Here is a 55,387-nt window from a genome sequence, read left to right as displayed (position 1 = left end):
TTGCGGACCTTCTCCAGCGGCATGGCCAGCTTCTCGGCCAGCTCCTCCGGGGTCGGCTCGCGGCCGATCTCGTGCAGCATCTGGCGCGAGGTCCGCACGATCTTGTTGATCGTCTCGATCATATGGACGGGGATGCGGATCGTGCGGGCCTGGTCGGCGATCGAGCGGGTGATCGCCTGCCGGATCCACCAGGTCGCGTAGGTCGAGAACTTGTAGCCCCGGCGGTACTCGAACTTGTCGACCGCCTTCATCAGGCCGATATTGCCTTCCTGGATCAGGTCGAGGAACTGCAGGCCGCGGTTCGTGTACTTCTTGGCGATCGAGATCACGAGGCGCAGATTGGCCTCGATCATCTCCTTCTTGGCCTGACGGGCCTCGCGCTCGCCCTTCTGGACCATCAGCACGATCTTGCGGAATTCCTGGATCTCCAGGCCGGTCTCGGAGGCGAGCGTGTGCACCTCCTCGCGCAGCTGCTTGATCCGCTCCAGCTCCGCCGCGACGAATTCCTTCCAGCCGCGCGAGCCCAGCTTGGAGACGCGCAGCACCCATTTCGGATCGAGCTCGCCGCCGACATGCTGCTTGAGGAAGTCCTCGCGGCCGACGCCATAGCTCTCGGCGAGGCGCAGCAGGCGCGTCTCATGGCCGATCAGGCGCTTGTTGATGTCGTAGAGCTGCTCGACCAGCGCCTCGATGCGGTTGTTGTTCAGCGAGAGCGACTTCACCGCGGTGATGATGTCGTCCTTGAGCTTCTTGTATTTGCGGTCCTGCGACGGCGAGAGCTTGGTGTTCTCCAACCGGTTGGCGATGTCCTGGTCCTGCAGGCGGCGCAGCTTCTTGTAGTCGTCGGCGATGGCGTTGAAGGTCTCGAGCACGCGCGGCTTGAGCTCGGCCTCCATGGCCGAGAGCGAGACGTTGTTCTCGAGGTCGTCGTCGTCCATCTCCGGCGGGGTCTCGCCCTCCGGAGTCTCGGCCGGCTCGGCTTCCTCAGCGCCTTCCTCACCCGCAATCGCGTCGGGATTCTTCCCGTCGGGGCCGGCATAGGTCGCCTCGAGGTCGATGATGTCGCGCAGCAGAACCTTGCCGTCGACGAGCTCGTCGCGCCAGATGATGATGGCCTGGAAGGTGAGCGGGCTCTCGCAGAGCCCGGCGATCATCGCCTCGCGGCCGGCCTCGATGCGCTTGGCGATGGCGATCTCGCCCTCGCGCGACAAAAGCTCCACCGAGCCCATCTCGCGCAGATACATCCGCACCGGGTCGTCGGTGCGCTCGCTCGGCTCGAGATTGCGCTTGGTCTCGGTCGGCAGGGTCTGGCGCGAGGCCTCGACCAGATCGCCGCCCTCGACCTCGTCCTCGTCGGCGGCCGCGTTCTCCTTGCGGTTGGCGCGCTCCTCGCCGGCGGCTTCCGGATCCTCGTTGTCGACGACGTTGATGCCCTGCTCGCTGAGCTGGCCGAGCACGTCCTCGATCTGCTCGGAGGAGAATTCCTCGGAAGGCAGAACCTCGTTCAGTTCGTCATAGGTGACATAGCCGCGCTTCTTCGCGAGCTTGATCATCCGCCGGACGGCCTGATCGGTCAGATCGAGCAACGGTCCGTCGGTAGTCGGGGGGGCGTCCGGCACGACCTGATCGGTCTTTTCCCGTTCGCTCGCTTTCGTCGCCATCAATCAGCGCTCCGCACTCTCGCGCCGGCCCTGGAACCACGAGCTCCATACCGACGCATAAAAGGGCGGCGCGACCGCAGGCCCGGCGCGCTCACCCACCCAAATCACTTGACGGCAGATGGCACCAAACGTCGTTGACGAATCGTGAACCACCCGCCAGCTTGCACGCGCATCGACAATGCGTCCGCCATTCGCTGGGTTGATCAATCTCCGGACATGGCCTCGGTGCCTTCGATCGTATCGAGGCGGGCCTTCACGTCCTTGATCCAGGCAAAATTGGCTTCGGTCGCTTCGTCAGCCAATGCGCGCTCGGCTGCTCTCAACTCGCTATTTAGCGTTCGTGCGCGCTGATGCAAGACGATGGCTTGATGAATCGAGTCGAAAACCGATTCAGGATCAGCGTCTTGCACCAGTTTTCGCCGTTCGGCCGGCCCGGTCACCGCCATGAGCTGGCTGTGAGCCTCCTTGACCCGCGGCTGGGCGAAGCGATTCGCGAGCGTCTCCCGGTCGAGGCCGTCCTCCTGCACCGCATCGAGCAGCGCCTGCCGAAAGCGCTCGGCCGCCGGCCCGTCGAGCGAAAGCTCCGCGATCTCGTCGACGCAGCGCAGGATGAGCCCGGGGTGACTCGCAAGCGCCAGCAGAATGAAGGCCTCGCGCGAATCCTCCCCACGCAGCTTCGTCACGAGCCGCGACTGCGTCAGCGCGCTCGACGCCTTCAGCGGTCCGGCCAGCCAGGGCGGCACCTGCCGAAAACCGCCGCGGCCTGGCCCCGCCCCGCCACGTCCGCGCTGGAAATGGCCATCGCGTCCGCCGCGTTCCGGTCGCGCCGGCGCCGAACTGGCGAAGAGCTGGGCCAGCCGCTCATCCATCTCGCGGCGATAATGCTTGCGCGTCGTCTCGTCGCGAATCTGCCCAAGCGGCTCTTTCAGCCGGCGCTCGAAGGCGGCGCGGCGCTCCGGGGTATCGAGCGGCCCGGCCTCGACCTCCCGCTGCCAGAGCATGTCGACCAGCGGCCGCGCCGCCGCGACCACCTCGGCGATGGCCTGCCGTCCACCCGAGCGGGCGAGATCGTCCGGGTCCTGCCCGTCCGGCAGCAGCGCGAAGGACAGCGACTTGCCGGGTTCGAGCAGCGGCAGCGCGATATCGATCGCCCGGCTCGCGGCCTTGCGGCCGGCCTTGTCGCCGTCGAGGCAGATCACCGGCTCGTCGGCCATACGCCAGAGCAGGCCGAGCTGGTCCTCGGTCAGCGCCGTGCCGAGCGGCGCCACCGTCTGCGGAAACCCTGAGAGCGACATGGCGATGACGTCGACATAGCCCTCGACCACGATCACCTGCCCGGTGTCGTGCGATGCCTTGCGGGCGTTGTGATGGTTGAACAGCAGCGAGCCCTTGTGGAAGAGCGGCGTCTCCGGCGAGTTCAGGTATTTCGCCGCGACCTCCGCGCTCATCGCCCGCCCGCCGAAGGCGATGACCCGCCCGCGCGAATCGTGGATCGGGAACATCACCCGGTCGCGGAAGCGGTCATAGGGCACGGCGATCTCCTCACCATGCACCAGCAACCCCGCCTCCATCATCAGTTCGGCCGGGACGCCCTTGCCCGCGAGATGGTCCCGCAGCGCGAAGCGATCGGCCGGGCCGTAACCGAGACGGAAGCGCGTGCGCGCCTCGCCATCGAGCCCACGCGAGGCGAGATAGCGCCGCGCCGCGCCGCCGCGTTCGCCCATCAATTCGGCCTCGAAGAACTGCGCCGCCAGCTCCACGACCTCGTGCAGCCCCTTGCGCTTCTCCTCCTGGACCTGCGCTTCCGCCGTGATCTTCGGCAGGATGACGCCGGCCTCGGCGGCGAGTTTCTCGACCGCCTCCGGGAAGGAAAGCCCCTCGGTCTCCATCACGAACTTGAAGATGTCGCCGTTCTTGCCGGAGGAGAAATCGAAGAAGGAGGCCTTCTGGTCGTTGACGAAGAAGGAGGGCGTCTTCTCCGCGTTGAAGGGCGAGAGCCCCTTCCACTCGCGCCCTGCCTTCTGCAGGCGCACGCGTTTGCCCACGACCGCCGAGACAGGCAGCCGCGCCTTGATCTCCTCAAGGACGGAGGGCGGGAACTTCATGACGTCCTATGTGGCGATGCGGGGAGCCTCTGCCAATCGCTGATCGCACCGCTCCCCTGTTTATTGGCACAATCCACAGCGCATGCTAGCCAGCCATGCGAGCGAAGCCTGGCAGGAGCGCGCCCCGATGATCGAGACGCGGCTGTTGCGCCAGTTCGTCGCCGTCGCCGAAGAGCTGAACTTTCATCGCGCCGCCGAGCGGTTGCATATGGCACAGCCGCCACTCAGCCAGGCAATCCGCAAGCTTGAGGACACGCTCGGCCTCCACCTGTTCACGCGGAGCAATCGCAGCGTCGCGCTCACCCCCGCCGGCACAGCTTTTCTTGCCTCCGCCCGCCGCGTCCTGGCCCAGCTCGACGCTGGCATCCGGGAGGCGCAACGCGTCGCCGCCGGCCAGGCCGGCCAACTCTCGGTGACCTTCGTCGGAACGGCCCATGAGCTGCTGCCGCCAACGCTGCGCCGCTTCCGCACCGATTTTCCCGGCGTCGAGCTTGTCCTGCGCGAGGCCACGACAGGCGAGCAGCTTGCGGCCATCACAGCGGGCGAAGCGGATATCGGCTTGATGCGTCGGCCCGGCATCATGGTCGCGCAGATCGCCAGCGAATGCCTGCTGCGCGAGCCAATCCTGGCCGCGTTGCCCGACGATCACCCGCGCGCCAGACTCGGTACCGTCCCCCTCGCCGATCTGGCCGGCGACGGTTTCATCGGCACGCCGCGCCAACTCGGGATCGGTTTTCACGATCAGATCCTGGGGCTCTGCCGCCTCGCCGGCTTCTCGCCGCGCATCGTCCAGGAAGCTCGCCAGATGCAGACCATCGCCAGCCTGGTCGCGGGCGGGCTCGGCGTCGCGCTGATTCCGGCCTCACTGGCACTGGTGCCGCGCGCCGGCGTCGTCTTCCGGCCGATTGCAGTCGCCGCGCCGCCGGAGATGACGCATATCGAACTGATTGCGGCCTGGGATGCGACACGGACGTCGCTGCCACGCGACAATTTCCTCGTCCTGCTGCGGCAGGCCGTTCGTGATATGCAGAACATATCAAATTAGAACAAACAATATATTTTACCTCATCGGCAGTGGCTGGCAGCCTGTCCTCGACAGCAACAGCGACGGACCTTGCCTATGCGCCCATTGCGACGAAGTGCCCTGATCGTGGCAGCCCTGACCGTGACCGCCGCTTTCGCCGGCTCAACCTCCGCAAGCGAACGAGCAACAATGATCGAGCAATTGCGCATCTACGAGATTTTCGATGGCAACAAGGCGGCCTTCCACGCCCGCTTCCGCGACCACGCTGCCCGGATCATGAAGAATTACGGCTTCGATATCGCAGCGATGTGGGAGGCCAAGGGCCAGGCCCGCACCGAGTTCGTCTACGTTTTGCGCTGGCCAGACGAGGCGACGATGCGCGAGCGCTGGGCCCGCTTCATGGCGGATGCCGAATGGGCTGGGATCAAGGAGCGCACAGCCGCCAAGCACGGCCGCCTGGTCGGTGCGATCGAGGAGCGGGTGATGCAGCGTACGAGCTATTCGCCGTGACCGCATCGGACTGATTGGAAGGCCGGGCATTGCCCTTGCCATGATGGCCGGTGCGAACGGGCGCTCCGGGAGGGGTCATAATGCCCGGCAGGCGACAAAGGCGTTCGGAGCCCTCGCAACAAAATTCATGTGTCCGCAGCCACAAGGAGCCGGAGGCAATCCATCCTCCGGCTCGCAACAGATACTCAGCCGCCGAGCGCAGCCTTCACCATCGGACTGACCTTGCCGAAATCCATCTGGCCGGCGTAAGTCCCGCGCAGGATGCCGATGACCTTGCCCATATCCTTGACGGCGGTCGCGCCGCTCTCGGTGATGGCCTTGTCGATCGCGGCCTTCACCTCGTCGTCCGACATCTGCTTGGGCAGGTAGGAAGAGATCACCGCGACCTCGACGCGCTCGCCATCGGCCAGCTCGGGGCGATTGTTTGCGTCGTAGATCGCGATCGATTCCTGGCGCTGCTTGATCATCTTCTGCAGCACGCCGAGGATCTCGTCGGCGGTGGCCTCGCCCTTGCCGGCGCCGCGCGCCTCGATGTCCTTTTCCTTAAGCGCCGCCTGGATGAGGCGGATCGCGCCGACCTTGCCCTTCTCGCCGGCCTTCATCGCTTCCTTCAGATCGCTGGTGAAGCGCTCGCGGAGGCTCGTCATTGCGTTGTTCCTTTTTCTCTTGTGCGGGCTGCGCCAAGCTTCATTGACGGGCAGCGCCCGGCTCTTTAAGGCTCGCGTTCCAGACCGGCGGAGTGGATTTCTGCAGCCCCGCCCCCGCATTTCTGCCGCTGGCGCGGCCTGGACCGAGACATAGACATGACCGCCACCGAAGGAAACCCCGCCGATAGCGGCTGGACCGAACCGCGCGCGACCGCGCTCCTCGTGCTCGCCGACGGCACGGTGCTGGAAGGCTTCGGCCTCGGCGCCGTGGGCGAGGCGCCGGGCGAAGTCTGCTTCAACACGGCGATGACCGGCTACCAGGAAATCCTGACCGACCCGTCCTATGCGGGCCAGATCGTCACCTTCACCTTCCCGCATGTCGGCAATGTCGGCGTGAACGAGGAAGACACCGAGACGGTGAACGCCGCCGCCTCCTCCGGCGTGCGCGGCTGCGTGCTCCATGCCGCGATCACCCAGCCCTCGAACTGGCGCGCGAACCGGCATTTCGACGCCTGGCTCAAGGCCCGCAACATCGTCGGCATCTGCGGCGTCGACACCCGCGCGCTGACCGCGCTGATCCGCGACAACGGCATGCCCAACGCCATCCTCGCCCATAGCCCGGACGGCGTCTTCGACATTGAGCGGCTGAAGAAGCAGGCGGCGGAGCTGCCCTCGATGGCGGGCCTCGATCTCGTGCCGCTCGTCACGGCCGCGCAGCGCTATGACTGGGACGAGACGCCCTGGGTCTGGCCCGCCGGCTATGGCAAGCGCGAGACCACGAACTACAAGGTCGTCGCGATCGACTACGGCGTGAAGCGCAACATCCTGCGCCTGCTCGCCAAGGCCGGCTGCGACGTCACGGTCGTGCCCTCGACCGCAAAGGCCGAGGACATCCTCGCCCTGAACCCAGACGGCATCTTCCTCTCCAACGGCCCGGGCGACCCGGCCGCAACCGGCGAATACGCCGTGCCGGTCATCAAGGAACTGCTCGACCGGAAGGTCCCGACCTTCGGCATCTGCCTGGGACACCAGATGATGGCGCTCGCCATCGGCGGCCAGACGATGAAGATGAAGCAGGGTCATCACGGCGCCAACCACCCGGTGCAGGACAAGACCACCGGCAAGGTCGAGATCGTCTCGATGAATCATGGCTTCGCCGTCGATCCGGCGACGCTGCCGGCCAACGCGGTCGAGACCCATGTCTCGCTCTTCGACGGTTCGAACAGCGGCATCGCGCTCACCGACCGCCCGGCCTTCAGCGTCCAGCACCACCCCGAGGCTTCGCCCGGCCCGCAGGACAGCCACTATCTCTTCAACCGCTTCGTCGAGCTGATGGCGGCGGAGAAGGGCAAGAAGGCGGCCTGAGGGCCGACCAGGACGACCGGAGGCAGGCATGATCCACCAGTTGCGCATCTACGAGATCTTCGAGCGCAACAAGGCGGCCTTCCATGCCCGCTTCCGCGACCACGCCGTCCGCATCATGGCGCGCCACGGCTTCCACATCGTGGCGATGTGGGAGACGGCGAGCGCCGGGCGCACCGAATTCGCCTATATCCTCGCCTGGCCGGATATCGAGACGAAAACGAACGCCTGGGCGAGCTTCATGGCCGATCCGGAATGGAGCGAGATCAAGCGCGTCACCCGGAACGAGCATGGCGACATGGTCGGCGCGATCGAGGACCGCATGATGAACCCGACCGACTACTCCCCGAAGCTCGGTTGACAGCACCGCACCCGCGCGCTTTAAGCAAAGCATGATCAGCCTGCTCGCCTTCCTTCACGGCTATTACGCCCCGCTCTCATAGAGGCGGTGGCATTCCCATGTTCAACCGCCGCGCTGGCGGTTGAATTCAGGCAGATCACCCGGCATCGCGGCCCACCACCGGACCAGAGCGATGTCTTCCAGGATCAGAACCGTCTCCACCATCGGCATCATGGGCTTCGGCGCCTTCGGCCGCCTGATGGCCCGCCATCTCCAGCCGCATTTCGCCTTGCGCGTCTGCGACCCCACCAGCGCGCCCGCAACCGATACGAGGGGCAAGGGCCTGCAGCCGGCGACCCCTGCTGAAGTCGCCTCCTGCGATCTCGTCATCCTCGCCGTACCCGTTCCGGCGATCCCCGAGGCGATCGCGGCTTTGCGCCCGCATCTCAAGGCCGGCGCCATCGTGCTCGATGTCGGCTCGGTCAAGATCGGCCCCGCCCGGGCGATGGAAGCCGCCCTGCCCGATGATGTCGAGATCATCGGCACGCATCCGCTCTTCGGCCCGCAGAGCGCTCGCAATGGGCTTTCCGGCCTCAAGATCGCGCTCTGCCCGATCCGCGGCCGCAGCACGCCGCGCATTGCCGCCTTCCTGCGCCATGTGCTGAAGCTGAAGGTCATCGTGACGACGGCCGACGCCCATGACCGCGAGGTCGCGATGGTCCAGGGCCTGACCCATCTCATCGCCAAGATCCTGGTCCGGATGGAGCCCCTGCCGCGGACGATGACGACGGCGAGCTTCGACCTCCTGATGCAGGCGACCGAGATGGTCCGCTACGACGCGCCCAACGTCTTCATGGCGATCGAGCGCGCCAACCCGCACGCCAAGGCGGTGCGCGACCGCTTCTTCGCTCTGGCGGAGGAGATGCGGCTGTTTCTGGAGCATGGCCATGGCGAAGCGGCGCAAACCGCCCTGCCTCAGAAGGTCGCAGAGGTCGCGCAGGCCTAGCCTTCGCGATCCTCACCGACGAGAATATCGGAAAGGCGAATGCTCCTGCGATGACCGACAATCCCCTGCTCTACCCGGGCGCCGCCCATCCCGATCTGCGCGAGCCGATGATCGCCGACCTCGTCCGCACCTTCTACGAGCGGGCGCGTCTGGATGATGTGATCGGCCCGGTCTTCGCGGCGGCTGTGACGGATTGGGACGACCACATCGCCAAGATCACCGATTTCTGGAGCGGCGTGATGCTGCGCACCGGCCGCTACAATGGCCGCCCGATGCGCCCGCATCTGATCCTGCCGCTCGAGGGCAAGCATTTCGACCGCTGGCTCGACCTGTTCGAGGCGACGGCGCGCGAGGTCTGCGCGCCCGACATCGCAGACGCCTTCATCGTCCGGGCGCGGCGCATCGCCGACAGCTTCGAGATGGCGCGCGCCAGCCAGCGCGGCGAATTCGCGGCACCGCGGCATAGTTTGCGGTGAATGCAGTGCGTCATTCTCGGGCTTGACCCGAGAATCTCAGGCCGAAAGAGGCTCTGGCACTCGCCGGTCATGAGATGCTCGGATCAAGCCCGAGCATGACGCGCGATGCATCTAGGCCGCGCGTGCCTCCCGGCTCAGGAACGTAGCGATCTCTCCCCGATCAGCTCCCGCCTCCCGCGCGATCCGCTCGGCGAGGACCACCGACGAGGGCCGAAGCGTCCCCAGCGGCCGGTCGAGCCAGTAGGACACCGGATTCAGCGCTTCGCGCGCGTCGACCCGCACGATCCGTCCCGCCGCGAGCTGCTCGCGCGCCAAAGGCGGCCGGGCCAGCGCGATGCCAAGCCCATGGGCGGCCGCATCGAGCACGAGATTGTAGTCCTCGAAGCGGCGATCCTGCGGGCGCGGGCGATAATCCAGCCCCTGCGCCGCGAACCAGGCCTTCCAGCCGGCCGCGTCGGAATCATGGATCAGCGGCTGCGCCAACAGGCGCTCCGGCGCGCCCTCCCCGATCGCGGCCGCGAGCCCCGGCGAGGCGATCGGAAAGCACCATTCCTCGAACAGCTTGAGCGAGAGCCGGTCCGGCGCGCCGCCGCGCCCGCAACGGATGCCGAGATCAACGCCTTCCTCCTCGAAATCCACCTTGCGATGCTCGACCTGCAGCACGATCCGCAGCGAGGGCGCGCCCGCCTCCAGCACGGCCAAGCGCGGCATCAGCCAGAGCGCGCAGACCGAAGGCGGCGCGCTGACCCGCACCACCGAAGCGCCGCGCGCCTCGCGCCAACGTTCGGAGGTATCGGCGATCAACGCGAAAGCTTCCTGCGTGCGCTGGAGCAGGCGCTGCCCTTCCGGCGTCAGCGAGACACCGCGGGCCTGCCGCAGGAAGACACGCAAGCCGAGCCAGTGCTCCAGCTTGGCGATCTGCCGGCTGATGGCGCCATGCGTCAGGTTCAGCGCCTCGGCGGCCGAGGAGAAGCTGCCGGTGCGCGCGGCCGCCTCGAAGGCGCGCAGGGTGTCGAGCGGCGGCAGGTTCGAGCTGTGATCCATGGTCACAGCTCATGCGCGAATTGTTCGTTTGTCAACCAGCTCGTGCGGGCGCTTATCGGCAGCAACCTTTCGTCATTGATGGATCGACGCCATGTCCTCCTCGAGCTGCGTCTCCCCTGCGCTCATTGACCCCGGCGCCAGGCGCCTCGACCCGACGCTGGTCTTCACCGTGACTTTCACGGTCATGGCCTGGGCCTCCTCCTTCCCGGCGATCCGCGCCGGGCTCGCCGGCTTCGGCCCGGCCGAGATGGCCGCGCTGCGCTTCGCCCTTGCCGGCGGCCCGGCCGCACTCTTCCTCGTCGCGACGCGGGCGAAGCTGCCCGAGCGCGCCGACATCTGGCGCTTCCTGGTCGGCGGCGTGATCTTCATCGCCGGCTACGCCCTCCTGCTGAATTTCGGCCAGCGCGTCGTGCCGGCGGGTCCTGCCGCCTTCATCATCAACACCAACCCGATCATGACGGCCGTGCTCGCCATGATGATCCTCGGCGAGCGCTTCAGCCTCACCGCCTGGCTCGGCACGGCGCTGTCCTTCGCCGGCATCGGCGTGATCGCGCTCGGCAAGGGGCTCGACGTCGAAATCGGCATGAGCGTGCTGCTGATCCTCGGCGCCGCCTTCTGCAACGCCATCACCACGGTCGTGCAGAAGCCGCTCTTCGCCCGCTACAAGCCCTTGCATGTCGCGGCCTGGAACATGGCGATCGGCGGCTTCGTGCTGCTGCCCTTCCTGCCCTCCGCCATCGCCCAGGCCCAGGTCGCCCCGGCCGTCTCCTTCTGGTCGGTGGTTTATCTCGCCGTCGTGCCGAGCCTGATCGCCTACGGCACCTGGGCGATCACCCTCTCGCGCCTGCCGGCCGCCCGCGCATCCAATTTCCAGTACGCCGTGCCGCCAGTGGCGATGCTGCTGGGTTTCCTCTGGCTCGGCGAGGTGCCGACGCTGTTTGGCCTGATCGGCGGCGTCATGGCACTGGCCGGGGTCGTGGTGGTCAACCTGAAGCGGTGATCAAAACCCCTTCGCCGCCAGCGCCTTCTCGTCATCGGCGATGTAGTCGCGGATGATCGGGACGGCGCTCTTGTGCGGGCCGAGCAGGAGCTGGAACACCATGTCGCCGCCGATGTCGAAGGAGATCGAGCAGGCGCAGAGATAGAATTCCCACATCCGGGCGAAGCGCTCGCCCATCATGCCGACCACCTCCTGGCGCCTGGCCAAGAAGCGCTCTCGCCAGGCTTCGAGCGTCCAGTGGTAGTGGCGCCGCCAGAATTCGCAGTCCGAGGACCAGAGCCCGGTCTGCTCCACCGCCGCGAACACCTCCGACAGCGCCGGCGCATAACCGCCGGGGAAGATGTATTTCTCGAAGAACGGCCCGGTGAAGCCCGGCGGCCCGGCGCGGCCGATGCAGTGGACGAGCGCGATCCCGTCCGGCGTCAGCAAATCGCGGATCTTCTCGAAATATTCGCCGTAATGCGCGACGCCGACATGCTCCATCATGCCGACCGAGACAATGCGGTCGAACGTCCCCGTGAGCTCGCGATAGTCCTTGTTGACGAAGGTCACGGCATCACCCACGCCGGCGGCCTCGGCTCGCTTTTGCGCGGCCGCCATCTGGTCGGGCGAGACGTTGAGGCCGGTGACCTTGGCTCCGCAGGCTTTCGCCAGATAGATCGAGAGTTCGCCCCAGCCCGAGCCGATGTCGAGCACGCGCATGCCGGGCTCGATCTTCAACTTGGCGGCGATGTGCCGGAGCTTCGCTTTCTGTGCTGCCTCCAGCCCGACCTCGGGGCTGTGCCAGTAGGCACAGGAATAGGTCATCGTCTCGTCGAGCCAGAGCCGGTAGAAATCGGTCGGGATGTCGTAGTGATGCTTGACCTTCTTGCCGGCGGCACCGAGCGGGTTGTGCATCCGCCAGCGCCTTATGCGGAAGCGAACCTGCCGGATCGCCTTTTGCAGCGGATGCTTGCGCAGTTCCTTCCGTTGCAGCCAGAACAGCGTGAGCAGGTCGTGGATCGTGCCTTCCTCGAAGTCGATCCGCCCGTCCATGTAGCCTTCGGCCAACGCCAGCTCGGGATTGAGGAAGAGCTCCCGCTCGATCCGATCGTCATGAAAGCGCACGGTGACGGAGGGCGCGATCTTGCGCACCCCGGCGAACAGCATTTCGGCCGGGCCGGGGCCGAAGACATGCCGCTTGCCATCCGGGGTGACGACAGTCAGGCGCCCCTGGCGGACGAACCCCTTGAGCAGTCGCGGCAACAGCAGCATCGGCGATCCCCGTTGACCCCGCGAGTCGCGGGCAGCCCGACGAGCTAATCGCAAACGGCGTCGCGCCGAAAGCCCTGTGGTTGCGGAGCGGCCCGGCTTTCGCTTACTCGTCGCAAGGAAGAGGCCGCACCCGGCCCGAGGATCGAGCAACCCATGTCCTGGCGCGATTTCTGGAACGGCGAGCATGCGATCTACGTCTCGCCACGCCACAAGGCCCTGCATTACCGCGGGATCGCGAGCGACCTGATCGGCCATATCCCCTCGCCCGCAGCGGTCGTGCTCGACCATGGCTGCGGCGAGGCGCTCGATGCCGCCCGCGTCGCGCGGGCCTGCGGCAAGCTCTATCTCTGCGAGGCGGCGCCGAGCGTCCGTGAGAAGCTGCGCGGACAGTTCGGACGGCTGGAGACGGTCGCGGTCGTCTCGCCGGAGGAGGTCGAGGCCCTGCCCGAGGCGTCGCTCGACCTCGTCGTCGCCAATTCGCTGATCCAGTACCTCTCCCGCGACGAGCTGAAAACCGTGCTCGCGACCTGGCACAGCCGGCTCAAGCCCGGCGGCGCCCTCGTCCTCGCCGACGTCATCTCGCCCGATGTGAGCCCCCTGACGGACGCCACCCAGCTCCTTGCCTTCGGCTGGCGCGGCGGCTTTTTCCTGGCAGCTCTTGCCGGGCTCGTCCGCACGGCCTTCTCGGATTATCGCAAGCTCCGCGCCCAATACGGCCTTTCGACCTATACGCCGGAAGCTGTCCAGGGCCTGCTGCGCGAGGCCGGCTTCGTCGAGATCCAGCGGCCCGCGAATTTCGGCCACAACCCGCATCGGATGACCTTCAAGGCGATCAGGCCGGCCTGAAGGCCAGCGCGCGCTGACTCTTGGAAAGCCTCCTCGTGCAGACAGAGTACGGAAGGCGCCGGGCATTCCGTAACTGAACCCGACGGAATGACTTGATCCGGACCGGCAAATATGGCTTTGAGCGCGGCTTGTCTCCACGTCACCGCCACTAAGTCACTGTCTCCAAGCCCGGAATGCCCGTGCAGGACCAATTCGCCTGTCCTTATTGCGACGCAACGCTCAACCGGGGCGTGCTGTCCTGCCGCTGCTGCGGGCGCGATCTCACGCCCGTCCTGCCGCTGCTGCGCCGCCTCGATACGCTGGAAGAGCGTCTCGCCACCTTCGAGAAGAAAGCCGAGGAGGACCGCGCCGCAGTCGCGGCCATGCCGGCACCACCCGCGGCAGAGGTCAAGGCGGCAATCCTGCCCGAGGATATGCCTCCGGGCGATGAGCTGCCGCCCGCCCTGAACGCGGCGCGTCGGCGCTTCTGGGTGCTGCCGCTCGGCTTCCTGCTGCTGCTCGGCGCCTATGGCTCGGTCGTGCTCTGGCTCGACTTGCCCCTCTGGTCGCTGCGCCTTGCCTCGATCGCAATTCCCTTCACCACGGGCCTGATCTATTTCGGCGTCCGGCCACGGCTGATCGCCTTCGATATCGGCATCGCCCTCGCCTTCGCGATTTTTTCCGTCGCAGCAATGAACGCGTGGCTGGGCTGGCACGACAATATACCGCTCCTTCCGCAGGGATCGGCAGCCTGGCGCGAGACGTTCTTCTATGCGCTGAGCATCGGTGCCTCCCTTTTCTCGGGGATGTTGCTGCGCGTGACGCAGGCTGCGCTGACCGCGCGCGGCCTCGTCTCGCTGCCGGAACTGCGTAGGGGGCTGCTGGCTGTTCACGGCAAGATCCCGATGGAAACCCTGAAGACCATCGAGACCACGATCCTGATGGCCACGACCGTTATTTCTGCCATTGCCGGCATCATTGCCGGAATTTTGGGAGTGAAATAAGAAAGATGATCGAGACTGTGCTTGTCCGGCACGTTCTGCCTGCCGTCTTCGCTGCCGCCATTATGCTGTCGAGCGCCCATGCCGCCGACCCGATCCAGCTCATCACGCGCCAGGAGGCCGCGCTGCCGGCCGCCGGCATCGCCGCCACGGGCACGCGCAACCTGACGCGCGGCCCCGGGATCGACACCTTGCCGACGCCCGACAAGGGCGTGGACGGCAAGCCCTTCCGGCTGGCGGTGCGCTTCGTGCCGAGCAATGGCGTGCCGGTCGACCCTTCGACCGTTCGCGTCTTCTATCGCCGCCAGCCCCCGCTCGACATCACCGAGCGCGTCAAGACCTTCATCACGCCGGCCGGCATCGATGCGCCCGCGGTCGTGGTGCCGCCCGGCACGCATGTCATCGAGATCGAGGCGACTGACAAGGAAGGCCGCATTGGCCGCCGGCAGCTCCAGCTGACCGTCGCCCCGTCGCAATAGCTGCGATCAAGCGCACCCGCAGCCTTGCAAGCCCCACCGCCATGACGACCAAAGGCGTAGTCCGCAGACCGGGGAGCACGGTGGACTCGCGTCGAACGCCATGGAACGCTGCGTCACCTGGGGAGAGGCTGACATGCGATACTGGCTTGCCGCGACGGCGTTGTTGTTCACCCTGTTGGGAGCCGCACCGCCTATTGCGGCGCAGGACGGCCGGATCAGACCGGAATGTCGCCGGACGGGAGATCCACGGGCCTGTACTTGCGCCCTCGACAACGGCGGCATGATGGTGGCCGACCCTCACCGTCCGAACCGGATGCGCTGGCGGTCGCCACGGCTTGGAACGGGAGCCCATATGGCTTTCATGAACTGTTCCAACCGCGCCGGGCGGCGCGGCTAGAGCATCGCTCCGAAAAGCGGAATGCGGCTTTCGGGAAAGCCGACGCAAATGCGCTCCGGCGTCTCTCCGATCGCGAGCCTCCGGCTTCAGGCCGCCCGGTCGGCGAAGCTGAAGAATTTGTGGCCGAGGAACGAGAACACCATCACCACCCCCGTCGTGACGAACTGCATCGGCAGATAGGGCAGTCCGAGCCGGGTCACGAAGAGATGCATCAGCAGGCCGGTGAGCACGAAGCCGCCGGCCGCGATCAGCCCGAAACGCCAGCCGGCCTGCGCATGGCTGCGCGTCGCGTCGAAAGTCATCCAGCGGTTCAACCCGTAGGAGACCAGCGCGCCGACGACGAAGCCGGCGAGCGTCGCCGGCACGGGATCGAGCCTGGCGCCCTCCACCAGCCCGATCAGCACGCCGTAATGGGCCACCGCCGTCAGCCCACCGGCGAAGGCATAGCTGACGAGTTGGCGGAACTGGCGCGGATAGCGACGAAGCGGCATCCGCGCTTCCTAGATCATCGGGCGCGCGGGGCGAATGATTTTTTGCCTCGCGCGGTCCCGTCATCCTGCATCGCGCCTCTCAGGCGACAGCCTGTCGGTGCGGTTCACGTCTCGCCGAGTCCTGCAGCGTCAGGCCCGGGCCTCGAAGACCATGTTGAACGGCGTCTCCGTCGCACGGCGGAAATGCGAGAAGCCGGCATCGAGCGCAACCTTCCGCAGGCGCATCTCCCCCGCCTGCGCGCCAAGCCCGAGGCCGACCTCCTGCGACAGCGAGGCCGGCGTGCAGATCATCGTCGACGCCCCGTAGTAGATCCGCCCGACCGGGTTGAGATTGTCCTTGAGATGGTCATGCGCGAAGGGCTCGACGATCATCCAGCTCCCGTCCCTGGCCAGCGACTCGCGCACATGCTTTCCGGCACCGACCGGATCGCCCATGTCGTGCAGGCAATCGAACATGGTCACGAGGTCGTATTTCCGTTCCGGGAAGTCCTTGGCCGAGGCGCGCTCGAAGGTGATGCGGTCGCCCACGCCGGCCTTCTCCGCCGCCTCGCGCGCCCGCTCGATCGAAGGACCGTGATAGTCGAAGCCGTAGAAGCGCGACTGCGGATAGGCCTGCGCCATCAGGATGGTGGAAGAGCCGTGTCCGCAGCCGACATCGGCAACCGTCGCGCCCCGCTGCAACTTGGCCTCGACATCGCCCAGCGCCGGAATCCATTCGGCCGTCAGATGGGCATTGTAACCCGGCCGGAAGAAACGCTCGGTTCCGCGGAAAAGGCACCTGCTGTGCTCGTGCCAGCCGAGGCCGGCACCGCTCCGGAAGGCCTCCGCGACCTTCGGCTCGTCGATCCACATCGACTGGACGACCTCAAAGGCGCCGGCGAAGAAGGCCGGGCTGTCCTCCTCCGCGAAGGCCATGGCCTGCTCCGGCGAGAGGCTGAAGCTGTCGCTGCCTTCGTCATAGTCGATGTAGCCGGCGGAGGCCTGCCCGGCGAGCCATTCGCGCAGATAGCGCTCCTTGAGGCCCGTCTTCTCCGCCAGTTGCCGGGAGGTGACGGGCTCGCCATCAGCCATCGCCTTGTAGAGGCCGAGCTGATCGCCCAGCACGATCAGGGAGCCGGTGACGGACGCTCCGACATCGCCGACAAGACGTCCCACCAGCGCATCGAGTTTCTGAGGGTCGGCTTCACGCATGGCCATGCTCCTCGGGTTAGGGCGTGGCCGGCTTGACGCGATCCGGCTCGACGCCATCGCGGAAGCGGCAACGCTATACCCTTAGGTAAGCATGTCAACGCAAGGAGAGGTCCGCTCTCAGCCCTTTGCCTGAGCCGGCTCGGGGACGCGCGGCAGGCTGGGGTCGCGCTGCGCTGCCTCGATCACGCTGTCGAGCAATCCCGGGAAGCGCCGGTCGAGATCGGCGCGCCGGATGCTGAGATAGCGCGAGGTGCCCTCGACGCGCATATGCGTGATCCCGGCCTCGCGCAGCTTGGCGAAGTGATAGGAGAGCAGCGACGGCGAGGCCAGCCCGACGAAATTGCTGCAGCGGGCCTTGTCCATCTCCGTTGCATCGGAGAGCGCCACCAGAATGCCGAGCCGGATCGGATCGGCCAGCGCAGCGAAGATGTCGGCCGGCGCGACATCGTCGATATCGGGATGGAACAGCGGTTTCATGCCTCCGAGATAGGCGATGGCATCACTCCTGACAAGATTCAACATTCATTGAAATTACCCTTGCGGTAATCGCCAGGCGCGATTAATTCAACGATCATTGAATTTCGAAGCCTGACTTCGATACAGCGACCATCCGCAAGGATCACTCCCATGGACATCCGTCTCTTGTCGCTCGCAGGCGGCGCCTTCGCCATCGGCACGGGCAGCCTGATCGTCACCGGCATCCTGCCTCACCTCGCCTCCGGCCTCGGTGTCTCCGTCGACACCGCCGGCCTGCTCATCTCGATCTTCGCCCTGGCCTATGCGGTCGGCTCGCCGATTCTCTCCACTGTGCTGGGCGATGCCGATCGCAAGCGCGTCCTGATCGGTGCGATGGCGGTCTTCGGCCTCGCCAATCTCGGTGCCGCCTTCGCCACGGATTTCACCGTCGTCGTGCTGGCGCGCGTCGTCATGGCCTTCGCGGCCGGCGTGTTCATGCCTGCCGCCAACGCCGTGGCCGTGGCCATCTCTCCGCCCGAGCGGCGCGGGCGCGCCATCGCGCTGGTCACCGGCGGCATGACCGTATCGCTGATTCTCGGCATCCCGATCGGCACCGCCGTCGTCGGCTTCGGCGGCTGGCATCTCGCCTTCCTGATCGTCGCCGGCTTGAGCGTGCTCTCGCTGGCGGGGCTCTTCGCGAGGCTCCCGGCCGGCCTGCCGCACGGCACCAACACGCTGCGCGAGCGCCTGCAGGTCGCGAGCCGCTCGGACGTGCTGCTGGCGTTGGGCACGACCATGCTTTGGACGACCGGCGCCTTCGTCCTCTACACCTATATCGCGCCCTTTCTGACGAACCATGCCGGTATCGCCGGCCCCTGGCTGGCGGCGACGCTCGTCCTCTCCGGCATCGGCTCGGCGCTCGGCAACCAGTTCGGCGGGATGGCGAGCGACCGCTTCGGCCCCGAGCGCACGCTCTCCGTCGTGCTGACGATTCTCACCGGGGCCCTGCTTGCGGCCTCGCTGGTCGCGGTGACGCTGCCGCCGGCGATTGCGATCTATCTGCTTCCGCTCGTCATCATGGTCTGGAGCGGCGCGGGCTGGGCCGGCCACCCCTCGCAGATGTCGCGGCTGGCGGCAATGGCGCCGGACGCCATCGTCGTCGCGCTCTCGCTCAACGCCTCCGCCCTCTATTTCGGCATCGCCGCCGGCGCGGCTTTGGGCCAGCAGGTGATGCGCCATGCCGGCACCTGGTCGCTCGGCTTCGTCGGCGCCGCCTGCGAGATCGCGGCGCTCGGCCTGCTCTTCGTCGCCATGCGTCGCAAGCGCAGAACGCCCAAGCCGCTGGAGATCGATCTCGTGCTGCCGGCACCACGGCCTGTGCGTTGATGCGGGTGGGAAGCGCTTTTAGCTTTCCCCCGCCGCCTTGCCCGTCTATAGCGAGCGCCTAGCATTCATTCAGACACTCGCTCGGCCTCCGCTCGCCCGATCGGACCGGCCTTGCGCGCGCCTGCCCAAGACCGGTCGAGATCATGCCCAAGCGCACAGACATCAAGTCCATCCTGATCATCGGCGCCGGCCCCATCATCATCGGACAGGCCTGCGAGTTCGATTATTCCGGCACCCAGGCCTGCAAGACGCTGAAGGCCGAGGGCTACCGCATCATCCTGGTCAACTCGAATCCGGCCACGATCATGACCGATCCCGATCTCGCCGACGCGACTTATGTCGAGCCAATCACGCCCGAGATCGTCGCCAAGATCATCGAGAAGGAGCGTCCCGACGCGCTCCTGCCCACCATGGGCGGCCAGACGGCACTGAACTGCGCGCTCTCGCTCAAGAAGATGGGCGTGCTGGAGAAATTCAACGTCGAGATGATCGGCGCCACCGCCGACGCCATCGACAAGGCCGAGGACCGTGAGCGTTTTCGCGAGGCGATGACCAAGATCGGCCTCTCCACGCCGCGCTCGCACCATATCAAGACGCTCGGCCAGGCGCTCGACGCGCTCGAGGACATCGGCCTTCCCGCCATCATCCGCCCCTCCTTCACCATGGGCGGCACCGGCGGCGGCATCGCCTACAACAAGGGCGAGTTCATCGACATCGTCGAGCGCGGCATCGACGCCTCCCCCACCAGCGAGGTCCTGATCGAGGAGAGCGTGCTCGGCTGGAAGGAGTACGAGATGGAGGTCGTCCGGGACAAGAAGGACAACTGCATCATCGTCTGCTCGATCGAGAACTTCGACCCGATGGGCGTCCATACCGGTGATTCGATCACCGTGGCGCCTGCGCTGACGCTGACCGACAAGGAATATCAGATCATGCGCGACGCCTCGCTGGCGGTGCTGCGCGAGATCGGCGTCGAGACCGGCGGCTCGAACGTTCAGTTCGCGATCGATCCCGAGACCGGCCGCATGATCGTCATCGAGATGAACCCACGCGTCTCGCGCTCGTCGGCGCTGGCCTCGAAGGCAACCGGCTTCCCGATCGCCAAGGTCGCGGCGCGGTTGGCCGTCGGCTACACGCTCGACGAGATCGAGAACGACATCACCGGCGGCGCGACGCCGGCCTCCTTCGAGCCGACCATCGACTACGTCGTCACCAAGATCCCGCGCTTCGCCTTCGAGAAATTCCCCGGCTCCGAGCCGACGCTGACCACCGCGATGAAGTCGGTCGGCGAGGCCATGGCAATCGGCCGCACCTTCCAGGAATCGTTGCAAAAGGCCTTGCGCTCGCTGGAGACCGGCCTCGACGGGCTCGACGAGATCGAGGTCGATGGCATGGGCCTCGGCGACGACCGCAACGCGATCAAGGCGGCGATCTCGACACCGACGCCCGACCGCATCCTGCATGTCGCGCAGGCGATGCGGCTGGGCTTCACCGACGCCGAGATCCATGAGAGCTGCAAGATCGACCCCTGGTTCCTCGAGCAGATGCGCGAGATCGTCGAGACCGAGGAGAAGGTGCGCAAGTTCGGCCTGCCGCAGACCCCCGGCGCCTTCCGCCAGGTCAAGGCGATGGGCTTCTCCGACAAGCGCCTCGCCGCCGTCTCCGGCAAGACCGAGGCCGAGGTCAGGGCGCTGCGCCGCTCGCTCGAGGTGCGCCCCGTCTACAAGCGCATCGACACCTGCGCCGCCGAATTCGCCTCGCCGACCGCCTATATGTACTCGACCTACGCCATGCCCTTCGCCGGCAAGGTTGCCGACGAGGCCAATCCCTCGGATCGCAAGAAGGTCGTCATCCTCGGCGGCGGGCCGAACCGCATCGGCCAGGGCATCGAGTTCGACTATTGCTGCTGCCATGCCTGCTACGCGCTGCGCGACGTCGGCTACGAGACCATCATGGTCAACTGCAACCCGGAGACGGTCTCGACCGACTACGACACCTCCGACCGGCTCTATTTCGAGCCGCTGACGGTCGAGGACGTGCTCGAGATCCTGGAGACCGAGAAGCAGAACGGCACGCTGCACGGCGTCATCGTCCAGTTCGGCGGCCAGACGCCGCTCAAGCTGGCGAACGCGCTGGAGGAGGCCGGTATCCCGATCCTCGGCACCTCGCCCGACATGATCGACCTCGCCGAGGACCGCGACCGCTTCAAGCGTCTGCTCGACAAGCTCAGCCTGAAGCAGCCGAAGAACGGCATCGCCTATTCGGTCGAGCAGTCGCGCATGATCGCGGGCGAGCTCGGCCTGCCCTTCGTCGTGCGGCCTTCCTATGTGCTCGGCGGCCGCGCCATGGCGATCATCCGCGACGAGGTGATGTTCGAGGACTATCTGCTCGGCACCCTGCCCTCGCTGATCCCCTCCGAGGTCAAGGCCAAGTATCCGAACGACAAGACCGGCCAGATCAACACGGTGCTCGGCAAGAACCCGCTGCTGTTCGACCGCTATCTGTCGGACGCCATCGAGGTCGATGTCGACTGCCTCAGCGACGGTCGTGACGCCTTCATCGCCGGCATCATGGAGCATATCGAGGAGGCCGGCATCCATTCCGGCGATTCGGCCTGCTCGCTGCCGCCGCGCTCGCTCTCGCCCGCGATCATCGCCGAGCTGGAGCGCCAGACCAAGGCGATGGCGCTCGCGCTCGATGTCGGCGGGCTGATGAACGTGCAATACGCCATCAAGGACGGCGAGATCTACGTGCTCGAGGTCAATCCGCGCGCCTCGCGCACGGTGCCCTTCGTCGCCAAGGTCATCGGCCAGCCCATCGCCAAGATCGCCGCGCGCATCATGGCGGGCGAGACGCTGGGCAGCTTCGGCCTCAAGCCCGCGGTCCTCGGCCATGTCGGCGTCAAGGAGGCGGTCTTCCCCTTCGCGCGCTTCCCCGGCGTCGACGTGCTGCTCGGCCCCGAGATGCGCTCGACCGGCGAAGTCATCGGCCTCGACCGTTCCTTCGACGTCGCCTTCGCCAAGAGCCAGCTCGGCGCCGGCTCCAAGGTGCCGGTCAAGGGCACGGTCTTCGTCTCGGTGCGCGACGACGACAAGCCGCGCATCGTGCCGGCCGTGCGCATCCTGGCCGATCTCGGCTTCCGCATCCTCGCCACCGGCGGCACGCTCCGGCTGCTGCAGGAACAGGGCATCGACGCCGCCCGGATCAACAAGGTCCTGGAAGGCCGCCCGCACGTCGTCGATGCGATCAAGAACGGCGAGATCCAGTTGATCTTCAACACCACCGAAGGCCCGCAGGCCCTCGCCGATTCCCGTTCGCTCCGGCGCTCGGCCCTCTTGCACAAGGTGCCCTATTATACCACCTTGGCAGGCGCGATCGCAGCGGCGGAAGGCATCAAGGCCTATAGCAGCGGCGATCTCGAAGTACGGTCGCTGCAATCCTACTTCGAACGGGCAGCTTGACGTAGCCGCTCGCAACGAGGTTCAAATACCGAGCGGAAGCGCGGACGCGCCGGCACCCTTGGACGGGGCCGGCGTCAGCCGCGCTTTCGGATCTTACGGGACGGAAAGAATGGAAAAGGTTCCCATGACTGCGGGCGGCTTCGCCGCTTTGGAGGTGGAGTTGAAGCACCGCCAGCAGGTCGAGCGTCAGCGCATCATCGCGGCGATCTCCGAGGCCCGTGCGCTCGGCGACCTCTCCGAGAACGCCGAATATCACGCGGCGAAGGAAGCGCAGTCGTTGAACGAAGGCCGCATCATGGAGCTGGAGTCGCTGATCGGCCGCGCCGACATCATCGACGTCTCCAAGCTCGGCGGCGACACGGTCAAGTTCGGCGCCACGGTCAAGCTGATCGACGACGACACCGAGGAAGAGAAGAGCTACCAGATCGTCGGCGAGCCCGAATCCGACGTGAAGTCGGGCAAGGTCTCGGTCGGCTCGCCGATCGCGCGCGCGCTGATCGGCAAGAAGGTCGGCGATTCCGTGCAGGTCAATACGCCCGGCGGCGGCAAGTCCTACGAGATCGTCGGAGTCGCCTTCCGCTAACCACGGCAACAGGGCGCCGATGGCAATCGGCGCCCGAGCTCCTACATTATCTCCGAAGGCCTTCGGAGACGACGCCATGACGACACGCCGCCACTTCCTCGCATTGTCGCTTGCGGGGGCATCGCTCGCCCTGCTCCCGTCCGGCCTCTCGCCTGCTCTCGCACAGGCCGCGCCCATCGGCTCGATCCGCGTCGAGTTCGCGCGAACGGTCACGGATGCCTGGGGCGACAATGTCAGGCTGGTCAGCGCCGAGCTTCAGCGAACGCTGGCTGAGATCCTCGGACCGGAATTCCGTCAGGGAGCCGGCAACCGCCTCGTCGTGACGGTCCGCAGCCTCTGGCTGGCGAGCTATGCCGGCGGCGGTGGCGGCGGCAAGCCGGCCGATGGCGGCGCCAGCAACGACTATCTTGAGAGCACCGTCACGCTCTACGACAGCCGCGGCCGCGCGCTCAACAGCTGGCCGATCATGTCGACGGAACTCTCGGGTGGCGCGGGCGCCTGGTATCTGCCGGATGTCGACCAGCGCCGGCTGAAGGCGCTGGCGCGCAACAACGCCTACTGGATCAAGCGCTACGTCGCGGGCTGAGCGCCGCTCAGCCGAAAGGCACGATCGGCTCGTCCTTGACCCGGTCGAGGGCGAGCGCGGTGCGCACATTGCGGACGTTCGGCAGCGCCGTCAGATCCCCGACGAAATCCTGAAACGCCTTCAGGTCGGGCGCCACGCATTTCAGCACGAAGTCGATGTCGCCGGAGAGCGTCCAGCATTCGCGCACCGGCGCCCAGTCACGGATGCGGCTCTGGAAGGCGACGAGATCGGCTTCCGCCTGGCTCGCCAGATGCACGAAGGCGAAGCAGACCACCTCATAGCCCAGCTTCCGCTCGTCGAGATCGGCATGGTAGCCACGGATCAACCCGGCCTCCTCCAGCGCCCTGACGCGCCTGAGGCAAGGGGGCGGCGAGATGCCGACGCGGCTTGCCAACTCGACATTGGTCATGCGCCCATCGGCCTGAAGCTCGCGCAGGATACGCAGGTCGATATCGTCGAGTTTCGCCGGCAATGAATGTCCTCTGAGGCAGGTGGCGCTGGTGTAGACGGCGTCGGCAGGCGATACAAGGCGCATGCCGCAGACGCCCGCCCCCTTGCATCAGAAAACTGCCCCGACGATCTGGGTCCTGACCGACGGCAAAGCCGGTGATGAGCTGCAATGCCTCGGTGTGGCCGAGCGGCTCGGCATCGTGCCGGAGATCCGCCGGGTGGCGCCGCGAAAGCCCTTCGCCTGGCTGATGCCGCGCGGCCCCATCGACCCGCGCGAGGGACCGGAGCGGCCGCAAAGCCCGATCCGCCCGCCCTTCCCCGACATCGCCATCGCGTCCGGCCGGCGTGCCGTCGCCTATCTCAGGGCGGTGAGGAAGGCCTCGAATGGCCGGACCTTCACCGTCTTCCTCAAGGACCCGCGCACCGGCACCGGTACGGCCGATCTGATCTGGGTCGCGGAGCATGACCGGCTGCGCGGCGGCAATGTCCTGGTCACCACCACCTCCCCTCATCGCCTGACGCCCGAGCGCCTCGCCGCCGCCCGCGCAGCGCCGCCGGCGCCGATCGCCGCCCTGCCCGCGCCGCGTGTCGCCGTGCTCGTCGGCGGCGACAGCCGGCATCATCGTTTCACCCCGGCGGATAGCGAGCGCCTCGCCCGACAGCTCGACGCCCTGGCCGCCTCCGGCGCGAGCCTGATGGGCTCGCCCTCGCGCCGGACCTCGCCCGCGCTTTCCGCCGGGGTGGCAGCGGTCTTCGCCCGGCATGGCGGCTGGTGGTGGGATGGCAGCGGCGAGAACCCCTACATCGCCCTGCTTGCCAATGCCGACGCCATCGTGGTCACCGCGGACTCGACCAACATGATCGGCGAGGCGACGGCGACCGGCGTGCCGGTTCTCGTCTTCGAGCCTCAGGGCGGCCATGCCAAGATCGCCGCCCTGATCGCATCGCTGACGCGCCAGGGCGTTGTGCATGCTTTCCGTGGACAGCTTGATGGCGAACGCTACCAGCCGATAGACTCCACGCCGATCATAGCCGATGCGATACGCGAAGGCTGGCTGCGCCACAGGGCGGCGCTCGGGCTCACGGGCCCCTGAAGCAGCGACCCTTGTTTCGGCGCCACGCCGCCGTATCTGACGGAGTCGAGCGCGGCCCGGCCGCGGAGAAGGAAACGAGACGATGGCCCACACCCACGCCCGCGTCATGATCGTCGGCTCCGGCCCCGCCGGCTACACGGCGGCGATCTACGCCGCCCGCGCCATGCTGGAACCGGTGCTGATCTCTGGCCTCCAGGCCGGCGGCCAGCTCATGATCACCACGGATGTCGAGAATTATCCGGGCTTCGCCGACGTCATCCAGGGCCCCTGGCTGATGGAGCAGATGCGCGCCCAGGCCGAGCACATGGGCACGAAGATGGTCTCCGACCATATCGGCAGGGTCGACCTGTCGCAGCGCCCCTTCCGGCTCTGGGGCGATGGTGGCGAGACCTATTCCTGCGACGCGCTGATCATCGCCACCGGCGCCCAGGCGAAGTGGCTCGGCCTGCCCTCCGAGCAGAGCTTCCAGGGCTTCGGCGTCTCGGCCTGCGCCACCTGCGACGGCTTCTTCTTCCGCAACAAGGAGGTCGTGGTCGTCGGCGGCGGCAACACCGCGGTCGAGGAGGCGCTCTACCTCGCCAATCTCGCCAGCAAGGTCACGCTGGTCCACCGCCGCGACCACTTGCGCGCCGAGCGCGTGATGCAGGACCGGCTGTTCAAGCACCCGAAGATCGAGGTGATCTGGGACAGCGAGGTCGCCGAGATCTGCGGTGGCACGACCCCGCCCAATGTCACGCATCTGCGCCTGACCAACACCAAGACCGGCGCCGAGAGCGAGCTCAAGACCGACGGCGTCTTCATCGCCATCGGCCACAAGCCGGCGACCGAACTCTTCGTCGGCCAGCTCGCCATGCGCGAGACCGGCTATCTCGAAGTCGAGTCGGGAACGACTCAGACGAATGTTCCGGGCGTCTTCGCGGCCGGCGACGTCACCGACGAGCACTATCGCCAGGCCGTCACCGCCGCCGGCATGGGCTGCATGGCCGCCCTCGACGCCGAGCGCTGGCTGGTGGCGAGCACGCTCGACCAGCGAGAAGCCGCTGAATAAGGGCTTTTCGGGGATTCATCACTGGAATCGATGAATCCCCTCACCAGATTCAGTGCCAAAAAGAACAATCTCTGTCGTCCGGGCATTGACGGACAAGAACTTTATCCCCCACCATGCACAAAATGCATATCGGGGGAAGCGCGGTGGATTGGGACCGCATTAGAATTTTTTATACCGTCGCAGAGTCAGGCAGTTTCACAAAAGCTGGCGATGTTCTGGGGTTGAGTCAATCCGCCGTGAGCCGGCAGATCGGCGCGCTTGAGCGTGAGCTGCGGGCGCCGCTGTTTCATCGGCATACGCGCGGCCTGATCCTGACCGAGCAGGGCGAATTGCTCTGGCGCGCCGCGCGCGAGATGACGCAGCGGCTGGAGCGCACGCGCTCGCAATTGTCGGAGACCCGCGAGCATCCCTCGGGAGAGCTCAAGGTCACGGCGACGCGCGGCCTCGGTGGGCACTGGCTGACGCCGCGCCTGGCCGAATTCCTCGACCTCTATCCGGACATCAAGGTCGACCTCATCCTGACCGATGAGGAGCTCGACCTCTCGATGCGCGAGGCCGACATCGCCATCCGCCTGCGCCAGCCGCAGCAGCCGGACCTGATCCAGCGCAAGCTCTTCACCGTGCACTATCACGTCTATGCCTCGCCGGCTTACGTGAAGCGCTTCGGCGAGCCGAAGAGCTACGAGGATCTCGACAACCACCGGATCGTCTCCTTCGGCGGCACCTCGCCATCCTATCTCACGGCCGTGCACTGGCTCGGCACGATCGGCCGCGACCAGCGCAACCCGCGCCCGATCCATCTCGTCGTCAACAACATCACGGCGATGAAGCGCGCCGTCGATTCCGGCGCAGGCATCGCCGTGCTGCCGGACTACCTGATCGAGACGGGCTCGCCGCTCGTGCAACTGATGCGCGAGACCGAGATGCCGCAGCTCGAGAGCTATCTGGTCTATCCGGAAGAGATGAAGTCGGTCGCCCGCGTCCAGGTCTTCCGCGATTTCCTGATCCAGAAGGCGCAACGCTGGACCTACTGACGGCCCAGCGGATCGCCGGCGCACCCTCCGGGTACGTCGGCGGCTCGCGTCCCGCCCCGGCGCGGACTTCTCCTGAAAGTGGATCGCGATTGCGCATCCCGGCCGCAGGCATCTGCCCGGCCACCTGCTGATCTTGCACGAACGACCGCACCGTCCCGGACCTGACCCGGGCCCGCGCCGGAGCGCTTGCAGGGGCACTTCAGACCCGGGCTCCGGCACTGCGTTCGCCCAGGCCGAAACGGCCCATATCTCCATGAAAACGCAGGCCGCTGTCGCCTTGCCGCCTGCTCGATTCGTAGGCAGCCAGTCGGCTGAGCAACCAACTGAAATCCTGCAAATGTATGACGGCAGCCCAGAAACTGTGCACGCCATACGGGCAGAAGCTAGCAACCTTCATCCTGGATGATAGATCGTCGGAATTTCAATCTGCAATGAGTGCATATTTCTCAATCATTTAGGCACAAATTGGTCGCATCTGAGAGCGAGATATGCAGCTTGCGCATGGCGGCTCCAAGCTATGCTGCATTGCAAAACGGCAGGTCCTGCACAATATTGAGTACACGGTTGTTCGGAACGGGCTCCGCAATCTCCTCCCGGCGTTGAGTTCGTTTCAGCCGTTCCCCTCTGAGATGTTTGGCGTTTGAGCCAGATGTTTCAAACTTTCAAGGCCGGCTCCCCTCGGGGACGCCGGCCCTTTTTTTGCGCCGCGCCCAGTTGCGGCGCTCCGCTCCCGACAGATCGAGCCGACAAAAAAGGCACCGCCGAAGCGGTGCCTTCCGGAGAGCGCATCCAGATCCCTGCCGCTCAGGCGGCGAGCTTGCCGACGATCTTGGCGAAGCCGTCGAGGAAGCCCAGCAGGAAGCTGCGCGTGCCTTCATTGGTGATCTCGTGGTTCGCGTCGATCAGGTCTTCCTTGAAGGTGATGAAGACCTGCCCGCCGGCCACCACGCCGGCGAGATTGGTCATGATCATGCGCAGCTCGTTCTGGGCCACCGCCGTGCCGACGGCGCCGCCGCTGGCCCCGGTCACCGCGACCGGCTTGCCCGCCCAGGAATTCTTGCCATAGGGGCGCGAAGCCCAGTCGATCGCGTTCTTGAGCGCGGCCGGGATCGAGCGATTATGCTCGGGCGTGACGATCAGAATGGCATCGGCCGCCTCGATCTCGCGCTTCAGGCGCAGCGTCGGCTCGGGGCGATCAGCTTCGAGATCCTGGTTGAACAGAGGAAGATCGTCGATCCGTACGAAGGAAGGCTCGAAGACATCGGCTCCGAGCTTCGCCAGAGCCTCCGCCAGCTTGCGGTTGATCGATTCGCGGCGGGTGCTGCCGACGACGATGGCGAGCTTCAACTTGGCCATGGCATTCCTCGTTGTTGGGGAAACTGCCGTGACAGTAGAAGGCTCCGCGAGCCCGGCGCAAGACGATGCGCTGCAAGCGCATCATTGCAGCGTTTCAATCGCCAAGGTCCGGCGGTGGTCAGGAACGCGGCGGCCGGGCTGCGAGCGGCAACGCCTCGAACAGGCCAGGCTCGGCGCTGGTCTGCGCCTTCTCGATGGTCAGGATGCGAAGCTTGGTCTCGACGCCGCCATCGGCCGAGAAGCCGCCGGTCTTGCCGCCGGCCGCCAGCACGCGGTGGCAGGGCACGATGATCGGCCAAGGGTTCTGGCCGAGCGCGACGCCCACCGCCCGCGCCGCGCCGGGCTCGCCGATGCGCTGCGCCACCTCGCCATAGGTCAACGTCTCGCCATGCGGGATCGACAGCGCGACTTCATAGACCCTGCGGTTGAAGTCCGGCGTCCGCTCGATCGCGAGCGGCAGATGCGAGAGATCGCGCTTTTCGCCCTCGAACAAGGCGCGGATGCCGGCCACAGTGTCCGCGACGAAGCCTTGCGCCTCGGCCTCCTCGGCTTCCGGGAAGCGCCGCTCCAGACGCTTGCGCGCCGCCGCCTCGTCCCGCTCGGGCAGTTGCGCGCCGATGAAGCGCTCGCCTTCCCAAACCAGGGCACAGATGCCGATCGCCGTTTCGAAGAGAAGGAAATGCTGGGTGGCCATGTTCGTGCTCCCGGCGCCATTGCGTGGACCGGATGGGTCTAGCACGCGGCATAGCGCTGAGGGCACCCGAAAGCTGGCAGCAGGTCGGGCCTCACATGAAGAGGGCTTCGCCCTCCAGCCCCTTGTAGAGCCCGGCGACCTGCTCGCCATAGCCGTTATAGATCAGCGTCGGCCGGCGATCACGCGAGCCCAGCACCTGCTCGCTCGCCTGGCTCCAGCGCGGATGCGGCACGGCCGGGTTCACATTGGCCCAGAACCCGTATTCGCTGGCCTGCAGCGCCTCCCAGAAAGTCTTCGGCCGCTCCGCGACGAAGCTGATCTTGCGGATCGATTTCACCGATTTGAAGCCGTATTTCCACGGCGTGATCAGCCGCAGCGGCGCGCCGTGCTGCGTCGGCAGCGGCTTGCCATAGATGCCGGTGACGAGCAGCGGCAGATCATTCGCCGCCTCGGCGATGGTCAGCCCCTCGACATAGGGCCAGGGATACCAGCGCTGGTTCTGCCCCGGCGCGACGCGCGGGTTCAGGAAGGTCTCGAAGCGGATGTATTTCGCACCGGAGAGCGGCTTGGCGAGATTGACGAAGGATTTGAGCGGAATGCCGGTCCAGGGCACGGCCATCGCCCAGGCCTCGACGCAGCGGAAGCGATAGAGCCGCTCCTCCAGCGGCAGCTTGCGGACGAGGTCATCGAAGCCGATCTCGAAGGGCTTCTCGACCATGCCGTCGACCTGGATGCTCCAGGGCCGCGTCGCCAGCCGCTGCGAGGCGTCGACGATGTCCTTCGACATGCCGAATTCGTAGAAATTATTGTAGTTCGCCGCGTCCTCCGCCTTGGTCAGCGGGACGTCGATCTTGAAGGCCTCGTTGCGCTTGGCGGGGTAGAGGTCGAGCGTCGGATCGGGTGTCTGGGCCGCGGCCAGACGCGGCAGGGCCGCACCGGTGATCAGCCCGGCTCCCGCAGCCATGAGTTGGCGGCGATTGAGGAAGGCGCCTTCCGGCGTCGCTTCGCTCTCCGGCAATTCCCAGCCGGCGCGGCGCTTGATCAGCATGACGGACATACTCCGCGTTCGTTGCGGCGAGTTAGGCCACGAAAGCGATGTCACGGCAATTCACGAGGGAGAGAGGGAGGTCTTCCTTCTCCCCTCGGGGAGAAGGTGGCAGCGCGCAGCGCTGACGGATGAGGGCAGGAACCTCGCCGAAACGAAAAAGGGCCGCTATGCGGCCCTTCCCTCGTCCGTCGGCCTCGCAGACACCTTCCCCCCAAGGGGAGAAGGATAACGATCAGCCCCGCGCTTCCAGCGCCTTGATGATGGCGGCGCCCATCTCGCTGGTCGAGACGGCGTTGGCGCCATCAGCGGCGATGTCCTGGGTGCGGGTGCCTGAGCCGAGCACGTCGGCGATCGCGCCTTCGAGCCGGTCCGCCGCCTCGCCGGCGCCGAAGGAGTAGCGCAGCGCCATGGCGAAGGAACCGATCATCGCGATCGGGTTGGCCAGGCCCTTGCCGGCAATGTCCGGCGCCGAGCCATGGACGGGCTCGTAGAGCGCCTTGCGCTTGCCGGTGACCGGATCTTCCGCGCCGAGCGAGGCCGAGGGCAGCATGCCGAGCGAGCCGGTCAGCATCGCCGCGACGTCGGAGAGGATATCGCCGAACAGATTGTCGCAGACGATCACGTCGTACTGCTTCGGCCGGCGCACGAGCTGCATGGCGCAGTTGTCGGCGAGCACATGCTCGAGCTCGACATCCTTGTACTCGGCGGCGTGCAGCGCGGTCACCGTCTGCTTCCAGAGCACGCCGGTCTTCATGACGTTGTGCTTCTCGGCCGAGGAGACCTTGTTGCGGCGGGTGCGCGCCAGCTCGAAGGCGACCCGGCAGATGCGCTCGATTTCGGGCGTGGTGTAAACCTGCGTGTCGACGCCGCGCTTGGAGCCATCCTCCAGCGTGACGATCTCCTTCGGCTCGCCGAAATAGACGCCGCCGGTGAGCTCGCGCACGATCAGGATGTCGAGGCCTTCGACGACCTCGGGCTTCAGCGACGACGCGGAGGCCAGCGCCGGATAGCAGATCGCCGGACGCAAGTTTGCGAACAGGCCGAGATCCTTGCGCAGGCGCAGCAGGCCGGCTTCCGGGCGGTGCTGATAGGGCACATCCGCCCATTTCGGCCCGCCGACGGCACCGAACAGCACGGCGTCGGCGTCTTGCGCCAGCTTCATGTCGCCTTCGGAGATCGCCTGCTTGTGCGCATCATAGGCGGCCCCGCCGACGAGCCCCTTCTCGATCTCGAAGGAGCCGAGCCCCTGCTTGCCGAACCAGGAGACGATCTGCTCGACCTGGCCCATCACCTCGGGGCCGATGCCGTCGCCGGGGAGCAGCAGGAGCTTGTGGGTCGCCATGGTCGTCGCCTCGCGCTTGGTCGTGAACCGAACCGGTTTCCGGTCTCGCGGCGGTGATTACGGGCGGAACCGTGACGACGCAAGCGGCAGGCGCGCGAAGCCGGCGCATGGCAGACCATGCGCCGGCGCCGAGAGCGGTGCTCAGACCTTCTTCTCCATGTTCCAGAAGAACTGCACCGGCGAGAGCACCATGCCGCTCAGATTCTTGCGGAACGCCATGGGCTGCTGGACGAGGCCGCAGGGGACATAGGGAACGGCCTCGAAGCCGCGTTCCTCGATCCTGGCCGCGATCTCCTTCTGCTTGGCCTCTTCCGGCGTTGCGATCCACGCGTCGCGGAGCCCCTCCATCGGCGCGTCGTCGGGCCAGCCGAACCAGGCCGCGCCGCCATTGGTCCGCGTCAGCGGATGCAGCGCCGGGTTGAGCGTATCCGCACAGGACCAGAGCGTATGGAACACCGACCAGCCGCCCTGCTCGGGCAGGCCGCGATTGGCGCGCCGGCCGATGAAGCTCGCCCAGTCGGTCGCGACGAGTTCCGCGTTGATGCCGAGCTTCTTGAGCAGATCCTCGGTGACCATGCATTGCTGATAGGCGATCGGCTGGTCGGCCGGGGCGAGCAGGATGACCTTCTCCCCCTTGTAGCCGGCCTCCTTGAGCATGGCCTTCGCCTTCTCGAGATTGCCCGGCATGGCGGCCTGCCCACCCGCCCCGCTCGACATCGGCGAGCCGGGCGTGAAGAAGGTCTTGGCCTCCTTGTAGTAGGCCTTGTCGCCGACGACGGCCTCCATGTAGTCGGTCTGATTGACGGCGGCCATCACGGCCCGGCGGATCGCCGGATTGTTGAAGGGCGGCTGCAACTGGTTGAAGCGCATCAGCAGGAACAGGCCGAGCGGCACGTTCTCGATAACGACGTCCTTGTTGCCCTTCAGCATCGGGATGAGATCGACCGGCGGCTGCTCGTACCAGTCCAGCTCTCCCTGCATCAGCGCGCCGGCCGCGGCGGCCGCTTCGGTCAGCGCCAGCCACTCGATGCGGTCGATCTTGGCGATCTTGCCGCCGGCGGCCCAGGACGGCGCCTCCTCGCGCGGCTTGTATTGCGCGAAGCGCTCATAGATCGCGTTCTGGCCGGGCACCCATTGCTTGTCCATGAAGCGCCACGGGCCGGAGCCGATCGCCTCCGTGATGTTCTTCATGTGGTCGGTCTGCGCGATGCGTTCCGGCATGATGAAGGGCACGTTCGACGAGAGCTTGCCCAGCGCGGACGTCATCATCGGGAAGGGCTTCTTCAGCCGAATCCGGAAGCTGCGCCGGTCGACGACATCGTAGCCTTCGACGAAGGTGGCGAAGGTCTGGCCGAAGGCATCACGCTTCGACCAGCGGGCGATCGACGCGATGCAGTCCTCAGCGCGGACCGGCTCGCCGTCATGGAAGGAGAGCCCGTCGCGGAGGCGGAAAGTCCAGCTCAGCCCGTCGGTCGCCGTCTCCCAGGCTTCGACCATCTGCGGCTTGATCTGGAAATTCGCGTCGGTCGCGAACAGCGTGTCGTAGATCAGATAGCCGTGGTTGCGGATGACGTAGCTGGTGGCCGTGATCGGATCGAGCGAGGGCAGCGGCGTCGAGGGGTTGAAGCGCAGCGTCGCTGCCGCTCCCTGCGAGAAGGCCCGGTTACCCAGGAAGGCTGTCGCGGCAAGCGCACCAGCACCTTTGAGAACAGTGCGACGACGGATCGACATGGCATATCTCCCTCTGCTTAAGGCACGCGCCTTGATGCACGCTGACCTGCAAGAGATATACCAAAAGTCGACAGAGTGTCGACAACTCCGATCAGCCCCCCGTAGCCCGCGCGGTCACCTCGATCTCGACCTTCATCTCCGCCTTGAGCAGCCCGGCCACGACATAGATGCCGGCGGCGGGCCTGATCTCGCGGAAGAATTCGCCGCAGACCGCCAGCACCGGCTCGCAATAGCTGCGGTCGGTGACGAAGTACTGCGCCCGCACGGCCTGCGTCAGCGACGACCCCGCCTCCTCCAGCACGGCGCCGATCGTGCGGAAGATGTTGCGCGCCTGCTCGGCCGGATCGTCCGGCATCGTCATGGTGGCGTAGTCGTAGCCGGTCGTGCCGGAGACGAAGACGAGATCGCCATCGACCACGGCGCGCGAATAGCCGAAATTGCGCTCGAAGGGCGAGCCGGTGGAAATCAGGCGGCGTGTCATGCTGTCTCCGGAAGCTTGGATGCGGCGGAAACGCTTCTCTGAAGCGCTCCCGCGGCGCCACCCGTTTTCTGCAACCTTCAGACCCGCCCGCCCTTCAGCGCGCGCAGAACCTTTTCGCCCGGCCGCCCCGTCTGGGGCATGCCCAGCTTGCCCTCGATCTCCTTGATCGCCGTGCGCGTCAGCGAGCCCACGGCACCATCGGGCTCGCCGACATTGTAGCCGCGCGAGATCAGCAGGCGCTGGAGCTCGCGCCGCTGCTCGCGCGACAGCGGCAGGTCGTCGGTCGGCCACTGCCCCTGCACGCCCGGCTTGCCGCGCAGCCGATCGGAGAGGAGCGAGATCGCCAAGGCGTATGAATCCGCACCATTGTAGCTGTAGGCGGCATCGTAATTCTTGAAGACGAGGAAGGCCGGGCCGTTGCGGCCGGCCGGCATCAGGAGCCCGGCATTGCCGGCGCCATTCAAAGGCGAACCGTCGAACTTGACGATGCCGCGCGCCGCCCAGGTCGAGACCGGATGCTTCGGATTGCGCCCGCTCGGCCCGGAATAGCCATCCGGCACGCGCACCTCGTAACCCCAGCTCGCACCCGTCACCCAGCCGGCCTTGGCCATGAAGTTTGCGGTGGAGTGCAGCGCGTCGGGAATGGAATCGACGAGGTCTCGCTTGCCGTCGCCGTCGCCATCGACGGCGAGCCTGAGATAGGTCGAGGGAATGAACTGGGTGTGCCCGAAGGCTCCGGCCCAGGAGCCGAAGAGCCGATCCGGCCGAACATCGCCGCGCTGGATGATCTGTAGCGTCGCGATCAGCTCGCCCTTGAAGAAGGCGTTGCGGCGCGGTGCAAGGCAGGCGCCGGTCGCCAGCGACTGCACCAGCGGCCACTTGCCCCGAGCCTTGCCGAAATCGCTTTCGACGCCCCAGACAGCAGCGATGGTGTGGCGATCGACACCGAACCGCTGTTCGGCCGCCGCGAAGACGGAGGCATACTGGCGCAGCATGTTGCGCCCTTCCGCCACCTTCTCGTCATCGACCAGCGTGCCGAGATAGTCCCAGATCGGAGTCTTGAACTCCGGCTGGTTGTTCATCGCCTCGATGACCTTCATGTCCGGCTCGACGCCGGCCATGGCACGGTCGAAGGTCGCGCCCGAGACGCCCTTGGCCGCCGCGTCGGCGCGCAGGCCGGACAGGCAGGACTGAAAGCCCGCCTGAGCGCAGGCGGCAGAGGCGAAGAGGACGAGGGGCAGGGCCAGTCTGATTGCGCGCATGGGTCTCCGCCGATTCGAATGCATTCGCCGCGAAGCTAGGCGAGCGTGGTTAACGGAGGTTAACCAGCGAGAATGGCGGTGCGAAGGAAAAACGCGGCTATCGGAACGCGAACACCGGCAGGACGCTTCATCGTCCAGGCCGAGGGCTGACCAGCCCCGGTTGCAGCGCAACACAGCTACGCGCCAACAGCGCTTGGCCTTTCGCGCGGCGCAGTGGATATGGCTCGCCGCGACCGCCCCCGATTCGTAAGGACTGCCCCGTGAGGACCCTGCTGATTGCCGCCTGCCTCGTTGCCGGCACCCTGCCCGCTCTGGCCGGCCCGACCTGCAGCCCGAGCGATTCCAGGGCCCAGATCCTCGCCTCCGCCTCGATCGGCGCCATCCACCCCGCCTGGCACGGCAGGAAGGTCGGCTATGGCTGGTCGCTGCAGGTCAAGCGCGAGGATCATGACGACGCCGGCATGACCTACTATGTCGGCGACCTCTACGACACCGCCGGCAAGCTGGCGACGCGCAACGTCTACGCCCTCGACAGCGAGTGGGATTGCGGCCCCTGAGCGGATTGCGGCTCGGCGTCTATTTCGACGGCCGCACCCGCAGGATCTGCCCGTCCGTCTCGTCGGTGAGGAGATAAAGGAAGCCATCCGGCCCCTGCCGGACATCGCGGATGCGCGCGCCGATATCGGTGAGGAGGCGCTCCTCACCCGTCACCTTCTCACCCTGCGTGGACAGCCTGACCAGCATGCTGCCGGCCAGCGCCCCGACGAAGAGCGAATTCCTCCAGGCCGGCCAGACCGGCCCCGTATAGAAGGCGGCACCTGAAGGCGCGATCGACGGGTCCCAGTAGAACAGCGGCTGCTCCATACCGGGCTTCGCCGTCCCCTCGCCGATCTTGGCGCCCGAGTAGTCGACGCCATAGGTGATGACCGGCCAGCCATAGTTCAGCCCGGCCTTCGGCGTGTTGATCTCGTCGCCGCCGCGCGCGCCGTGCTCGGCCGTCCAGAGCTGGCCGGTATCGGGATGCAATGCCGCGCCCTGCACGTTCCGATGGCCGATCGACCAGACCTCCGGAGCCCAGCCCGGCTTCTTCGGATTATCCGCCGGCGCGCTGCCGTCGGGGCGGATGCGGATGATCTTGCCGAGATGGTTGGCCGGATTCTGCGCCTGGTCGCGCTGCGTATAGCGCTCACCGACCGTCACGAAGAGCGCGCCGGTCCGGTCGAAGACCAGCCGCGAGCCGAAATGCAGGTTGGAGCTGACCGTCGGCATCTGCCGGAAGACCACCTCGACGCCGGTCAGCGCGGTGCCCTGCTCATTCAGCCTGCCGCGGGCGACGCTGGTGCCGTTGCCGCCCGGTCGCGGCTCGGCATAGGAGAGGTAGACCAACCGGTTCTCAGCGAAGCCCGGATCGAGCGCCACATCGAGCAGGCCGCCCTGCCCGCGCGCCATCACGCTCGGGATGCCGGAGAGGGGCCGCGACAGCTCGCCCTTGGCATCGACGATCCTGAGCCGGCCCGGCCGCTCCGTCACCAGCATGCGTCCGTCCGGCAGGAAGGCGAGACCCCACGGGTGCTCCAGCCCACCTGCAACGGTTTCGACCGCAAGCTCGCCGGCGCTCGAGGGAAAGCGCTTCTGTGCGCTCGCGGGAGCGATCACGCCGGCAAGCGCAAGCCCCGCCCCCAGTCCCAAAGCCATCCCGAGCCGCCGCATAGCTTCCCTCCGCTCATCGCTTCGCCTGAGATAGAGGGCAACGCAGCGATCCGCCAAGGCGTTGCGGCAAGCTCACGACGACGTGAGGGACCGGCCGGCGAGCGGCGGGCGGAGCCTATTCCGCCTTCACGCCGGCCTCAGTGATGATCTGCTTCCAGCTGGCGATTTCCTGGAGGAGCCGGGGCCTGAACGCCTCCGGATCACGCACATTGAGCGTGAAGCCGAGCTTGACGATGGCGTCGCGCGTCGCCGGCTTGTTGAGCGAGGCGATGATCGCCTTGGAGAGCACGTCGAGCTCCGACTGGGGCGTCTTCGCCGGCGCGAAGAAGGCGGCCCAGGAATCGGCGTCGGCATTGCTCACGCCCTGCTCGCGCAGCGTCGGAATGGCCTTCGCCTGCGGGTTGCGCTCGGGGCTCGCGATGGCGAGCGCACGCAGGGTGCCGGCATTGATCTGTTCGAGCACGCTCGGCAGCGTCGAATTGGCGATGTCGATGCGCCCGCCGACGATCTCCTGCACCAGCGGCGCCGCGCCGCGAAAGGGCACATGCGTCATCTTGATGCCGGTGCGCTGCATGAACAGCTCCATCGCCAGATGCGAGCCGGAGCCGACGCCGGTCGAGCCGTAATTGAGCTTGCCCGGCTCGGCCTTCGCCAGTGCGATCAGTTCCTGGATGTTCTTGGCAGGCAGATCGTTGCGGACGACGAAGGCGTGCTCGAAGGCGCCGACGCCCGCGAGCGGCGCGAAATCCTTCACCGCGTCGTAGCCGGGGTCCTTCAGCAGGAACATGTTGTTGCCATGCGTCTGGTTGTTGCCGAAGACGATGGTGTAGCCATCCGCTGGCGCATGGGCGACGGCACGGGTGCCAACCGCGCCGGAGGCGCCGGCCCGGTTGTCGACCACGACATTGTGGCCGAAGGCGACGGAGAGGTCCTGCGCGACGAAGCGCGCGATCGCATCGGTCGGGCCGCCCGCCGGATAGGGCACGATGATGGTGACGACCTTGCTCGGGAAGCTCTCGGCCCGGACGACGGACGGAGCGAGAACGGCGCCGGCCATCAGGCCGAGAGTGGAGCGGCGGGTCAGCAGCATGGATATCCTCCCGGAAGCCCGCCTGAATGGCGGTGCTGATTGGCCGGGAGATTTAGGGGCAAAGGCCGCATGCGTCCAGCAGCACGGATGTCATGGCTGCCCGGCGCCAAATCCGGCCCGCTTCAGCCGCTGGATGGCGAGGTCGAGCGCCTGCAGGAAGGCGGAACGGTCCTTTTGCGAGAAGGGCTTCGGCCCGCCACCCGCCACGCCCATGGCGCGCAGATCCTCCATCATGTCGCGCGTCGCCAGCGCCATGCCGATCGAGGCCTCGGTGAACGGCTTGCCGGTCGGCCCGATGACCTCGGCGCCGGCCTTGAGGCAGCGATCGGCGAGCGGAATATCAGCGGTGATCACGATCGCCCCGCGTGAGACGCGTTCCGCGATCCAGTCATCGGCAGCATCGAAATTGCCGGGAACGGTGACGCGCTCGATCCAAGGCTCGCGCGGCACATTGAGGAAGCTGTTGGCGACGACGAAGACGTGCAGGCCATGGCGGCCGGCAACGCGATAGACCTCGTCCTTCACCGGACAGGCATCGGCATCAACATAAACGGCGATCGGTCCGGCAGGGCTCGTCATGAGCCGGGCTTCGCATACCCGACCTGCAAGGGCAAACGGCTCACAATTCATGACGCTTCTGCAAAACATCAAGCAGTTGCGCTTGCGATCATCGCCACCGAGTCCTAAACCACGCGCGCGCCCTGCCGGGCGCTCATCCTCCCGCTCCTCCGGAGATCAGTCCCATGGCCTTTCTTGCCGAAGCCCTGAAGCGCGTGAAGCCGTCTGCGACCATCACGATCACGCAGAAGGCCCGCGATCTGAAAGCCCAGGGCAAGGACGTGATCTCGCTCTCCGTGGGCGAGCCCGATTTCGACACGCCGGACAATATCAAGGAGGCGGCCATCGCCGCGATCCGCCGCGGCGAGACCAAGTACACTCCCGTCGCCGGCATTCCGCAGCTGCGCGAGGCCGTCGCCCGCAAGTTCAAGCGCGAGAACGGCCTCGACTACAAGCCGAGCCAGACCATCGTCGGCACCGGCGGCAAGCATGTCATCTACAATGCCCTGCTCGCCACGCTGAACCCGGGCGACGAGGTCATCTGCGTCTCGCCCTATTGGGTGACCTACCCCGAGATCGTCGCGCTCTGCGGCGGCACCGCGACCTTCGCCCAGACCTATCTGAAGGACAATTTCAAGCTCCAGCCGGAAGCCCTGGAGAAGGCCATCACCCCGAAGACCAAATGGGTGATCCTGAATTCGCCTTCGAACCCCTCGGGCGCCGCCTACACCCATGACGAGCTGAAGAAGCTCACCGACGTGCTGATGCGCCATCCCCATGTCTGGATCCTGACGGACGACATGTACGAGCACCTCGTCTATGGCGACTTCAAATTCGTCACCCCGGCGCAGATCGAGCCAGCACTCTACGAGCGCACGCTCACCATGAACGGCGTCTCCAAGGCCTATGCGATGACCGGCTGGCGCATCGGCTATGCGGCCGGCCCGCAGCACCTGATCAACGCCATGGACATGGTCCAGGGCCAGCAGACCTCGGGCACCTCGGCGATCTCGCAATGGGCTGCCGTCGAGGCTCTCGACGGCACGCAGGACCATCTGCCGGTGTTCAAGAAGGCTTTCGAGCGTCGCCGCGACCTCGTCGTCTCCATGCTGAACCAGACCCGCGGCCTGAAGTGCCCGATGCCGGAAGGCGCCTTCTACGTCTATCCCGACTGCTCGGAGCTGATCGGCAAGACCATGCCGAACGGCAAGAAGGTCGAGACGGACGAGGACCTCGTGCTGGGCCTGCTCGAGACGGAAGCCGTCGCGGCCGTGCACGGCTCCTCCTTCGGGCTGGGCCCCAACTTCCGCATCTCCTACGCGACGTCGGACGAGAAGCTGGAAGAGGCCTGCCGCCGCATCCAGCGTTTCTGCGCCGAGCTGCGCTGAGCCGCGCGCTCACGGCCCCGGTGTCGCGCTCCTGATCTCGGTGGTCAGGCGTTCGACCCAGGCCAGATAATCCCGCGAGCCGGAGCGGCGAAACGCTTCCCCGGCCCGCTCCAGCAGCTTGAGCGCCTCAGCGCGACACAGCCTCGCTGTCTTCTCCAGATCGGCGCGCCGCCCTTCTTCTCCATCCCCGAGCTGCCTCGCGAGCGCATCGGCGCTACGCGCCTTGGCATCGAGGCTTTTCGCCAGCCGGTAGCGCCCATAATCGGCATCGAGCTTCTCCTGGCCTTCCTCGAAGGCGGCGATCGAGTCCTCCTGGTCGCGCAGGGCCGCGTCGTGCAGTGCCAGATCGTTTTCCGCGAGCGCCATTCGACTGCGAGCCGCTCCCAGATTCGACTTCGCGCGCGCCCAGGATTGTCGGAAGCGAGAGCGGTCGAAGAGCGGCAGGCTCTTCTCGTAGAAGGCAATGCCGCGCTCGAAATCCTTCTTGCTGTTGCTGATCGCACCGCGATCGAAATAGGCCGCTCCGACGTTCTGCCAGAGCCTGCCGGAATCGAAGGACGGTGCCTTGGCTTCCGCCTGGGCGAGTTCCGCCTCATAGGCGGCGATCGCCTGGTCGATCAGCGGCAATCGCTCGCCCGCCGGTGCGAAAGCCGAGGCATAGCTGAAGGCGTTGCCGATATCGTTCGCCAGCGAAAAGCGCTCATCCGGATCGATATCGTTCCCCTGTTCCCGGAGCACCTCGCGCAATCGCTCGGCGGCCAGGCGCAGCCGCACCGTGTCGTTGAACCATCGCCCGGCATTGACGAGGCTGCGGCCGGACTGACGCAGATTGGAGAGGCGGCATTGCCGTTCGCCATCGGGACAGAAGGCTGCGGTAACCAGCCAGAGCTCGGACGCGATATCGTGCAGCCGCCCGTCATCGGACTGGTCGGCGAGATCCTCATAGACATGGACCGGTGGCACCGGCCGCGTCTCGAAGGCATCGCTGCGCAACGCCAGCAGGACGAAACCGTTGGCGTCGCGCACCAGCCGCTCACGCTCGGCAAGCGGTCGCTTCTCCGCCTGGCGCAAGATGCTGGCAGCCTCCAGCATTGCGGCATCGCCGCGTGACTGGGCATCGTCCTCATCCTGTTCGGCCTTGCCGCCGCAGGCCACGCGGCGCCAGTCGTCGGGCGTCGTACCATCTTGCGGCCGGCAGAGAATGTTCTCGGCCGTTGCGCCGTAGCGCAGCAGGGCATCGAGCTGCACCATGCGCTCGCGCCCACCGACACGGATGCGCAACGGGCCGGGTTGCTCTAGATTCTGCGTTCCAGCCGGCAACGCTTCGGCGCTGCGAAACGGTCGGCGTGCCAGTTGGGAAACCAGCAGCGCCACCGCCGCCGCGGTCACCACCAGCAAGAAAGCCCGCATGCCCTACCCCGTATCGATCACGCCGCACCACGCTGGCCTCAAGACCACGGCCCGGTCAACGTCACGAAAGGGAAGGTGTCTCGCTGCGCTGCTGCCGGCCCTGGCTCTCTGGGCGGCAATGGCTGGCGGGGCTGCCGCGCAGGGAGCGGGCTCGCCGGCACCGGGCTCCATCACGGTCCAGGAAGCGCATGGAGAGCAATCCGGTGGGCGCCTCCTCCTCGTCGACATCCGGTCTCCGGGCGAGTGGAGCGATACCGGCCTGCCGCAGGGCGCGATCCCGCTCGATGTCGACGCCACAGCCTTCGAGGTCAGGCTGGCGGGGCTGCGTCTCGACCACCCGGCCAAGCGCATCGCCCTGATCGACCGCACCGGCGCACAGGCGGTCGCCACGGCGCAGAAGCTCGGCGGCCGAGGCTGGCGCGATCTCGTGGCAGTGCGGGGAGGCATGCTCGGGCCGGGCGGCTGGCTGGCGGAGAAGCTGCCGGTGACGGAGTATCGTTAGCGTCCTTCTCCCCTCGGGGGAGAAGGTGCCGGCAGGCGGATGAGGACCGTTAGCGCTGCCCTTCCTCATCCGTCAGCGCTTCGCGCCGCCACCTTCTTCCCACGGAGGTCGGATGTTTCCGACTTCCGCTTATGCTTTCCCATCTCGGGCAGGCCCGAGATGGGCCGGAGAAGGAGAGAGCAAATCCGGCCGCCGCTCGCGCGTGATCCTCTCCGCCTGCTCGCGCCGCCATTTCGCTATGCGGGCATGGTCACCGGACAGCAGCGCCTCGGGCAGGCCCCTGCCCTCCCATTCGCGCGGCCGCGTGTAGTGCGGATATTCGAGCAACCCGTTCTCGAAACTCTCCTCCTCGCCGGAGGCTTCCTTGCCCATCACGCCCGGAATCAGGCGCACACAGGCATCGAGCAGCGTCAGCGCCGCCATCTCGCCGCCGGAGAGGATGTAGTCGCCGATCGAGACCTCGATCAGGTTGCGCCCCTCGATGACGCGCTCATCCACGCCCTCGAAGCGCCCGCAGACGATGACGAGGCCGGGACCGTCAGCCCATTCGCGCACCTGGCGCTGCTGCAAGGGCCGCCCGCGCGGCGACATCAGCAGGCGCGGGCGTTCATCATCGGTCGGCACGGCGGCATCGATGGCCGCCGCCAGCACGTCGCAGCGCAGCACCATGCCGGCCCCGCCTCCGGCCGGATTGTCGTCGACATTGCGATGCCGGCCGATGCCGTGCTCGCGGATCTGGTGGGTGTCGAGCGACCACAGCCCCTTGCGCAGCCCCTCGCCCGCCAGCGAGATGCCGAGCGGCCCGGGAAACATCTCCGGATAGAGCGTCAGGATCGAGGCGCGGAAGGGCATGCCGTCAAGCAAAGCGCAGCGCGGGCAACCCGTCCAGCGCGGTGAAATCGCGCGCCGAGGCGATCAGGTTGTCGTAGGCCGCGAAAGCCTCGGCATCGAGCATGGTGAGCAGCGCCACAGCCCGCATGCCCGCCCGCCGCGCGGCCTCGACGCCATTGGGTGCATCCTCGAAAACAAGGCAGTCGGCCGCCGGAACACCCATGCGCCGCGCCGCCTCCAGGAAGAGGTCCGGGTTCGGCTTGCCGGGAAAGCCCTGCGAGGGAGAGACGACCGTGACGAAGCGCTCGCGCAGCTTCAGCTTGTCGAGCACCAGATCGACATTGCCCGGAGGAGCGGCGGTGGCGAGCGCCATCGGCACTTTGGCGGCATCGGCCCGTGCCATCAGCGCGAGCAAGCCGGCCATCGGCGCGACATGCGGGGCGTAATCCTCGCGGTAATAGATTTCCTTGTCGTGCCCGAGCGCGTCGATGCGCGCCGCATCGGCATCCGGGAACAGGGGTGCGAGGATTTCGGCCGAGGCCATGCCGGCGGTCTTCTTGAAGAAGCTGTCGGCGTCGAAAGGCAGGCCGTGCTCGGTCAGGAGTCGCCCCCATGCCGCCTCGTGATAGCGCATGTTGTCGACGACGGTGCCGTCCATGTCGAAGATCAGCGCGCGGGCGGGCTTATCGCTTGGCGTCATCTCTGCGACCATCGTCGGGCTCGAACAATCCTGCGGGCGGCTCGGCCTCGATGCGGCGCGCGGCGATGTCGATGCGCGGCGCGAAGGCCTTGGTGAAGGGCATCAGGACGGAGCGCCCATCCGGCGTCTCGATATCGAGCAGGTCGCCCGCGCCGTAATTCTCGACGGTGGAGACGGTGCCGAGCGGCACGCCATCCGGCCCGACAACGCTGCAACCGATGAGGTCGGCCTGCAGGAACTCGTCCTCATCCTCGGCTGCCGGCAACTTGTCGCGCGAGACGAACAACTCGACGCCGTTCAGCGCCTCGGCTGCCTCGCGCGTGGCCACGCCCTTGAGCCGGGCGACGACGACCTCCTTGGCAGGGCGGATGTCGATGATCTCGAAATTGCGGCCCTTGCCGTCGGTCAGCGGGCCATAATCGACGATCGCGAGCGGATCGCCGGTGAAGGTCTTGATCCTGACCTCGCCGCGCACGCCATGCGGCGCGCCGACGATACCGAGCAGGACGAGATTGTCGGTGCCAGCCATCATCCGTCATTCCGGGGCGCAGCGAAGCTGCGAGCCCGGAACCCATGAACACCACGATGACCGGAGCACACCGCCACCTTGTCATGAACGACGTGTTCATGGCTTCCGGGCCCGGGCCTGCGGCCCGTCCCGGAATGACGGCAGTGCAGCGTCAAGCTCACGCCTCGGCGGAAGCTTCTTCGGCGGCCGGGGCGGCAGCCTTCTCGGCCTTGGCCGCAGCGCGCTCCTTGGCCTTCTCGCCCGGAACGGCCTTGTTCGGGTTGTTGCGAGCCGGGCGCTTGGCGAGGCCGGCGGCATCGAGGAAGCGCAGGACGCGGTCGGTCGGCTGGGCGCCCTTGGCGAGCCAGGACTGGACCTTCTCGAGGTCGAGCACGACGCGCTCGGCCGAATCTTTCGGCTTCATCGGATCGTAGGAGCCGATCTTCTCGATGAAGCGGCCATCGCGCGGCGAACGGGCGTCAGCGACGACGATGCGGTAATAGGGGCGCTTCTTGGCGCCGCCGCGGGTCAGGCGGATCTTGAGGGACATGGTCTTCTTCCTTTGGTTGAACGTTGAAGTCGGGTTGAACGGTAAAGGCTATTTCTTCTTGCCGAACGGGCCGCCGCCCAGCCCCGGCAGGCCGCCGCCAAGGCCTGGCAGCTTCGGCATCATGCCGGCCGGCGGGGTGACGCCCTTCGGCAATCCAGGGAAACCGCCCGGCGGCAGCGACGGCAGGCCGCCGCCCGCGCCGAGCTGCTTCTGCAGTTCCGCGAGCTGGGCCGGGTCCATCTTGGAGGGATCGGGCATCCCGGCAGGAAGCCCCCCACCGAGCCCGAACATGCCGCCGAGCTTGCCGAGCATGCCGCCCTTCTGCTTCTTCATGGCCTTCATCATGTCGGCCATGCCGCGATGCATCTTGAGCAGCTTGTTGATCGCTTCCGGCGAGGTGCCGGAGCCGGCGGCGATGCGCTTCTTGCGGCTGTTCTTGAGCAGGTCGGGATTCCGGCGCTCGGCCGGCGTCATCGAATTGATGATCGCGACCTGACGGGCGATCATCTTGTCGTCGACCTTGGCGGCGGCGAGCTGGTTCTTCATCTGCGCCATGCCGGGCAGCAGGCCCATCACGCCGCCGAAGCCGCCCATCTTCTCCATCTGCTGGAGCTGCATGCGCAAATCATCGAGGTCGAAATTGCCCTTGGCCAGCCTCTGCGCCAGCGCCTGCGCCTTGTCGGCATCGACCGTCTGCGCCGCCTTCTCGACGAGCGAGACGATGTCGCCCATGCCGAGGATGCGGTTGGCGACGCGCGAGGGGTGGAAATCGTCGAGTTCGTCGACCTTTTCGCCGGTGCCGACCAGCTTGATCGGCTTGCCGGTGACGGCGCGCATCGAGAGCGCAGCGCCACCGCGCGAATCGCCGTCCATGCGGGTCAGCACGATGCCGGTGAGGCCGACGCGGGCGTCGAAGGCGCGGGCGGTATTGACCGCGTCCTGGCCGGTCAGCGCGTCGGCTACGAGCAGCACCTCATGCGGGCTGGTCGCGGCCTTCACCTGCGCGACCTCTTCCATCAGCGTATCGTCGAGCGTGACGCGGCCGGCGGTGTCGAGCATGACGACGTCGTAGCCGCCGAGGCGAGCCGCCTCGACCGCGCGCCGGGCGATCTGCACGGCCGACTGGCCGGCGACGATCGGCAGCGTCTGCACGCCGACCTGAGTGCCGAGAATGGCGAGCTGTTCCATGGCGGCCGGGCGTCGCGTATCGAGCGACGCCATCAGCACCTTCTTCTTGTTGCGCTCGGTCAGGCGCTTGGCGATCTTGGCCGTGGAGGTGGTTTTACCGGAGCCCTGCAGACCGACCATCAGGATCGGCACCGGCGGCACGGCGTCGAAGCCGATGACCTCGCCCTCCCCGCCGAGCGTGTCGATCAGGACGTCGTTGACGATCTTGATGACCTGCTGGCCGGGCGTGACCGACTTCAGCACCTCGGCGCCGACGGCGCGCTCGCGCACCTTGTCGGTAAACGAACGCACGACCTCGAGCGCGACGTCAGCCTCAAGCAGCGCGCGGCGAACCTCGCGCAGCGCGGCGTTGACGTCCTCCTCAGTCAGCGAACCCCGGCGGGTCAGCCCCGAAAGGATGCCGGAGAGTCTTTCGCTCAGCGTGCCGAACATGCGGACCTGCCTGCTTTGCCTCAAGGAACCGTCACAGCCGGAACCTCATCGCCAAACGGTTTCGCGCCCGAGGGCGCAACTGCGCTGTCGGACGTTGACCTCCGGGCTCATGGAAGCGGCTTGCGCGGCCCGGTCGGCGGATGTGGTTTCGGCGATGTCGGCGAAACGGATGGCGCCCTTAAAGCGGAAGAATGTGGCGAAAGTCAAGGTTGTGGGCGATCTTGCCGTCACGGGCCACCTCTCGCTCGTGGGAATAATGGCGTTCGGCCCCAGAATGGCCCTGATCTGACGGCATCGCATCGCGCCCCCAATCGAGCCGAACCCATGAAGACCGTGATCGCCCCGCCGCTGCTGGCCCTCACCCTCCTCCTTGCCGGCTGCGCGGGCGAGCCCCGCCGCGAAGGTCCGCTCGATCCCCGCATGGTCGAGCGGCTCAACGCCGTCTCCCTCGATCCGGCGCAGGCAGGGCGCATCCTTAACGCCTATCGCGCCGGCCTCGGCCTCGGACCCGTCCGGCCCGATCCGCGATTGATGGCGATGGCCCAGCGCCAGGCCGACGCCATGGTCGCGAAGAACGCCCTCTCCCATGACGCCGGCGGCAGCTTCGGCGGGCGCGTCGAGGCAGCAGGCCTCGATTCCGCCCGCGTCGCGGAAAATCTCGGCGGGGGCTACTTCTCCGTCGAGGAGGCTTTCGAGGGCTGGCGCAAATCCCCCGGTCACGACGCCAATCTGCGGATGAAGGAGGCGACGCGCTACGGCATCGCGCTCTCCAAGGATCCGCGCACCAGCTACCGCGCCTGGTGGGTGCTGGTCGTCGCAGCCGAACCGGAGCCGCGCGTAACCTTGGGTTACGGTGACAGGATGCCGCAACCTCGGTAACGGAGGGCGTCCCTTAATCGATTGCGAGCGCAACGATGCCTACCCGCCTCCTGATACCTTGTGTCATCGCCGTGTCCGCCGCCTTTGCCGGCCTGAACGGAGCCCAGGCGCAGCCCTGCTCCACCAATTTCACCAGCGCCGGCGTGCCGATGCTGTCGGAGATCACTTACCGCACCTGGGACCTCGTCAAGAGCCCGCCGGCCAAGGCCATTAATGGCGCCGCCCGCGCCGTGTCCGCCGAAGGTTTTGGCGGGATCCGCGTCGACAAGGCGACCAACACGCTCACCGCCCTTCAGGACGGAGCCGGCTCGGGCCGCCTGCAATCGCTGCGCATCACCGCCCGCAAGAGCGGCGGCGCCACCCGCCTCGATCTCGTTTTCACTGTCCAGGCAGGCCAGATCGGCCATGAGGGCGAGGTCCGCCGCGGCTTCTGCAACTTTGTCGACGCCGCTCGCGGCTGACCTCTTTACAAGCACCCGCTTCTGGTGATGGCTCTGGTTTTCAGGGAGCCATCATCATGACCTTCGAAGCCTGGGCCGCCTTCGCCGCCGCCACCGCCGTCCTCCTCGTCATCCCCGGGCCGACGATCCTGCTCGTCATCTCCTATGCGCTCGGCCAGGGCTGGCGCACGGCCTTCCCGATCGCGGTCGGCGTCGCGCTGGGCGACTTCACCGCCATGACCCTTTCGATGCTCGGCGTCGGCGCCCTGCTCGCAACATCAGCCATGATCTTCACCGCGCTGAAATGGATCGGCGCGGCCTACCTGATCTGGCTGGGAATCAAGCTCTTCCGCGCCGGCGGCACGCTGGATGCCAAGCCGCGCGAGGATGCCGCCCCTGCCTGGAAGATGCTCGGCCATGCCTGGCTGGTGACGGCGCTGAACCCGAAGAGCATCACCTTCTTCGTCGCCTTCCTCCCCCAGTTCCTCGACACCAAGGGCGATTTCTGGACGCAGATGCTGATCTTCGAGACGACCTTCATCGGCCTCGCCTTCGCCAACGCCATGGGCTACGCGCTGATCGCCTCCCGGGCTCGCGCCGTGGTGAGCAATCCGCGCGCCATCGGCCTGTTCAACAAGGCCGGCGGCACGCTGCTGGTCGGCGCCGGCGTCGCGACGGTGGCGATCCGCTCCGGCAGCAACTGACGGCCATCGCCTTTCGGAAGCCCTGTTGCCGCAGGCGGTCTTGATCGAACGTCACGACCGCCTACTTCTACCGGGCCATGAACCGCCGCAAACTCCTCTCCTTCCTCGGTCTCGGTGCCTTGCTGGCCTCGACCGGCGCGGCCTGGGCCGCGATCTCCCGCTCACGCAACCCCTATTACCAAGGGCCCGTCAGCGACCATTTCGACGGCCTCCTTTTCAGCGACGGCCGCACGGTCAGCAAAGGGCTGATGGACGTGCTGCGCTGGCAGACCGGCAAGCGCGAGCGCGAAGCCTTCCCGCCGCAATACGCCGCGCCTGCGCAGGACAAGCCGCCGGCGCGGGTCGGTGGCGTGCGCATCGTCCATCTCGGCCACGCCTCCTTTCTCTACCAGATCGCAGGCCTCAACCTGCTGATCGACCCGATCTATTCGGAGCGCGCGAGCCCTTTCACCTTCCTCGGGCCGAAGCGCGTCAACGCGCCCGGCGTCGCCTTCGACGACCTGCCGAAGATCGACGCGGTCCTGATCACCCACAATCATTACGACCATCTCGATATCGAGACGCTGGCGCGGATCCACCATCGCGACCGGCCGCGGATGATCATGCCGCTCGGCAACGACACCATCGTCAGGGCCCGCATCCCCGATGCCCGCACCGAGGCGCATGACTGGGACGACCGGTTGCAGCTCTCCGACGCCATCGCCGTCACGCTGGTGCCGACCTATCACTGGTCGGCGCGCGGCGCCTTCGACCGGCGCATGGCGCTGTGGTGCTCCTTCATCCTCGAAACCGGCGGCACGAAGCTCTTCCATGTCGGCGATACCGGCTATCATGACGGCTCGCTCTATGAGCGGCTCGGCCGTGACCATGGCCCGTTCAGCCTCGCCGTGCTGCCGATCGGCGCCTATGAGCCGCGCTGGTTCATGTCGGACAACCACATGAACCCGGAAGAGGCGGTGAAGGTCATGCAGGCGCTTCGCGCCGAACAGGCCATCGGCCACCACTGGGGTACCTTCCAGCTCACCGACGAGGGCGTCGAGCGCCCGCCCGAGGCGCTGAAGGCGGCGCTGGCTGCCGCTGGCTTGCCGGAAGAGCGTTTCCGGCCGATGCGGCCGGGCCTGAGCTGGAGCGCGTGACGCCCCGCCTTATTTCGGCTGGACGTAGACGTTGATCTCGAGATTCGGATCGCCCGGATCATTGAGATCGCTGACATATTCCTCGAGGAAGGCGTCCTTCACGACGATGCTCTTCGCCTCCAGATAGGCGGTGATCGTCTCATAGGTGGAATCGATGTCGTCATAGGGCGCCTGATGCAGGAAGCGCAGCGCCGCCCCGGCGGGCGAGGTCGACATCTTGAAATCGGCGCCGAGCGAAGGCGCCTGACCGCCCGGCGGGATCGCGACCGGCAGCATCGCATCGAAACGGAAGCCTTCATCCGTCGTTTCGACGAAGAGCGTCAGCGGCCGGCCGGCGGCGGTGAGCCCCGCCTTCTGCGCCTCGGCCCTCAACGCCTTGAAGCTGTCGGAGAGCTTCTGGAAGCCCTGGTCCCATGTCGCCTGCCCTGACAGGAGAAGCACGGGCTTGGGCGAGAGCGTCACCTCCGCGACATCGCTCGTATCGGAGCCTTTGCCGGCCAGCGTGGAATTCGGGTCGGGCACGCCGGTCTGCTGTTGCTGCGGGACGGGCGGCAGCGGTTGGCCCGGCGCCGGCAGGGTCGGCGGCGGCTGCACCGGCTGCGGCTCCAGCGGAAGCTGTGGCGTCGGCGCGGGCTGCACCGGCTGCGGCGTCACCGGAAAGGGCGGCGGCGGCGCGGGCTGGACCGGCTGCGGAGAGGGCTGCGAATCGGGAACCGCTGCGGGCGGGCCCTGATTGGGGGCCGACGGCACCTGTACCGGGGTCGCGCCGGGCGGCGGGGCAAGCGGCACCGACTGGATCGCAGAAGGCGGAGCAACCGTCGCCTGGGCGAAGGCCATCGACACGGCACCGGCCATGCCGGTGCAGGCCAGAACACAAATCCGGAAATACCGCATCGTCACGGCCCTAGCTTCTCGCGATTCGCGCCCTTGCAGCGCAGCATAGAATGTCCACCTTCTCTCAGGAACGGGGACGAGGGTGGCTTTTTCACGTCGCCTCCGTCATAGACCCGTTATTCATGGGACGTGTGACCAAATGAACGCTCTGGCCAATCGCCGGTTCCTGAAGATGAACGGGCTCGGCAACCAGATCACCGTGCTCGACCTGCGCGGCACCAGGCTCCTGGTGAGTGCCGACGACGCGCGCGCCATCGCCGCCGAGCCGCGCGCCCGCTTCGACCAGCTCATGGTGCTGCACGATCCGCAGGTCGCGGGCACCGACGCCTTCGTCCGCATCTACAACATCGACGGCTCCGAGGCCGGCGCCTGCGGCAACGGCACGCGCTGCGTCGCCTGGGCGATGGTCGCTGACCCCGGGATGGGCGACCCCGCCAGGACCAGCCTGACCCTGCAGACCAAGGCCGGCCTGCTGCCGGTCAGGCGCGAGAGCGAGACGATCTTCACCGTCGATATGGGCGCCCCGCGCCTCGCCTGGGACGAGATCCCGCTCGCCGAGCCCTTCGAGGATACCAGCCGCTTCGAATTGCAGATCGGCCCGATCGACGACCCGATCCTGCACACGCCCTGCGCCGTCAATATGGGCAATCCCCATGCGGTCTTCTTCGTCGAGGACCCCTATGCCTACAATCTCGCGCAGATCGGCCCATTGCTCGAGAACCACCCGATCTTCCCCGACCGCGCCAATATCGAGCTCGCCGCCGTCAAGGCGCCCGACCATATCGTGCTGCGTGTCTGGGAGCGCGGCGCCGGCATCACCCAGGCCTGCGGCTCGGGCGCCTGCGCGGCGCTGGTCGCCGCAGTGCGCCGTGAGCTATCAGCCCGCAAGGCCGTGGTCAGCCTGCCGGGCGGCGATCTCACCATCGAATGGCGCGAGAGCGATGGCCACGTCCTGATGACGGGCGCGGCCGAATTTGAGTGGGAAGGCACACTCGATCCATCCCTGTTCGAGAGCGCGGCCTGAAGGGCCAAAGCATTTTTGAGCGAAGTGGACACCGGTTCGCGTGAAGAAAATGCGAGAAGACAAAGGATCAGAGCATTTCCCCGTTTCGGAGAAACGGGGAAATGCTCTGGAGGTCGTTACCTTCGGCTGCCGCCTCAACATCGTCGAAAGCGAGGCGCTCAGGCTCCAGGCGGAAGCCGCCGGGCTGAAACACGCCGCGATCGTCAACTCCTGCGCCGTCACCGCCGAGGCGACCCGGCAGGCCCGTCAGGCCATCCGCCGCCTCAAGCGCGAGCAGCCAGACCGGCCCGTCATCGTCACCGGCTGCGCCGCGCAGATCGAGCCGGCCCGCTTTGCCGCCATGCCCGAGGCCGACCGCGTCCTCGGCAATGACGAGAAGCTGCGGCCGGAGAGCTGGGAGGCGCTTGCCCGTTCCAACAGCCTCGGCGGCGAGCAGGCCTTGCCTGCCGACAAGCTCGCAGTGGGCGACATCATGGCCCATGCGACCATGCGCGCGGCGCCGACGGGCCGCTTCGCCGGGCATACGCGCGGTTTCGTGCAGGTGCAGAACGGCTGCGACCATCGCTGCACCTTCTGCGTCATCCCCTTCGGCCGGGGCCATTCGCGCTCGCTGCCGGCGGGCCATGTCCTTGCCCAGTGCCGGCGGCTCGTCGAGGCCGGCGCGCGCGAGATCGTCCTGACCGGCGTCGATCTCACCAGCTATGGCCGCGACCTGCCCGGCGAACCGACGCTCGGCACGCTCGCCACGGACATCCTACGCGAAATCCCGGAGCTTGGGCGGCTGCGCCTCTCCTCGATCGATGCGGTCGAGGTCGACGATGCCCTGCGCGATCTCATCGCCACGGAAGCGCGATTGATGCCGCATCTGCACCTGTCGCTGCAGCATGGCGACGACCTCATCCTCAAGCGCATGAAGCGCCGCCACGGCCGCGAAGACGCGATCCGCTTCTGTGACGAGATGCGGCGCCTGCGCCCCAACATCGTCTTCGGCGCCGACCTCATCGCCGGCTTCCCGACAGAGGATGAGGCGATGTTCGCCCGCTCGCTGTCCCTCATCGAGGAATGCGGGCTCAGCTTCGTCCATGTCTTTCCTTATTCGGCGAGGCCCGAAACGCCGGCCGCGCGCATGCCGCAACTGCCGGGCGAGATCGTGACGGAGCGGGCATCGAGGCTGCGTGCGGCCGCCGCGACGGCTCAGCAGCGGCACCTCGCGGCCCGGATGGGCCGGGCGCTCTCGGTGCTGACCGAGCGCGGCAAGACCGGCCGCGCCGAGGATTTCACGCTCGTCCGGTTCGCAAGCGAGATCGAGGCGGGGCGGATCGTCTCGGTCACCGGCCATGCCAGCGACGGCCGTGCCTTGCTGGCCGCCTGAAGAGCCGAAACAAAGAGAAATAGCCGCCTCGGTCGCCGATGGGAGGAGGGAGTGACCGAGGCGGCAGAGCCGTGCCGGCAGCGGCAGACTCGAGGGGTTAGACGCGCCCGCGCCGTAAAAGGTTCAAATGCCCCGAGAAAATTCCTCGCGCAAACCCCTCGCATCGCGCGCCCTAACCGTCCCGCTGACACGCTGCACCTGATTGTTGCAGTAACCGCGCGGATTCCACGGCGGTTCGAGCGGCTGACAATTCCCGGCCGTATCCCGGGCGCGGGCCATGATCGTGAGCGGCCCCGGCGCCACGGCCGGCAGACGGGTCTCGAAACGACGCCAGGCGAAGGGGCTCTCGCCCGGTGCCAGCGCGATATCGTCCCAACGGCTTCCGCCGTCGCAGGAGAGCTCGACTGCGGCAAGCGGAATGGCGCCGCTCCAGGCGAAGCCGGCGACCGCGACCATCTCGCCCGCCGCCACGATGAAGCCATTCGTCGGGCGGGTGATCAGCGACTTCACCGGCATGTCGGTGATCACGGCGAAATGGGTGGGATCGAGCAGCTCGCCCGGCCGCAGCGCATGGATCGGCAGGCGGTAATCCGTGCCGCGCATCTTCTCGCCATCATGTTCCTGCGTCCGCAGGCTGATGCGGTTCAGCCATTTCTGCCAGGCCGAGCCGGGATAGCCCGGCGCGACGATGCGCAGCGGCCCGCCATGCAGGCGCGGCAGGGGCTCATCGTTCATGGCGAAGGCGATCAGCGTCTCCGGTGCCAGCGCCTTGGCGATCGGCAGGCCGCGCGACAGAGCCTCCTTCTCCGGCTTGCCGATCTGCCGGTCGGGCGCGAAATGGGCGGTATAGACGGCGCCCGGCCTCACGCCCGCATGGTTCAGCACATCGGCGAGCCTGACCCCGCTCCAGCGCGCGCAGCCGACCGCGCCGAGCCGCCATGGCAGCCCGTCGGTCGCGGGCGAGAATTGGGCGCGGCCGTTGCCGGCGCATTCCAGCACGGCAGTCTCGGTGACCGTCTCGAAAGCCTCCCGCAGCGCCGGAAGCGTCCAGACGGCCGGACGCTCGACCTCGCCGTCGATCGCCAGCGTCCACGAGCCTTCATCGGCGATGTCCGGAAGCTCGCCATTGTTGCGGATGAAGAAGGCGCTGACTGGCGTGATCGCCTCGTCGAGGAGATCGAGCGCCGGCTCGGCGTTCAGGGCCTCCTCGTCATGGACGTAGAGCCCCGGCTTCAGCCGGCGCAGCAAGGGCAGTTCGATAAGGCGGCGTGGCAAGCGAGAACGGTCTCCGGCGACAGCGGCCGGACAGACAACACGCTGTTCCGTCCTCTGTCGACTGCCCGGCGGCGCTTGGCAGCTTCCCGGACGCCGCAAGCACTCACCCCTTGGCGACGATTTCCTCGCGCAGGGCCCGGCGCAAGACCTTGCCGACATTGGTCTTGGGCAGGGTTTCACGGAAGAAGATCTGCCTGGGCACCTTGTAGCCGGTGAGATTCTCCTTGCAGTAGGCGCGCAGCGCGTCGGCCGTGAGCGTCTGGTCCTTGCGCACGACGAAGGCCGCGACGACCTCGCCGGAATGCTCGTCCGGCAGGCCGATTACCGCCGCCTCCAGCACGCCGGGATGCGCCGCAAGCACATCCTCGACCTCGTTCGGATAGACGTTGAAGCCCGAGACGAGGACCATGTCCTTCATCCGGTCGACGATCTTGAACTGGCCGTCGGGCAGCATCACGCCGATGTCGCCGGAGCGGAAATAGCCGTCCTCCGTCATCGCCTTGGCGGTCTCGTCGGGGCGGTTCCAGTAGCCCCGCATCACCTGCGGCCCGCGGATGCAGATCTCGCCGGGCTCCCCGGGCGGCATGTCGTTGCCGTCGGCGTCGCGGACCGCGACATCGGTCGAGGGAATGGGATAGCCGATCGTGCCGGAGAACTCCTGGATGTCCGGCCGGTTGATGGTGGCGACCGGCGAGGTTTCGGAAAGCCCGTAGCCCTCGATGATCGGCTTGCCCGTGACCTCCTTCCAGTGCTTGGCGACGGCGGCCTGGGTCGCCATGCCGCCGGCCACGGCAAAGCGCAGCTCGCCGAAATTCACGGTGCCGATCTCGGGATGGTTGGCGAGCGCGTTGTAGAGCGTGTTGACACCGGAAATGAGCGTGAACCGGCTCGCCTTCAGCGTCTTGATGAAGCCGGGAATATCGCGCGGATTGGCGATCAGCAGGCTCTTGGCGCCGATCCGGAGCAGGAACATGCAGCAGCAGGTCAGCGCGAAGATGTGGTAGAGCGGCAGCGCCGTCACCATGACGTGCTGGTATTCGCCCCGCCCTTGCGGCGGCTCGAGCGTCCATTCGAGCCAGAATCCGGCCTGCTGAACATTGGCGGCGACGTTGCGATGCGTCAGCGTCGCGCCCTTGGCGACCCCGGTCGTGCCGCCGGTGTATTGCAGGAAGGCGACGTCTTCCGGAACGATGGCGACGGGCTCCATTCCCTCCACCGTCTGCAGGATATGCCGGAGCTCGACGGCGCCCGGCAGATTGAAGGGCTTCACCACCTTCTTGATGCGGCGGGCGACGAAATTGACGATCCTGCCCTTGAAGCCCATCAAATCGCCGGCCGTGGCGATGACGATGGCGTCGAGCTTCAGGTTCGCCTTCGCCTCCTCGACGACATGGGCGAAGTTCTCGATCACCACGAGGATGCGCGCACCCGCATCGTTGACCTGGTGGGTGAGTTCGCGCGCCGTATAGAGCGGGTTGACGTTGACGACGGTGAAGCCGCCGAGCAGCGTCCCGAAGATCATCGCCGGATAGGCCATGATGTTCGGCATCATCAGCGCGACGCGGTCACCCTTCTGAAGCCCCCTCGCCTGAAGCCAGCCCGCGAAGGCCTCCGCCGCGCGCAGGGTCTCGGCGAAGGTGATCGTCTTGCCGAAGCTCTCGAAGGCCGGGCGATTGGCATAGGTCGCGCAGGACGAGCGTATCAGATCCGCCAATGTCCCGATCTTCGCCTCGTCGAGCGTTTCCGGGACGGCCGGCGGATAATGCGCAAGCCACGGACGCGCACCCTGCATGGGCTGCGCGACGCCGATCGCAGTCATGGTCTCCTCCCTCTCGGCCGGCTCAGCTTGCTCGCGCAAAGCCTCCGGCGCGCTTTTTCACGACCATAGAGTGCGGAACGGCGGCCCGACGCGCAAGCGCGACCTCTCGCCACCCCACGAATTGTTTAGATATAAACCTTTCGCGAGATGGC

At 66.8% G+C, this 55,387-nt stretch carries 54 protein-coding genes (1 of these 54 only partly in view); 26 read left to right on the top strand and 28 right to left on the bottom strand.

The annotated features are described in order from the left end of the window. Both rpoD and dnaG read right to left on the bottom strand, forming a co-directional pair. Nucleotides 1-1,661 carry the 5' portion of an RNA polymerase sigma factor RpoD gene (rpoD, locus tag IED13_RS08320; RefSeq protein WP_038359035.1) on the bottom strand. It extends 355 nt beyond the left edge of the window, so the window shows 1,661 of its 2,016 coding nt (coding positions 1-1,661); its start codon is at nucleotides 1,659-1,661; the stop codon falls past the left edge of the window. A 203-nt stretch (nucleotides 1,662-1,864) separates the two neighbouring features. Continuing rightward, a complete protein-coding gene (gene dnaG, locus IED13_RS08315; protein ID WP_191123896.1) occupies nucleotides 1,865-3,766 on the bottom strand; it encodes a DNA primase in 1,902 nt (633 codons plus the stop codon). Between the two features lie 82 nt (nucleotides 3,767-3,848). Between dnaG and IED13_RS08310 the strand changes: the two genes are divergently transcribed. Next, nucleotides 3,849-4,811, top strand: coding sequence for a LysR substrate-binding domain-containing protein (locus IED13_RS08310; protein WP_210323548.1), 963 nt, complete (start codon nucleotides 3,849-3,851; stop codon nucleotides 4,809-4,811). A 168-nt stretch (nucleotides 4,812-4,979) separates the two neighbouring features. Then, a complete protein-coding gene (locus tag IED13_RS08305) occupies nucleotides 4,980-5,300 on the top strand; it encodes an NIPSNAP family protein (protein ID WP_191123895.1) in 321 nt (106 codons plus the stop codon). Between the two features lie 185 nt (nucleotides 5,301-5,485). Here IED13_RS08305 and IED13_RS08300 read toward each other — a convergent pair whose 3' ends face one another. Beyond that, nucleotides 5,486-5,947, bottom strand: a complete 462-nt coding sequence (locus tag IED13_RS08300; RefSeq protein WP_038359043.1) for a GatB/YqeY domain-containing protein — start codon at nucleotides 5,945-5,947, stop codon at nucleotides 5,486-5,488. A 156-nt stretch (nucleotides 5,948-6,103) separates the two neighbouring features. Here IED13_RS08300 and carA point away from each other — a divergent pair, with 156 nt between their 5' ends. From carA to IED13_RS08280, 4 genes are all read left to right on the top strand, one after another. Then, nucleotides 6,104-7,312 carry a glutamine-hydrolyzing carbamoyl-phosphate synthase small subunit gene (gene carA / locus IED13_RS08295; protein WP_191123894.1) on the top strand — a complete coding sequence of 403 codons (1,209 nt, stop codon included), beginning with the start codon at nucleotides 6,104-6,106 and terminating at the stop codon, nucleotides 7,310-7,312. A gap of 28 nt (nucleotides 7,313-7,340) precedes the next feature. Then, the gene (locus IED13_RS08290) at nucleotides 7,341-7,670 is read left to right on the top strand and encodes an NIPSNAP family protein (protein WP_191123893.1); all 330 of its coding nucleotides are present in this window, start codon (nucleotides 7,341-7,343) and stop codon (nucleotides 7,668-7,670) included. Nucleotides 7,671-7,842: 172 nt separating this feature from the next. Continuing rightward, on the top strand, nucleotides 7,843-8,655 hold the full coding sequence (locus IED13_RS08285; RefSeq protein WP_191123892.1) for a prephenate dehydrogenase: 813 nt from the start codon (nucleotides 7,843-7,845) through the stop codon (nucleotides 8,653-8,655). A 50-nt stretch (nucleotides 8,656-8,705) separates the two neighbouring features. Beyond that, nucleotides 8,706-9,131, top strand: a complete 426-nt coding sequence (locus tag IED13_RS08280) for a group III truncated hemoglobin (RefSeq protein WP_112762688.1) — start codon at nucleotides 8,706-8,708, stop codon at nucleotides 9,129-9,131. A gap of 111 nt (nucleotides 9,132-9,242) precedes the next feature. Here IED13_RS08280 and IED13_RS08275 read toward each other — a convergent pair whose 3' ends face one another. Beyond that, on the bottom strand, nucleotides 9,243-10,175 hold the full coding sequence (locus tag IED13_RS08275) for a LysR substrate-binding domain-containing protein (RefSeq protein ID WP_038359051.1): 933 nt from the start codon (nucleotides 10,173-10,175) through the stop codon (nucleotides 9,243-9,245). 91 nt (nucleotides 10,176-10,266) lie between these two features. Between IED13_RS08275 and IED13_RS08270 the strand changes: the two genes are divergently transcribed. Continuing rightward, a complete protein-coding gene (locus IED13_RS08270) occupies nucleotides 10,267-11,175 on the top strand; it encodes a DMT family transporter (RefSeq protein WP_191123891.1) in 909 nt (302 codons plus the stop codon). Here IED13_RS08270 and IED13_RS08265 read toward each other — a convergent pair whose 3' ends face one another. Beyond that, nucleotides 11,176-12,429, bottom strand: coding sequence for an SAM-dependent methyltransferase (locus IED13_RS08265; RefSeq protein ID WP_191123890.1), 1,254 nt, complete (start codon nucleotides 12,427-12,429; stop codon nucleotides 11,176-11,178). Nucleotides 12,430-12,582: 153 nt separating this feature from the next. Here IED13_RS08265 and IED13_RS08260 point away from each other — a divergent pair, with 153 nt between their 5' ends. The 3 genes from IED13_RS08260 to IED13_RS08250 all read left to right on the top strand — a co-directional run bounded on the left by IED13_RS08260 (nucleotide 12,583) and on the right by IED13_RS08250 (nucleotide 14,734). Next, nucleotides 12,583-13,275, top strand: a complete 693-nt coding sequence (locus IED13_RS08260; protein WP_191123889.1) for a class I SAM-dependent methyltransferase — start codon at nucleotides 12,583-12,585, stop codon at nucleotides 13,273-13,275. 179 nt (nucleotides 13,276-13,454) lie between these two features. After that, nucleotides 13,455-14,258: a hypothetical protein gene (locus IED13_RS08255; protein ID WP_191123888.1), complete on the top strand. Its 804-nt coding sequence runs from the start codon at nucleotides 13,455-13,457 to the stop codon at nucleotides 14,256-14,258. A gap of 5 nt (nucleotides 14,259-14,263) precedes the next feature. Beyond that, entirely contained in the window at nucleotides 14,264-14,734 is a 471-nt protein-coding gene (locus IED13_RS08250) for a hypothetical protein (protein ID WP_142021728.1), read from the top strand. Between the two features lie 483 nt (nucleotides 14,735-15,217). Here the strand turns inward: IED13_RS08250 and IED13_RS08245 are convergent, their stop codons facing one another. The 3 genes from IED13_RS08245 to IED13_RS08235 all read right to left on the bottom strand — a co-directional run bounded on the left by IED13_RS08245 (nucleotide 15,218) and on the right by IED13_RS08235 (nucleotide 17,335). Then, nucleotides 15,218-15,622 carry a GtrA family protein gene (locus IED13_RS08245; RefSeq protein ID WP_113252558.1) on the bottom strand — a complete coding sequence of 135 codons (405 nt, stop codon included), beginning with the start codon at nucleotides 15,620-15,622 and terminating at the stop codon, nucleotides 15,218-15,220. Nucleotides 15,623-15,751: 129 nt separating this feature from the next. Further along, nucleotides 15,752-16,813, bottom strand: coding sequence for a class I SAM-dependent methyltransferase (locus tag IED13_RS08240; RefSeq protein ID WP_191123887.1), 1,062 nt, complete (start codon nucleotides 16,811-16,813; stop codon nucleotides 15,752-15,754). Nucleotides 16,814-16,930: 117 nt separating this feature from the next. Further along, nucleotides 16,931-17,335: an ArsR/SmtB family transcription factor gene (locus IED13_RS08235; protein ID WP_248311088.1), complete on the bottom strand. Its 405-nt coding sequence runs from the start codon at nucleotides 17,333-17,335 to the stop codon at nucleotides 16,931-16,933. 105 nt (nucleotides 17,336-17,440) lie between these two features. Between IED13_RS08235 and IED13_RS08230 the strand changes: the two genes are divergently transcribed. The 4 genes from IED13_RS08230 (at nucleotide 17,441) to IED13_RS08215 (ending at nucleotide 23,285) form a co-directional block, all read left to right on the top strand. Beyond that, complete coding sequence (locus tag IED13_RS08230) at nucleotides 17,441-18,655, top strand: MFS transporter (protein ID WP_113252559.1); 1,215 nt, start codon at nucleotides 17,441-17,443, stop codon at nucleotides 18,653-18,655. Nucleotides 18,656-18,798: 143 nt separating this feature from the next. Beyond that, nucleotides 18,799-22,116, top strand: a complete 3,318-nt coding sequence (gene carB, locus IED13_RS08225) for a carbamoyl-phosphate synthase large subunit (protein ID WP_038359064.1) — start codon at nucleotides 18,799-18,801, stop codon at nucleotides 22,114-22,116. Between the two features lie 109 nt (nucleotides 22,117-22,225). Beyond that, nucleotides 22,226-22,699 (top strand): transcription elongation factor GreA, encoded by a 474-nt coding sequence (gene greA / locus IED13_RS08220; RefSeq protein ID WP_038359065.1) that lies wholly within the window; start codon nucleotides 22,226-22,228, stop codon nucleotides 22,697-22,699. A 76-nt stretch (nucleotides 22,700-22,775) separates the two neighbouring features. Further along, nucleotides 22,776-23,285 carry a hypothetical protein gene (locus IED13_RS08215; RefSeq protein ID WP_112762695.1) on the top strand — a complete coding sequence of 170 codons (510 nt, stop codon included), beginning with the start codon at nucleotides 22,776-22,778 and terminating at the stop codon, nucleotides 23,283-23,285. Between the two features lie 7 nt (nucleotides 23,286-23,292). On the opposite strand, the gene IED13_RS08210 is transcribed toward IED13_RS08215, so the two are convergent. Then, complete coding sequence (locus IED13_RS08210) at nucleotides 23,293-23,757, bottom strand: Lrp/AsnC family transcriptional regulator (protein ID WP_038359067.1); 465 nt, start codon at nucleotides 23,755-23,757, stop codon at nucleotides 23,293-23,295. Between the two features lie 61 nt (nucleotides 23,758-23,818). On the opposite strand from IED13_RS08210, the gene IED13_RS08205 reads away from it, so the two are divergent. The 3 genes from IED13_RS08205 (at nucleotide 23,819) to IED13_RS08195 (ending at nucleotide 26,911) form a co-directional block, all read left to right on the top strand. Continuing rightward, nucleotides 23,819-24,829, top strand: coding sequence for a mitochondrial fission ELM1 family protein (locus IED13_RS08205; protein WP_191123886.1), 1,011 nt, complete (start codon nucleotides 23,819-23,821; stop codon nucleotides 24,827-24,829). A gap of 82 nt (nucleotides 24,830-24,911) precedes the next feature. Then, nucleotides 24,912-25,877 (top strand): thioredoxin-disulfide reductase, encoded by a 966-nt coding sequence (trxB, locus tag IED13_RS08200; protein ID WP_038359068.1) that lies wholly within the window; start codon nucleotides 24,912-24,914, stop codon nucleotides 25,875-25,877. Nucleotides 25,878-26,020: 143 nt separating this feature from the next. Next, on the top strand, nucleotides 26,021-26,911 hold the full coding sequence (locus IED13_RS08195; protein WP_038359069.1) for a LysR family transcriptional regulator: 891 nt from the start codon (nucleotides 26,021-26,023) through the stop codon (nucleotides 26,909-26,911). An 804-nt stretch (nucleotides 26,912-27,715) separates the two neighbouring features. Here the strand turns inward: IED13_RS08195 and IED13_RS08190 are convergent. The 7 genes from IED13_RS08190 to IED13_RS08160 form a co-directional block, all read right to left on the bottom strand. Continuing rightward, a complete protein-coding gene (locus IED13_RS08190) occupies nucleotides 27,716-28,267 on the bottom strand; it encodes an NADPH-dependent FMN reductase (RefSeq protein ID WP_112762698.1) in 552 nt (183 codons plus the stop codon). A gap of 118 nt (nucleotides 28,268-28,385) precedes the next feature. Then, on the bottom strand, nucleotides 28,386-28,961 hold the full coding sequence (locus IED13_RS08185; protein WP_191123885.1) for a methylated-DNA--[protein]-cysteine S-methyltransferase: 576 nt from the start codon (nucleotides 28,959-28,961) through the stop codon (nucleotides 28,386-28,388). Nucleotides 28,962-29,052: 91 nt separating this feature from the next. Continuing rightward, complete coding sequence (gene msrP, locus IED13_RS08180) at nucleotides 29,053-30,009, bottom strand: protein-methionine-sulfoxide reductase catalytic subunit MsrP (protein ID WP_191124028.1); 957 nt, start codon at nucleotides 30,007-30,009, stop codon at nucleotides 29,053-29,055. A 232-nt stretch (nucleotides 30,010-30,241) separates the two neighbouring features. After that, the gene (leuB, locus tag IED13_RS08175; RefSeq protein WP_191123884.1) at nucleotides 30,242-31,351 is read right to left on the bottom strand and encodes a 3-isopropylmalate dehydrogenase; all 1,110 of its coding nucleotides are present in this window, start codon (nucleotides 31,349-31,351) and stop codon (nucleotides 30,242-30,244) included. Nucleotides 31,352-31,492: 141 nt separating this feature from the next. Next, nucleotides 31,493-33,082: an ABC transporter substrate-binding protein gene (locus tag IED13_RS08170; RefSeq protein ID WP_112762700.1), complete on the bottom strand. Its 1,590-nt coding sequence runs from the start codon at nucleotides 33,080-33,082 to the stop codon at nucleotides 31,493-31,495. 91 nt (nucleotides 33,083-33,173) lie between these two features. Beyond that, nucleotides 33,174-33,563: a RidA family protein gene (locus IED13_RS08165; RefSeq protein ID WP_191123883.1), complete on the bottom strand. Its 390-nt coding sequence runs from the start codon at nucleotides 33,561-33,563 to the stop codon at nucleotides 33,174-33,176. Between the two features lie 77 nt (nucleotides 33,564-33,640). Beyond that, nucleotides 33,641-34,825, bottom strand: coding sequence for a lytic murein transglycosylase (locus IED13_RS08160; protein ID WP_038359082.1), 1,185 nt, complete (start codon nucleotides 34,823-34,825; stop codon nucleotides 33,641-33,643). A gap of 260 nt (nucleotides 34,826-35,085) precedes the next feature. Between IED13_RS08160 and IED13_RS08155 the strand changes: the two genes are divergently transcribed. Next, a complete protein-coding gene (locus tag IED13_RS08155; protein WP_191123882.1) occupies nucleotides 35,086-35,382 on the top strand; it encodes a hypothetical protein in 297 nt (98 codons plus the stop codon). Between the two features lie 19 nt (nucleotides 35,383-35,401). Here the strand turns inward: IED13_RS08155 and IED13_RS08150 are convergent, their stop codons facing one another. From IED13_RS08150 to IED13_RS08140, 3 genes are all read right to left on the bottom strand, one after another. Next, nucleotides 35,402-36,520 carry a PQQ-dependent sugar dehydrogenase gene (locus tag IED13_RS08150; protein ID WP_248312496.1) on the bottom strand — a complete coding sequence of 373 codons (1,119 nt, stop codon included), beginning with the start codon at nucleotides 36,518-36,520 and terminating at the stop codon, nucleotides 35,402-35,404. A gap of 130 nt (nucleotides 36,521-36,650) precedes the next feature. Beyond that, on the bottom strand, nucleotides 36,651-37,625 hold the full coding sequence (locus IED13_RS08145; protein WP_191123880.1) for a Bug family tripartite tricarboxylate transporter substrate binding protein: 975 nt from the start codon (nucleotides 37,623-37,625) through the stop codon (nucleotides 36,651-36,653). Nucleotides 37,626-37,715: 90 nt separating this feature from the next. Continuing rightward, on the bottom strand, nucleotides 37,716-38,204 hold the full coding sequence (locus IED13_RS08140) for a YaiI/YqxD family protein (RefSeq protein ID WP_191123879.1): 489 nt from the start codon (nucleotides 38,202-38,204) through the stop codon (nucleotides 37,716-37,718). 164 nt (nucleotides 38,205-38,368) lie between these two features. Between IED13_RS08140 and IED13_RS08135 the strand changes: the two genes are divergently transcribed. Beyond that, a complete protein-coding gene (locus IED13_RS08135) occupies nucleotides 38,369-39,571 on the top strand; it encodes a pyridoxal phosphate-dependent aminotransferase (RefSeq protein WP_113252567.1) in 1,203 nt (400 codons plus the stop codon). 9 nt (nucleotides 39,572-39,580) lie between these two features. Here IED13_RS08135 and IED13_RS08130 read toward each other — a convergent pair whose 3' ends face one another. Further along, entirely contained in the window at nucleotides 39,581-40,981 is a 1,401-nt protein-coding gene (locus tag IED13_RS08130; RefSeq protein ID WP_191123878.1) for a hypothetical protein, read from the bottom strand. Here IED13_RS08130 and IED13_RS08125 point away from each other — a divergent pair. Then, nucleotides 40,980-41,483: a rhodanese-like domain-containing protein gene (locus IED13_RS08125; RefSeq protein ID WP_191123877.1), complete on the top strand. Its 504-nt coding sequence runs from the start codon at nucleotides 40,980-40,982 to the stop codon at nucleotides 41,481-41,483. The genes IED13_RS08130 and IED13_RS08125 overlap by 2 nt on opposite strands. 129 nt (nucleotides 41,484-41,612) lie before the next feature. Here IED13_RS08125 and trmD read toward each other — a convergent pair whose 3' ends face one another. The 5 genes from trmD to ffh form a co-directional block, all read right to left on the bottom strand. Further along, nucleotides 41,613-42,335: a tRNA (guanosine(37)-N1)-methyltransferase TrmD gene (gene trmD, locus IED13_RS08120; protein ID WP_191123876.1), complete on the bottom strand. Its 723-nt coding sequence runs from the start codon at nucleotides 42,333-42,335 to the stop codon at nucleotides 41,613-41,615. Between the two features lie 4 nt (nucleotides 42,336-42,339). After that, on the bottom strand, nucleotides 42,340-43,014 hold the full coding sequence (locus tag IED13_RS08115; protein ID WP_191123875.1) for an HAD family hydrolase: 675 nt from the start codon (nucleotides 43,012-43,014) through the stop codon (nucleotides 42,340-42,342). After that, the gene (rimM, locus tag IED13_RS08110) at nucleotides 42,998-43,546 is read right to left on the bottom strand and encodes a ribosome maturation factor RimM (RefSeq protein WP_248312495.1); all 549 of its coding nucleotides are present in this window, start codon (nucleotides 43,544-43,546) and stop codon (nucleotides 42,998-43,000) included. Before rimM ends, IED13_RS08115 begins: the two co-directional genes overlap by 17 nt. A 154-nt stretch (nucleotides 43,547-43,700) precedes the next feature. Next, nucleotides 43,701-44,072 carry a 30S ribosomal protein S16 gene (gene rpsP, locus IED13_RS08105; RefSeq protein ID WP_038359098.1) on the bottom strand — a complete coding sequence of 124 codons (372 nt, stop codon included), beginning with the start codon at nucleotides 44,070-44,072 and terminating at the stop codon, nucleotides 43,701-43,703. Nucleotides 44,073-44,120: 48 nt separating this feature from the next. Beyond that, nucleotides 44,121-45,692 (bottom strand): signal recognition particle protein, encoded by a 1,572-nt coding sequence (gene ffh, locus IED13_RS08100; protein WP_191123873.1) that lies wholly within the window; start codon nucleotides 45,690-45,692, stop codon nucleotides 44,121-44,123. Nucleotides 45,693-46,016: 324 nt separating this feature from the next. Here ffh and IED13_RS08095 point away from each other — a divergent pair, with 324 nt between their 5' ends. The 4 genes from IED13_RS08095 to IED13_RS08080 all read left to right on the top strand — a co-directional run bounded on the left by IED13_RS08095 (nucleotide 46,017) and on the right by IED13_RS08080 (nucleotide 48,851). After that, nucleotides 46,017-46,571, top strand: a complete 555-nt coding sequence (locus tag IED13_RS08095) for a CAP domain-containing protein (RefSeq protein WP_133562913.1) — start codon at nucleotides 46,017-46,019, stop codon at nucleotides 46,569-46,571. 35 nt (nucleotides 46,572-46,606) lie between these two features. Next, nucleotides 46,607-47,032 carry a hypothetical protein gene (locus IED13_RS08090; RefSeq protein ID WP_133562911.1) on the top strand — a complete coding sequence of 142 codons (426 nt, stop codon included), beginning with the start codon at nucleotides 46,607-46,609 and terminating at the stop codon, nucleotides 47,030-47,032. A 56-nt stretch (nucleotides 47,033-47,088) separates the two neighbouring features. Continuing rightward, nucleotides 47,089-47,715, top strand: a complete 627-nt coding sequence (locus IED13_RS08085) for a LysE family translocator (protein WP_191123872.1) — start codon at nucleotides 47,089-47,091, stop codon at nucleotides 47,713-47,715. Between the two features lie 77 nt (nucleotides 47,716-47,792). Beyond that, nucleotides 47,793-48,851: an MBL fold metallo-hydrolase gene (locus tag IED13_RS08080; RefSeq protein ID WP_191123871.1), complete on the top strand. Its 1,059-nt coding sequence runs from the start codon at nucleotides 47,793-47,795 to the stop codon at nucleotides 48,849-48,851. A 9-nt stretch (nucleotides 48,852-48,860) separates the two neighbouring features. On the opposite strand, the gene IED13_RS08075 is transcribed toward IED13_RS08080, so the two are convergent. Further along, nucleotides 48,861-49,745, bottom strand: coding sequence for a GyrI-like domain-containing protein (locus tag IED13_RS08075; RefSeq protein WP_248312515.1), 885 nt, complete (start codon nucleotides 49,743-49,745; stop codon nucleotides 48,861-48,863). Between the two features lie 139 nt (nucleotides 49,746-49,884). Between IED13_RS08075 and dapF the strand changes: the two genes are divergently transcribed. After that, nucleotides 49,885-50,769 (top strand): diaminopimelate epimerase, encoded by an 885-nt coding sequence (gene dapF, locus IED13_RS08070; RefSeq protein WP_191123870.1) that lies wholly within the window; start codon nucleotides 49,885-49,887, stop codon nucleotides 50,767-50,769. A gap of 49 nt (nucleotides 50,770-50,818) precedes the next feature. After that, entirely contained in the window at nucleotides 50,819-52,141 is a 1,323-nt protein-coding gene (mtaB, locus tag IED13_RS08065; protein ID WP_191123869.1) for a tRNA (N(6)-L-threonylcarbamoyladenosine(37)-C(2))-methylthiotransferase MtaB, read from the top strand. 123 nt (nucleotides 52,142-52,264) lie between these two features. Here mtaB and IED13_RS08060 read toward each other — a convergent pair whose 3' ends face one another. Together IED13_RS08060 and IED13_RS08055 are read right to left on the bottom strand one after the other, a co-directional pair. Beyond that, nucleotides 52,265-53,416: a sulfite oxidase gene (locus tag IED13_RS08060; RefSeq protein ID WP_191123868.1), complete on the bottom strand. Its 1,152-nt coding sequence runs from the start codon at nucleotides 53,414-53,416 to the stop codon at nucleotides 52,265-52,267. Between the two features lie 103 nt (nucleotides 53,417-53,519). Further along, a complete protein-coding gene (locus IED13_RS08055; protein WP_113252580.1) occupies nucleotides 53,520-55,235 on the bottom strand; it encodes an AMP-binding protein in 1,716 nt (571 codons plus the stop codon). Nucleotides 55,236-55,387: the final 152 nt, after the last annotated feature.

It is taken from the genome of Allobosea spartocytisi (assembly GCF_014764685.1).
GTDB lineage: Bacteria > Pseudomonadota > Alphaproteobacteria > Rhizobiales > Beijerinckiaceae > Allobosea > Allobosea spartocytisi.
Note: the sequence above shows the minus strand (reverse complement) of the source record. Positions and strands in the feature narration are given on the sequence as shown.

Bases quoted from the DNA above. Each gene is read 5' to 3' on its own strand.
- rpsP (WP_038359098.1), bottom strand. From the start codon at position 44,072: ATGTCCCTCAAGATCCGCCTGACCCGCGGCGGCGCCAAGAAGCGCCCC.
- IED13_RS08205 (WP_191123886.1), top strand. From the start codon at position 23,819: ATGCCGCAGACGCCCGCCCCCTTGCATCAGAAAACTGCCCCGACGATC.
- IED13_RS08235 (WP_248311088.1), bottom strand. From the start codon at position 17,335: ATGTTGAATCTTGTCAGGAGTGATGCCATCGCCTATCTCGGAGGCATG.
- rimM (WP_248312495.1), bottom strand. From the start codon at position 43,546: ATGATGGCTGGCACCGACAATCTCGTCCTGCTCGGTATCGTCGGCGCG.
- IED13_RS08245 (WP_113252558.1), bottom strand. From the start codon at position 15,622: ATGCCGCTTCGTCGCTATCCGCGCCAGTTCCGCCAACTCGTCAGCTAT.
- IED13_RS08215 (WP_112762695.1), top strand. From the start codon at position 22,776: ATGACGACACGCCGCCACTTCCTCGCATTGTCGCTTGCGGGGGCATCG.
- dapF (WP_191123870.1), top strand. From the start codon at position 49,885: ATGAACGCTCTGGCCAATCGCCGGTTCCTGAAGATGAACGGGCTCGGC.
- IED13_RS08240 (WP_191123887.1), bottom strand. From the start codon at position 16,813: ATGCGTGAAGCCGACCCTCAGAAACTCGATGCGCTGGTGGGACGTCTT.
- IED13_RS08095 (WP_133562913.1), top strand. From the start codon at position 46,017: ATGAAGACCGTGATCGCCCCGCCGCTGCTGGCCCTCACCCTCCTCCTT.
- trmD (WP_191123876.1), bottom strand. From the start codon at position 42,335: ATGCCCTTCCGCGCCTCGATCCTGACGCTCTATCCGGAGATGTTTCCC.
- trxB (WP_038359068.1), top strand. From the start codon at position 24,912: ATGGCCCACACCCACGCCCGCGTCATGATCGTCGGCTCCGGCCCCGCC.
- IED13_RS08185 (WP_191123885.1), bottom strand. From the start codon at position 28,961: ATGGCCACCCAGCATTTCCTTCTCTTCGAAACGGCGATCGGCATCTGT.
- IED13_RS08290 (WP_191123893.1), top strand. From the start codon at position 7,341: ATGATCCACCAGTTGCGCATCTACGAGATCTTCGAGCGCAACAAGGCG.
- IED13_RS08125 (WP_191123877.1), top strand. From the start codon at position 40,980: ATGCCCTACCCCGTATCGATCACGCCGCACCACGCTGGCCTCAAGACC.
- IED13_RS08140 (WP_191123879.1), bottom strand. From the start codon at position 38,204: ATGACGAGCCCTGCCGGACCGATCGCCGTTTATGTTGATGCCGATGCC.
- IED13_RS08130 (WP_191123878.1), bottom strand. From the start codon at position 40,981: ATGCGGGCTTTCTTGCTGGTGGTGACCGCGGCGGCGGTGGCGCTGCTG.
- ffh (WP_191123873.1), bottom strand. From the start codon at position 45,692: ATGTTCGGCACGCTGAGCGAAAGACTCTCCGGCATCCTTTCGGGGCTG.
- IED13_RS08090 (WP_133562911.1), top strand. From the start codon at position 46,607: ATGCCTACCCGCCTCCTGATACCTTGTGTCATCGCCGTGTCCGCCGCC.
- IED13_RS08310 (WP_210323548.1), top strand. From the start codon at position 3,849: ATGCTAGCCAGCCATGCGAGCGAAGCCTGGCAGGAGCGCGCCCCGATG.
- IED13_RS08270 (WP_191123891.1), top strand. From the start codon at position 10,267: ATGTCCTCCTCGAGCTGCGTCTCCCCTGCGCTCATTGACCCCGGCGCC.
- carB (WP_038359064.1), top strand. From the start codon at position 18,799: ATGCCCAAGCGCACAGACATCAAGTCCATCCTGATCATCGGCGCCGGC.
- IED13_RS08280 (WP_112762688.1), top strand. From the start codon at position 8,706: ATGACCGACAATCCCCTGCTCTACCCGGGCGCCGCCCATCCCGATCTG.
- IED13_RS08285 (WP_191123892.1), top strand. From the start codon at position 7,843: ATGTCTTCCAGGATCAGAACCGTCTCCACCATCGGCATCATGGGCTTC.
- IED13_RS08260 (WP_191123889.1), top strand. From the start codon at position 12,583: ATGTCCTGGCGCGATTTCTGGAACGGCGAGCATGCGATCTACGTCTCG.
- IED13_RS08075 (WP_248312515.1), bottom strand. From the start codon at position 49,745: ATGCGGTATTTCCGGATTTGTGTTCTGGCCTGCACCGGCATGGCCGGT.
- msrP (WP_191124028.1), bottom strand. From the start codon at position 30,009: ATGCTGATCAAGCGCCGCGCCGGCTGGGAATTGCCGGAGAGCGAAGCG.
- IED13_RS08275 (WP_038359051.1), bottom strand. From the start codon at position 10,175: ATGGATCACAGCTCGAACCTGCCGCCGCTCGACACCCTGCGCGCCTTC.
- IED13_RS08115 (WP_191123875.1), bottom strand. From the start codon at position 43,014: ATGACGCCAAGCGATAAGCCCGCCCGCGCGCTGATCTTCGACATGGAC.
- greA (WP_038359065.1), top strand. From the start codon at position 22,226: ATGGAAAAGGTTCCCATGACTGCGGGCGGCTTCGCCGCTTTGGAGGTG.
- IED13_RS08145 (WP_191123880.1), bottom strand. From the start codon at position 37,625: ATGCTGCTGACCCGCCGCTCCACTCTCGGCCTGATGGCCGGCGCCGTT.
- carA (WP_191123894.1), top strand. From the start codon at position 6,104: ATGACCGCCACCGAAGGAAACCCCGCCGATAGCGGCTGGACCGAACCG.
- IED13_RS08135 (WP_113252567.1), top strand. From the start codon at position 38,369: ATGGCCTTTCTTGCCGAAGCCCTGAAGCGCGTGAAGCCGTCTGCGACC.
- IED13_RS08170 (WP_112762700.1), bottom strand. From the start codon at position 33,082: ATGTCGATCCGTCGTCGCACTGTTCTCAAAGGTGCTGGTGCGCTTGCC.
- leuB (WP_191123884.1), bottom strand. From the start codon at position 31,351: ATGGCGACCCACAAGCTCCTGCTGCTCCCCGGCGACGGCATCGGCCCC.
- IED13_RS08055 (WP_113252580.1), bottom strand. From the start codon at position 55,235: ATGACTGCGATCGGCGTCGCGCAGCCCATGCAGGGTGCGCGTCCGTGG.
- IED13_RS08150 (WP_248312496.1), bottom strand. From the start codon at position 36,520: ATGGCTTTGGGACTGGGGGCGGGGCTTGCGCTTGCCGGCGTGATCGCT.
- IED13_RS08190 (WP_112762698.1), bottom strand. From the start codon at position 28,267: ATGGCCAAGTTGAAGCTCGCCATCGTCGTCGGCAGCACCCGCCGCGAA.
- IED13_RS08080 (WP_191123871.1), top strand. From the start codon at position 47,793: ATGAACCGCCGCAAACTCCTCTCCTTCCTCGGTCTCGGTGCCTTGCTG.
- dnaG (WP_191123896.1), bottom strand. From the start codon at position 3,766: ATGAAGTTCCCGCCCTCCGTCCTTGAGGAGATCAAGGCGCGGCTGCCT.
- IED13_RS08250 (WP_142021728.1), top strand. From the start codon at position 14,264: ATGATCGAGACTGTGCTTGTCCGGCACGTTCTGCCTGCCGTCTTCGCT.
- mtaB (WP_191123869.1), top strand. From the start codon at position 50,819: ATGCGAGAAGACAAAGGATCAGAGCATTTCCCCGTTTCGGAGAAACGG.
- IED13_RS08230 (WP_113252559.1), top strand. From the start codon at position 17,441: ATGGACATCCGTCTCTTGTCGCTCGCAGGCGGCGCCTTCGCCATCGGC.
- IED13_RS08265 (WP_191123890.1), bottom strand. From the start codon at position 12,429: ATGCTGCTGTTGCCGCGACTGCTCAAGGGGTTCGTCCGCCAGGGGCGC.
- IED13_RS08300 (WP_038359043.1), bottom strand. From the start codon at position 5,947: ATGACGAGCCTCCGCGAGCGCTTCACCAGCGATCTGAAGGAAGCGATG.
- IED13_RS08160 (WP_038359082.1), bottom strand. From the start codon at position 34,825: ATGCGCGCAATCAGACTGGCCCTGCCCCTCGTCCTCTTCGCCTCTGCC.
- IED13_RS08305 (WP_191123895.1), top strand. From the start codon at position 4,980: ATGATCGAGCAATTGCGCATCTACGAGATTTTCGATGGCAACAAGGCG.
- IED13_RS08085 (WP_191123872.1), top strand. From the start codon at position 47,089: ATGACCTTCGAAGCCTGGGCCGCCTTCGCCGCCGCCACCGCCGTCCTC.
- IED13_RS08165 (WP_191123883.1), bottom strand. From the start codon at position 33,563: ATGACACGCCGCCTGATTTCCACCGGCTCGCCCTTCGAGCGCAATTTC.